Raw genomic sequence first — 43,244 nt, 5'->3', positions numbered from 1 at the left:
GTGGGCTTATAATCCCCACCCCAGAGACAAGTCAACAGACGATTTTGAAAAATGCCAAAAAAAGAACAAGTGATTGATTCTTATGATAGTTTTATGAAGGCTGCCGAAGCCGGCTCATAATAGGCCCCAAAAACCCCGATAACACCGCCAGACCACGCTGGAACGGTGCCATTATACGTGGGGGATCGCATAGTATGACAATAAGCAGCCCTTGATCCCTACCCTATCCACACCAGATAAGGCCGATCTTGTCACTGAAACCGGGGCTCTCGAAGCACCGAAACAGTCCACAGACCAGATGCGCCTCATTTGACTCGTCCGTCATAAATATGCACATCTTCGCCCCCAGCTACACGGCTCGCATGAAGGAACCGGATCTCGATTGGCATGATGACGGACAAGATGATGCTCCGATCGCTCGGAAACGAGCCGCCAATCCTGGCCGATGGCAGGCGGGCGCCGGACCGGCGCGAGGTTTCCCTACGCTGGCTTTCGGGCACGTTCCTCACCGGCATCACCTCCAGTATATTGATGGGCGTTGCCCTGTTTGCCGCACTCGACGGGCGCCAGCAGCTCGCCATTCCCGCCGAAGCCTACGCGACATCGGACAGCGGCAACCATGACAGTACCGAGGATCAGGTCGTGCGTGGCGGCCGCCTCGTGTCGACCGCCATCGCGTCCAAGCCGTCGGACCGGAGCATCCTGGAAGTCTCGACAGTGGTGCGCGACGGCGACAAGGAAGTGGTGCGTCGCCAGCCCTTCGCGCATGTGAAGATCGCGCTTGCCACCAACCGTGTCGCCACAGAGACCTATCCGGCCTTCGATCCCTTGGCGATCTTTTCCGCCGACGAGAACATTCCGCCGCCCGCCAATCGTACCGGCGCCATCTACGGTTCCGACGTCGAATCCGAGGTCAGCCTGAAGACCGTGCCTTTCCCGGCCAAGGATGTGCCCTTCCCGCTCGCCGGTTCGATGTCGCTGGACGAGGTCGAGGAGAATGTCCGCTCCAACGGCTCCGTGCTCACCGACGGCAATACCCAGCTTTCCGCGCTCTATTATATCGACCCGCGCCGTTTTGCGACGGATGACACCGATGTCGACCTAACCGCCGGGCTTGCCGCCCGCATCGTCGAGGAGAACATGTCGGTCTCCGCCCCTGAAGCAGTCACGCCGCAGACGCAGGAATTTGCCGACGACATTATCCCGGTCCGGGAAAACACGCCGATCGCAACGGCGCTTACCAGCGCCGGCTACCTCAAGGCGGATGCGGACGACATCACGGCGAAGATCGTGCCGTTGTTCGGCGCCTCCAATCTTTCCGGCGGCGACGTACTGCGCATCGGCATTCTGCAGAAGGGCGAGCAGGCAAGGATTATCCGCGCCAGTATCTATCGCGGCACCAAGCATGTCCTGACCGTCGCCGAGAATGATCATGGCGATTTCGTTGCCGGCAGCGAACCGCCGATGCTCGACGCCATCGCAACCGCCTTCGACAATGACGCACCGGTGGTTGCCACCGGCCGCGACCTGCCGAGCGTTTATGACGGTATCTATCGCGCCGCCCTTTCCTACGGCATGTCCAGGGAAATGGTGGCGCAGATCGTCAAGCTGCTCGCCAGCAACGTCGATTTCCAGGCGCAGCTGAAGCCGACGGATTCGCTCGAAGCCTTTTTCTCCGTCGCCGACGCAAACGGCCAGGCGACGGCCGATTCCGAACTGCTCTACGTCAACGCCAAATTCGGCGACACGGTCACCCGCTTCTATCGCTTCGAGGATCCGGACGATCATTCGATCGACTACTTCGACGATAGCGGCAAGAGCATCCGGCAGTTCCTGCTGCGCAATCCCGTGCCGACCGGCATCTTCAAGTCCGGCTTCGGCATGCGGCGCCACCCGATCCTCGGCTTCGCGCGCATGCATACCGGCGTAGACTGGGCAGCGCCCCGCGGCACGCCAATCATCTCTGCCGGCAACGGCATCGTCGAAAAGGCCGGCTGGGATTCCGGCGGCTTCGGCAATCAGACGTTGATCCGCCACGCCAATGGCTATGTCTCCTCCTACAACCATCAGAGCGCTATCGCCAAGGGCGTGGTTCCCGGCGCCAAGGTGGTGCAGGGGCAGGTTATCGGCTTTATCGGCTCGACGGGTCTGGCCACCGGACCGCACCTGCATTACGAGCTGATCGTCAACGGCACCAAGGTCGACCCCCTGCGCATCCGCCTCCCCGGCGGCAAGACGCTGGACGGCGTCGCACTCGCCAAATTCCAGGACGAGCGCAAGCGCATCGACACGCTCCTGAGCGACGAAAAGTCGAAGCAGGTTGCAAGCAAGGACTAACCTTCAGGCGTTTGAGCAGCCTGGTAGCAACCAGAGATTTCAGTCCTGACTATGCCCCAGCCGAACCATCAGCTCGGCAATGAGATCATCCACGGCCTTATGAGCGGTATCGACGACGATCGGGCGGGTGCCCCAGTCCTCATAATGCCGGTTGACGGTCTTGTCCCATGTCGGCTTTACCAATCCTTCGATATCCGTCATCCGCGTTTCAGCACGCCGGCGATGTTCGGCCCTATCCGAACAGACGACTTCCACTTCGACCGCTTGCGTGCCTGCCCGCTTTGCGACCGATAGCCAGGCATCACGCGTGATACGGATGGAATTGACCGAATCCGCGACGACCGTCTGTCCCAGCTTGAGGTTGTCCTCGGCGACACCATAGGCAATCATATAGCCGGCCGGGCCTTCATTCGCTTTCAGAACATCGGAATTTCGCAATGCGTGCTCGATCGTATCGACCCGGACATACACAGCCTTCAACCGTTTCGCCAAAGCCTGCGCCGTCGTGGTTTTACCGCTGCCCGGCAAGCCCCCGAAGATAATAAGCATGATGATGTCCCCCTCTCCGAGCGATTCTCCAACGCCATGCAAGCTTCACCGAAGAGCCTTGCGGCGGCAAGGCGCTTTCGACACACGCCTCCGACGAAAATGGCGGCCCGAGAGCCGCCATTTCATAGAGTCACATGAGAACCAAGCCGCTTACGCCGCTTCGCTGACCGCCCCGCGCGGGCGGAACAGCAATCTGTCCGAACCGCTGGTGACCAGTACGCGCGACCCATCCGGCAACTGGCCGGAGAGAATCTGCTCGGCGAGTGGATCCTGGACGTATTTCTGGATCACCCGCTTCAGCGGTCTTGCGCCATAGACCGGATCATACCCCCTGTTGGCAAGCCAGTTGCGGGCATCCTCGTCGAGTTCGAGCGCGATCTTGCGTTCGGACAGCAGCGTCAGAAGCCGCTCGAGCTGGATATCGACGATCGCCCCCATTTCTTCGCGCTTCAGGCGATGGAACAGGATGATCTCATCGACACGGTTCAGGAATTCCGGCCGGAAATGCGCCCGCACCACATCCATCACCTGCTCGCGCACCTGTTCACTGTCATCACCTTCCTTCAGCTGGGTCAGGTATTCGGCGCCGAGGTTGGAGGTCATGATGATCATGGTGTTGCGGAAATCGACCGTGCGGCCCTGTCCGTCCGTCAACCGCCCGTCATCCAGAACCTGGAGCAGGATGTTGAAGACATCGGGATGCGCCTTCTCGATCTCGTCGAACAGCACGACCTGATAGGGCCTGCGGCGGACGGCTTCGGTGAGCGCGCCGCCTTCCTCATAGCCGACATAGCCGGGAGGGGCGCCGATCAGCCGGGCAACGGAGTGTTTCTCCATATATTCCGACATGTCCATGCGTACCATGGCCGTATCATCGTCGAAGAGGAAGCGGGCGAGCGCCTTGGTAAGCTCCGTCTTGCCGACACCGGTCGGGCCGAGAAAGATGAACGAGCCGATCGGCCGGTTCGGATCCTGCAGGCCGGCGCGCGAGCGGCGAACGGCACGCGACACCGCCTGAACGGCATCGCCCTGGCCAACAACCCACTTCGCCAGTTCGTCTTCCATCCGCAGCAGCTTGTCGCGCTCGCCCTCCAGCATCTTGTCCACGGGAATCCCGGTCCAGCGGGAGACGATATGGGCGATGTTGTCGGCGGTGACCACTTCCTGCACCATGGAATCGCGACCGCCATCCTGCTCTTCGGCAGTCTGGAGATCCTTCTCCAGGTTCGGGATCACGCCATAAGCAAGCTCGCCGGCGCGCTGGAACTCACCCTTGCGCTGGGCAATGGCCAATTCGTTGCGGGCTTCGTCGAGCTTCTTCTTCAGATCGGCGGCAAGACCCAGCTTCTGCTTTTCGGCCTGCCAGCGCGCGGTCAGCGCATCGGCTTCCTCTTCCAGCGACGTCAGCTCGGTCTCCAGCCGCTTCAACCGGTCGGCCGAAGCCTGGTCGGTTTCCTTCTTCAGCGCTTCGCGCTCGATCTTCAGCTGGATGATGCGGCGATCAAGTTCGTCTAGCTCTTCCGGCTTCGAATCCACTTGCATGCGCAGGCGCGCCGCGGCCTCGTCCATCAGGTCGATGGCCTTGTCCGGCAGGAAACGGTCGGTGATGTAGCGGTTCGACAGGGTCGCCGCGGCCACCAGGGCGGCATCGGCGATGCGGACCTTGTGGTGCTGCTCGTATTTTTCCTTCAGGCCGCGCAGGATCGAGATCGTGTCCTCGACCGTCGGCTCTTCAACCATGACTGGCTGAAAACGACGGGCAAGCGCCGGATCCTTCTCGACATGCTTGCGGTATTCGTCAAGCGTGGTCGCGCCGACGCAATGCAGCTCGCCGCGGGCAAGAGCGGGCTTCAGAAGGTTCGAGGCATCCATGGCGCCATCGGCCTTGCCGGCTCCAACAAGCGTGTGCATCTCGTCGATGAACAGGATGATCTCGCCGTTTTCCGACTGCACCTCGTTGAGCACGGCCTTCAGCCGCTCTTCGAACTCGCCGCGAAACTTCGCGCCGGCAATCAGGGCACCCATGTCGAGCGCCATCAGCTTCTTGTCCTTCAGCGATTCCGGGACGTCGCCATTAACGATGCGCAACGCCAAGCCTTCGACGATCGCCGTTTTGCCGACGCCGGGTTCGCCGATCAGCACGGGATTGTTCTTCGTGCGGCGGGAGAGGACCTGGATGGTGCGGCGAATTTCGTCGTCGCGTCCGATCACCGGATCAAGCTTGCCCTCGCGGGCCTCGGCGGTGAGATCGCGGGCATATTTCTTCAGGGAATCGAAGCCCTGCTCCGCATTGGCGGAATCGGCGGTGCGGCCCTTGCGGATATCGTTGATGACCTGGTTGAGCCCGGCCGGCGTGACGCCAGCCTTCTTCAGCGTGGCCGAGGTCGACGCAGACGATTCGATCGCCAGCGCCTGCAACAGGCGCTCGACCGTGACGAAACTGTCGCCGGCCTTCTTGGAGGCCTCTTCGGCCGTGGTGAAGACCTTGGCAAGCGGCTGCGAGAGATAGACCTGGCCGTCGCCGCCGGACACTTTCGGCAGCTTGGCAAGGGCGGCGTCATTTGCGAGACGCGCAGCCTTGGCATCGCCGCCGGCGCGCTCGATCAACGAGGCAGCCATGCCCTGGTCGTCGTCCAGAAGCACCTTCAGCACATGCTCAGGCGTGAATTGCTGGTTTCCTTGCGACAATGCATTGGTTTGCGCGGACTGTAAAAAGCCGCGCACGCGCTCGGAGTATTTTTCAATATTCATTTGTAGACCTCCATGAATCGCCCTGCCCAGACTGGCACAGACCGATGTTTGAGATTGAGCCCCCTGAAAAGGCAGACCCCGCCCGCCGCCGATTGAGATTTGCGGCAAGGCAACAGGGGAGAATATGGGAGGGGATTTGAAGAGTTTAAAGGGTGCCGGAAACGAAAAAACCCCGGCTCACGCCGGGGTTTTTGTAAACACATGACTGGCTCCGCCTTTGCAGCAGCGACCCGTGCATATGAACAGTCTTTATTCCGTAGCAGCTTCCACCAGTGCGGGGGCTTCGCTCGGAGCAGCTTCGCCTTCGCCCTGACCTTCAGCATCGGCATTGCGGCGCGGCTGACGACGGGGACGATTGCCGGCATTGCGACGGCGGGGCTGGCGCTCGCCGGCAGCGACGGGCGTTTCTTCCTCGATCGCAACTTCGGCCGGAATGCCTTCGATCACCGGCTGCGGGCCGGTGCCGTCGATAACCTCGGGCTCAGGCGCGGCAACGACGGCTGGAGCAGGAGCGCGGACACGTACCGGAGCAGGAGCCGGCGCCATCTGCGGCTGATCATCCATGTCATTGTCGTTCGCATCCATGTCATCCATGTCGCGGTCGGCATTGTCACGATCGTTGGGGTTATGTTGTTCGTCGCGCTGAAAGCGTTCCTGCATCTGCGCCTGGGCGCTGGCAATGATCCGGTTGTAATGTTCAGCGTGCTGAAGATAATTTTCCGCCATAACGCGGTCGCCGGAGCTCTGCGCGTCGCGAGCAAGCGTCGCGTACTTCTCGGCGATATGCTGCGCGGTTCCGCGGATTTTCACATCGGGACCGGAGCTGTCGTAAGTCCTGGTCAGCGGGTTTGAGCCCTTGCGGTTGAAGTTGTTATTGTTGTTATTGTTTCCGCCGCCGCCGCCGTTGTTGTTACCACGCCCCCGACCGCGCTTATTCTGCTGTCCTGGCCTCATAGATCCTTCACCTGAATTTTCTTAGTTGGGATGAAATTATAAACGGCACCTGCCGCCGTGGCTGGAAACCTCCAAGCCAGAGCCTGCGTGCCGCAAGCAAACTGCGCCTTTAGCGCTCGTCTGCCGCTCGACTACGTCAGATTAACTGATCACGCATTGGGTTATCTTCAACCTTTGACACTCTTATCAGAGAGCGGATCCCCGAGGCTGTCCAAGACAGGCGAATCGTCTCGCCTATTCCCAGCCGCCCAACGCGTGAGCGCAACCTATATCGCTTCCTCAGGAAATCCAAGCCTTTTCTTTGCGATAACAACAAGGTCCCACGGACCTGCTGCAAATTGTCGCGTTAATGGTGATATTGAAACACGAGCACCCGGTCGTTGTGTCCATAGTCCCGGGCTGCTTCGATTAGGAAAAATCCTGCTCCTTCAAAAACCGAAGTCACCGTCTTCCGCTGATCATAACCGATCTCCACACCGACAATACCATCCGGGTGTAGAAACCGCGCCGCATCCTTTGCGATTGCTCTGTAAGCATCCAGCCCATCAAGGCCGCCATCGAGAGCTGCCGGAGGATCGAAATTCTTTACTTCTGGAGCGAGAGTGGAAATGACACTGGACTCAATATAGGGCGGATTTGAGACAATAACGTGAAATCGACCGTGGATGGCCTCAAACCAGCTTCCCTGCACCGTGTCAAACCGCTCGGCGAGACCGTTGCGCGCGGCATTCGCCCGCGCCGTTTCCAAAGCTTCGCCGGAAATATCGGAACCGATGCCCATTGCCTGCGGGCATTCATAAAGAAGCGCGAGACAGATGGCCCCGGTTCCCGTTCCCATATCCAATAGATGGATCGTCCCATGGTCCGTTGCAAGGCGCCGCGCATGCGGCAGCACGGTATCGACCAGGATTTCAGTATCGGGACGCGGTTCGAGCGTCGCAGACGACAGCGTCATGGGCAGGCCATAGAACTCCCGCTCGCCGAGAATGCGATGCACCGGCTCGTGATTAAGCCGGCGCGCAATCGCGCTCCGCGCTGCCTCCGCGCGATCCGGCGCCACGACCTCGGCGCCGCGCGTAACCAGCTCAGTCGATGAGAGCTGAAGAAGACCGCCGACGAGGATGCGGGCCTCGGTGGCGGGATCATCGAGATCGGCCTCGATGAAGCGGGCGCGCACCTCCTGGAACAATCCAGCGACAGTTGCTCCCGGCCCGCCGCTCATGCCTGTTCGCCGAGCTGGGCGAGTTGGCTCGCCTGATAATCCGCGCGAAGCGCATCGACCACTTCGTCGATCTCGCCTTCCATCATCCGGTCGAGCTTGTAGAGCGTCAGGTTGATGCGATGGTCGGTGACGCGCCCTTGCGGGAAATTATAGGTGCGGATGCGTTCGGAACGGTCACCGGAGCCAACCTGGCTCTTGCGGTCGGCAGAACGTTCGCTGTCGGCGCGCTGACGTTCCATGTCGAAGAGACGCGACCGCAGCACCTGCATCGCCTTGGCGCGGTTCTGATGCTGCGACTTTTCCGAGCTTGTCACCACGATCCCCGAGGGAAGATGGGTAATACGCACCGCCGAGTCCGTCGTGTTGACGTGCTGGCCGCCGGCACCGGAGGAACGCATGGTATCGATGCGGATATCCTCGGCGCGGATCTCGATATCGATTTCCTCGGCCTCCGGCAAAACGGCGACGGTTGCCGCCGATGTATGGATGCGCCCCCCCGCCTCGGTTTCCGGCACGCGCTGCACGCGATGTACGCCGGATTCGAATTTCAGCCGCGAGAACACGCCCTTGCCGGTGATCGTCGCGATCACTTCCTTGTAGCCGCCGGCTTCGCCGTCGCTGGCCGAGAGGATTTCCACCTTCCAGCCATTGTTCGCCGCGAAACGCTCATACATGCGAAAAAGATCGCCGCCGAAAAGGGCGGCTTCCGAGCCGCCGGTTCCGGCGCGGATTTCGAGGATCGCGCTCTTTTCGTCGGCCGCATCCTTCGGCAGCAGCAGGATCTGGATGTCCTGTTCCAGGAGCTCGATCCGCTCCTTGACCTCGGGCAATTCCATATCGGCGAGATCGCGCATCTCGCGGTCGACCGACTTATCGGCAAGCATGGCTTCCAGATCCGAAGCCTCGGCGATCGCCTTCTCATAGTCGCGGATCTTGGCGACGACCGGCTGCAGTTCGGAATATTCGGAAGCAAGCTTCACATAGACATCCGCCGCCGGACCGGCGGACATACGCGCTTCGATCTCGCCGAAACGGCGTTCCAATTCGCGCATTTTTTCAATGGGAAGGTTTGCCACCCCACACTCCGATTCTTCTTATTTGTTCTGTCTACAATGGAATATTGTGGCTCTCGGCGAAGCCCGCAAGGATGTCGCGCATCGAGGCCGTCGGACGCTTGTCGTCCAGCGCCTCTTCCATGACCTTCGACAAGGCCTGGAGATCGAGACCCAGCAGCATCGCCTTGACCGGGCCGATGGAGGCCGGCGACATCGACACCGAGCGGAAGCCGAGGCCCAGCAGCGCCATGGCCGAAATCGTCTTGCCGGCAAGTTCGCCGCACAGCGTCACCGGCGTCTTGTTGCGCTCGCCGGCGCGCACAATGTCGCGCAGAATACGCAGGAACGGACGCCCGAGCGGATCGAAACGGTCCGAGACGCGCGCATTGCCGCGATCGACCGCCATCGAGAACTGGAAGAGATCGTTGGAGCCGACCGAGACGAAATCGACCGCCGCCATCAGCTCGTCGAGCTGCCACAGCAGCGCCGGCACTTCCAGCATGGCGCCGAATTGCAGCTTGCGCGGCAGAGCATGGCCGAAGCGCGACAGATGCTGCACTTCCTTCTGCAGGAGTTCGCGCACCGCCTCGATCTCGGAGACCTCGGTGACCATCGGCACCATCATCTTCAATTCGCCGTCGGCGGCGGCCTTCAGCATGGCGCGCAACTGCGTGCGCAACAGGCCGGGCCGATCGAGCGACAGGCGAATGGCGCGCCAGCCGAGCGCCGGGTTTTCTTCCTCATGAGCGCGGAAATAGGGCACAACCTTATCGCCGCCGATATCGAGCGTCCTGAAGGTGACGACGCGCCCGCCCGCCTGCTTCAACACACTGCGATAGAAGGCTTCCTGCTCCTCCGCCTTCGGCATGGTCGAGGCGATCATGAATTGCAGCTCGGTGCGGAACAGGCCGATGCCTTCTGCGCCGGATTCGGCAAGTTGCGGCAGATCGACCAGCAGACCGGCATTCATCAACAGCGAAATGCGCTGCCCGTCCCTGGTGACCGACTCGACCGAACGGAGCGCCCGGAACTGCTCCTGGCGGCGAGCGCGGAAACGCACCTTTTCTTCATAGGACCGCTGGTGATCGGCCATCGGCCGCAGATGCACATGGCCGCCGTCGCCATCGATGATGACGGAATCGCCGTTTTCCGCGAGAGCCACAACGCCCGCCGCCTGGCCGACGACCGGGATGCCCATGGCGCGGGCGACGATGACGACGTGGCTGGTAACCGCGCCCTCTTCCAGCACCAGGCCGCGAATATTGGCGCGGGGATAATCGAGCAGCTCGGCAGCGCCCATGGCGCGCGCAAAGATCACTGCATCGTTCGGGAAGCCGTCGGCGGCCGTGCGGCCGGAATAGCCGGTGAGCTGGCGGAGCAACCGATTGGCCAGATCCTCGAAATCATGCATGCGCTCACGCAGATAGGGATCAGTCAGGCGCATCATCCGCGCCTTGGTATCGCTCTGCACCTTCTCGACCGCGGCTTCCGCGGTCAGGCCGTTGCGGATCGCCTCTTCCAGCTTGCGCACCCAGCCCTGGTCGTGGGCGAACATGCGGTAGGTTTCCAGAACCTCGCGGTGCTCGCCCTCCATGGAGACGTCGCGCCGCGACAGCATGTCGTCGATGGAGATGCGCAGCGAGCCGAGCGCCTCGGCCAGCCGGCCGATTTCCTTGTCGGTATCCTCGTTCAGGAGATTGGTGACGACGATGCGCGGCTCGTGCAGCACGACATAGCCAAGCCCGACGCCTTCATTGTAGCTGTCGCCGTCGATGGTGACCGAGCGGGTAAGGTCGAGCTCGAGGCCCGGCTTGGTGATCTTCTTCAGCTCGCCGGTAGCGATCATCTCGGCCAGCACCATCGCCGTCGTCTCGAGCGCTTCCAGCTCTTCTTCGCGATAGTTGCGGCTCGCCTTGTTCTGCACGACGAGAACGCCGAGCGAGCGGCCGGTGCGCAGGATCGGCACGCCGAGGAAGGAGTGGTAGACCTCTTCGCCGGTTTCTGGCAGGTAGCGGAAGGCGGGATGCGATTGCGCGTCCGAGAGATTGAGCGGCTGAGCGGAAGCGGCGATCGTGCCGACCAGGCCCTGGCCCATCTTCAATTGCGAAAGGTGGACGGCTTCCTTGTTCAGACCTTCGGTGGCGTAGAGTTCGAGCACGCCGTCGGCGCGCAAAACGTAAACCGAGCAGACCTCCGCGACCATGTTGCTGGCGATCTGGCGGACGATCCGGTCAAGACGCTCCTGCGGCTCCAGCGGCTCCGCCATCAATTCGCGCAGCCGCTTGAGCAGAACGCGTGGACCGCCGGATAGGTCTCTCATTGCGTCTCTAGCTCCCGAAATCAAGATATTGCCGCCAGTCTTGCCCACGTCAGGGCCGGCCGAAACTCACCTCCGTCACGGTCCGTTGTCAGCAATCCTTTATCAACTCTTATCCAGACCGTAGCAGGAATGCAAAGTCCTGACTGCGAGTTCCGCATAAGGACCGTCGATCAGGATGGAAATCTTGATTTCCGACGTCGTAATGGCCTTGATGTTGATGCCTTTTTCGGCAAGTGCCTGGAAAGCGGTCGCAGCGACGCCGGCATGCGAGCGCATGCCGATGCCGATGACCGAAACCTTAACGAGACCTGATTCGTTTTGGACGACGTCGTAGCCGATCTTGTCCTTGTTTTCGCCGAGAACGCGCAGCGCCTTTTCAACATCGCCCGAAGGAACCGTGAAGGTCATGTCGGTCTTGGAACCGTCTTCGGAAATGTTCTGGACGATCATGTCGACGTTGATATGGCTTTCAGCCAAAGGCCCGAAGATCGCGGCGGAGACGCCCGGCCGGTCGGCAAGACGGCGCAGCGAGATCTGGGCTTCATCCTTGGCATAGGCAATGCCGGTGACTACTTCCTGTTCCACGATTTCTTCCTCGTCACAAATCAGCGTTCCGGGCGGGTTCAACAGATCGCCCATGCCCGGAGCATCGGGATCTTCAAATGAAGAGCGCACGAAAGTGCGGACCTTAAAGACCATGGCCAGCTCGACCGAGCGCACCTGCAGCACCTTGGCGCCGAGCGAGGCCATTTCGAGCATTTCTTCGAAGGCGATCTTCTTCAGACGACGCGCCTTCGGCTCGATGCGCGGATCCGTCGTGTAGACGCCGTCGACATCGGTATAGATATCGCAACGATCGGCCTTCACCGCGGCGGCGATCGCCACGGCAGAGGTATCGGAGCCGCCGCGACCGAGCGTCGAAAGACGGTTGTCCGGGCCGAGGCCCTGGAAGCCGGCGACGACAGCCACCTGGCCTTCCTGCATGCGGCGAATGATATCCTCGCCTTCGATCTCGAGGATGCGGGCCGCGCCATGGGCGTTGTCGGTGCGGATCGGGATCTGCCAGCCCTGCCAGGAGCGGGCATTGATGCCCATCGCCTGCAGCGCGATCGCCAGGAGACCGGAGGTCACCTGCTCGCCGGAAGCGACGATGGCGTCATATTCCCGCGCATCATAGATGGAATGATTGGCGCCAGCGACCTTCGGCATGTTCTGCACCCAGCCGACCAGCTCATTGGTTTTGCCGGACATGGCGGAAACGACGACCGCAACCTCATGGCCCGCCTCGACTTCACGTTTCACATGGCGTGCGACATTCCTGATACGGTCCAGATCCGCGACGGACGTTCCGCCGAATTTCATCACGATGCGTGCCATGTGCCTCTACCAGTATCAGCGCCGGGCGGCCGAAACGCGATGAGCCCGGCATGCAAAACAGCCCTTCCGGTGCAATGGCCGGAAAAGCCTAATCTCAATGGGGGCGTCTCTTAGCGAGTTTGGCAGGCGGGTGCAATAGCATGGCGTGGCGGAATAGTTCTCTTTAATACTCCACTTTGAGGCTCGACCATTGCCTGCCGAGGATCGCCCCTTCCTTCTGACGATTTTAGGTATTGGCGAAAGCTGCGACAAGAACGCCGCCGGTCGTAGCGGCTTCAAAGTCGCCCAGCCCTTGACATCAGCTTGCGATCGTCCGACTTCACATCTACCGAAATGCCACCCAGACCAAGGAGCGGAACCATGAGCGAAGCGGCGAAAAGCACGATCGACCAGAGCGAAGTGGATCGCTTTTCCGCAATGGCGGCGGAATGGTGGAGCCCGACCGGCAAGTTCAAGCCGCTGCACAAGTTCAACCCGGTGCGCCTCGCCTATATCCGCGACCATGCCTGCGAGAATTTCGGCCGCGATCCGAAGAGCGCCCGGCCGCTGGAAGGCCTGCGCGTGCTCGATATCGGCTGCGGCGGCGGATTGCTGTCGGAGCCAGTCGCCCGCATGGGTGCCTCGGTCGTCGGCGCCGACCCTTCAGAAAAGAACATCGGCATCGCCTCGACCCATGCCAAAGCCTCCGGCGTTCCCGTCGATTATCGCGCCGTCACCGCCGAGCAGCTGGCCGAGGCCGGCGAGACCTTCGATATCGTGCTCAACATGGAAGTGGTCGAGCATGTCGCCGACGTCGAGTTTTTCCTGACGACCTGCGCCAAGATGGTGCGCCCAGGCGGCCTGATGTACGTCGCCACCATCAACCGCACGATGAAGGCAGCGGCACTCGCCATCTTCGCCGCCGAAAACGTTCTGCGCTGGCTGCCGCGCGGCACGCATCAATATGAAAAGCTCGTCCGTCCGGAAGAGATCGAAAAGCCGCTCGCCGCCGACGGCCTCGAGATCATCGCCCGCACCGGCGTCTTCTATTCGCCGCTGCAGGACCGGTGGAACCTATCGAAGGATATGGATGTGAACTACATGTTGCTGGCGAAGCGGGCGGGCTGAAAGCCATCTTGCTGTTGGATCAAGCTTTCAGCGTCAGCACATGCGTCAATAGATCGCGCTGGCCTATGGCATTCAACACCGCGATCTCTTTGACCTTCTCTCGGTCGATCGTCGCAAGGTTTCCATCGGCATCATAGGGTTGCTTGAAGGTGAAAGCCGCAGCACTCGGCCCTTCATCGTGAAGCCGTTCCAGCCGCTCGGTTCCCTCTTTCCATTCGGGGACAACACCAGCGCCAACCCACCATAGGACCAGTGCCGGCCAGCGTTGCTTCACGTTCCAATGCCGCGCATGCTTCAGGGCATCGGCATGGACGCCGCTATAGGAAAAAGCCATCAGGGATTCGATATCGGTCCATAGCGACAGCGAGGACGGTGCCGTCGCGAAGCCGCTGCCCTCGATGAAGCGTGGAAAGACTTGGCGGCCCCAGCATGCCGGGCCTGGCATGCCGTCATAGCCGGAGCGCCCGACAAAGCCATGAGCACGAGCGGCAGCCTCGAAATTGGCATCCTCCCGCAGACGAAACCCTTCGACCACAGGGCTCTCGTAGGGCGCGACATGCAGCCCGAAATTATACATTGCGAGATGTTTGCCGCTATGCGGCATCAGTTGATATCGTCCGGCAGAACTGGGATCGCCGCGATCTCGATGCCTTCCTCGACCAGCGCCTGCGCCTCGTCCGGCGTCGCCTTGCCGATGATCCCGCGGGCGTCGGCCTCGCCATAGTGGATCTTGCGGGCCTCTTCCGGGAATTTCGCGCCGACATCCTCAGCATTCGCCTTGATGCTGTCGACCGCCTCCTTGAGCTTGATCATCGCCTCCTTGCGGACAGCGTCCATGGCAAGCGTCTGCAACTCGTCCTTCTTGCGCGCGGTCGAAACCGACGGCGCCATCAGGAGTTTGGAGATCGCACCCGAATTGCAGACGGGGCAGGTCAGGAAACCGCTTGCGACCTGGCGGTCGAAATCGGCGCTTTGCGAAAACCAGCCCTCGAACTCATGGGCCTTGTCACATCTCAGCGAATAACGGATCAAGCAGCGACGCCTCCAGCCGCCGGCGTCGCGATCTTCTCCAACGAGAATTCACGCGCATTCTTAAGATTGGGGATCTTGTCATGGGCGGATTTGACCGCCCCAACGTCGATCTCGGCGACGAGGACCGCCTCGCCCGTGCCGCCGGCCGATGCCAGCACCTTGCCCCAGGGATCGATGATCATCGAATGGCCGAAGGTCTCGCGGCCATCCTCGTGAACGCCTGCCTGGGCGGCGGCGATGACGAACATGCCGTTCTCGATCGCCCGCGCCCGGAGCAGAATTTCCCAATGCGCCTCGCCGGTCTGCCGGGTAAAAGCGGCCGGCACCGTCATCACCTGCGCACCTGCAACGGCCTGAGCGCGGAAGAGCTGTGGAAAGCGCACGTCGTAGCAGATGGAGAAGCCGAGCTCGGCGAAAGGCAGCGACACGATGCGCGCCTCGGAGCCGGGACGATAGACCGCGCTTTCGCGCCAGCTCTCGCCATTGTCGAGATCGACGTCGAACATGTGGATCTTGTCATAGCGGCTGATGAGCTTGCCGTCCGGGCCGAAGAGAAAGCCGCGATTGGCGATCTTGCCGTCCTCAAGCGGGATCGCCGTCGAGCCAACATGCACATGGATGCCGAGTTCTTTGGCAAGGTCCGACGCCGTCTTGACGATGATGTCATTGGCTTCGTCGCGCAGCACGGCGCGCAGGCCCGGCCGGTCCTTCTGCACCGCGCCGGTCATTTCCGGCGTCTGCACATAGACGGCACCCTGCGCCGCCGCCTCGCAAACCAGCCGCGCCATATCGGCGGCGTTCTTCATCGGATCGACACCGGAACACATCTGAATGGCGGCGGCTTTGAAGGTCATCATAGTCTCCGAGGGCGATCCGGTTCAGGCGGCCAGCAGCGGATCGAGCTTGCCGGCCCGATCAAGCGCATGGATATCGTCACATCCGCCGACATGCTCGCCGTTGATGAAAATCTGCGGGAAAGTCGAGTGGCCCTTGGCCTTCTCGATCATCTCCTGGCGCAACTCGGGTGAATAGGTGGCGTTGTGTTCAACATAGTCGACGCCCTTGGACTCGAGCAGGGATTTCGCCCGGGCACAGTAGCCGCAGAACTCACGCGTATAGATGACAACGGATGCCATGATCCACTCCGGAAAATTGCAGGTTACCTGTCATATAAGCACGTCGACAGCCCTTGCAAAGGTCAAAACCGTCACATCCGAGGCACCGGCTTTCTTCAGCACCCGTGTTGCCGCAGCCACCGTCGCGCCGGTCGTATAGACGTCGTCGATCAGCACGACGCGGCGGCCAAAAATATCGCTGGCACGCCCCTCTGCGATGGCAAAAGCGCCGCGCACATTGTCCTGTCGCGCCTTCGCACCGAGACCGACCTGCTGGCTCGTCCGCTTGATGCGCTGCAGCGTCGCCGCCAGCAGCGGTTTGCCGGAGAGCCGGGCGAGATGCCGGGCCAGTTCCGCCGCTTGATTGTACTTACGCGAGAACAGCCGCGCCCGATGCAGCGGCACCGGAATGATGGCGTCGCAGGCGGCAACTGCGCCGTCGCTGGCCCGCAGCATCCAGCCCGCCATCATCGGCGCCAGATCCGTGCGGTCGCGATATTTCAGTCCAAGCACGAGATCGCGGACGACGCCATCGTGAATGGCCGCGGAGCGCAGCCGATCGAAGACGGGCGGATCGGCGATCGCCTCGGCGCTCAGGATTCCCGTGCCGAGATCATGGGTGAACGGACTGCCCAGCACCTCGCAATAGGGCCGCTCGATGAAACGGACGCCGGACCAGCAGATCGGGCAGAGGCTGCGATGCGCACCCGTCGAGGCGCCGCAGCCTGGACAGGCTGGCGGATAGACGAGATCGGCGAGCACCAGCCATGGTTTTGCCAGGCCGGCCCACAATCTCGACAGCGTGATTTCATCCCCGATGATGCCCATACGCCCCATAATGCCTATATGATTGACACTAGCTTTTTCTCGCAGGCTTTGCGAAGGGAAAACATGCATGGCCGCAAGGCTGCGCCGATGAGATCAGATTGCAGGAAACCGCCATGGACATCGTGTTCGACCAATCGCTGCTCGCCGCCCGCAGGCACCGGGCGTTGAAACAGGGCGACACGAAAGCCGCCTTCCTGCTGGAGATCGCCGCTCGCGAATTGGCCGAGCGGCTCTCCGTCATCGAGCGGCATTTCGACGAGGCGATCGAGCTGCATGGCGCGACCGGCATTGCGGCACGCGAGGCGCTTGCAACCGGCAAGATCGGCCATATCGGGCGCATCGAAGGCGAGGCCGGCTTTGCCGTCCCCGGCGAGGAGCTGATCAAGGCGCCGCTGGAGGAGCTGCCGCTGGCGGCCGAATCCGTCAATCTGGTGCTGTCGCCGCTCAGCCTGCATGTCACCAACGACACACCCGGCGTCTTCATCCAGGTGCGCCGCGCGCTGAAGGCCGACGGTCTGTTCCTGGCCGCGATCCCCGGCCTGGGCACGCTGCAGGAACTGCGCGACGTGCTGCTTGCTACCGAGATCGAGCTAACCGGTGGCGCCAGCCCGCGCGTCATCCCCTTTGCGGAGGTCCGCGATGTCGGCGGCCTGCTGCAGCGCGCCGGTTTCACCCTGCCGGTGATCGACGCCGAGAGCTATACGGTGCGCTACGACAATCTCTTCGCACTGATGCGCGACCTGCGCGCCATGGGCATGACCAACCCGCTCGCCGACCGCAGCCGCAAGCCGCTGACGCGCGCCTTCTTCCTGCGCGCCGCCGAGCTCTATGCCGAGCGCTATTCCGACCCCGACGGAAGAATAAGGGCGACCTTCACAATTATCTATGCATCCGGCTGGACGCCGCATGAAAGTCAGCAGAAGCCGTTGCGGCCGGGCTCGGCCAAGGCACGGCTCGCCGACGCCCTGAAAGTCGAAGAGCACAAGCTCAAACAATAGATGGATCGGAATCGAACTGGAGCTGAGCGTTTCAGTTCGCCGGCGTTGCCGGGCCGTTCAGCGTGTTGGAGACGAGGTTGAACACGTTTGTCAGGCTGCCGCCGAAAGCGCCAAGACCACTGACGATCGCCACCGACAAGAGGGCCGCGATCAGGCCATATTCGATGACCGTGGCACCGGTCTTGTCATTAAAAAAACGCCGAACGGAACGCATACGCTTCAAGCTCCTAGCTTTTGAAAACGAGCGAATCCGGCGCGTTCATGCACCCGATAGGCTTAACCTCTATAGCAGTCAGCAGCCGCCATCGGCACCATAGCCTTGGACGATGCAGACCGAACCGGGTTCCTGTTGCAGGACGCTGCGGCGGATAGTGTAACGCTTGCCGTCTTCCGTTCGCTGAATGGAGCCGGTGGTCATCGTATCGAGATCCGGCGCGCTGGCAAGCACGTTGGACTTGGATTTGTCGGACAGCATTGGCGTCAGGATAAGCGAAAGCGCGACCGCCGCCGTTCCAAACAGCAAAGCGATATTCAACGCGCCCGTCTTGCGCGACGTGGAATAGGACTGTTCTTTTTCCTGAACAGCTTTCCAGAAATCGTCGTCCATGATGTCAAGCCTTCTTTAACGCAAACAACAACTGCTTGATCGCGACCATTGAATGCCAGAAGGTCATAAACGATCCCTTAATATCCACAGGTGAATTAGAAGCATGTCGAATCGTGGGACAGGGCCTGATTCGAGCTAGAAGACTGATATCAAACGGCTAATTTCCGTTAACCATACCTGGCGAGTGCCATCTTTAAACGCACCAAATCGGATGTCGTAAACTCGCTAAACGATCCGCCCGACCATGGGGCATCCAATCTTCCCGGCGGCCACACCTAAAAGCGGCATAAAAAATTAAATACACTAAAAAAATGCAACCGCGATCATCGAGCTTGATACGATGTAAAAAATGAATACACTTACCGTAAGTTGTGGAGACTAATATATGGTAAGTTTACTGAAAGCCATCGGCGGCCTGGTTATCGCGCTCGCAATCATAGCCGCTATCGTGATGCTCCTCGCTGGAGGTATCGAAGGCTTTATCGCAGGGTTGACCGACGCCATCTCAGCCGCTTTCGGTGGCATTTTCATCATCGCTTTCGCATTGATGCTCGAGCATCTGCAAACGATCAGCCAGCATTCGGCACAACAGACCGAGCTGCTTGCGCAGCTCGTGCGCAAACCCTCAGCTGCGGATCCTTCTCATAAGGCTTCGGGACGGAACAGCCTCGATCAGCTCGCCGGGTCGAATTTCCGCTTTAAAGAAATCTGACTCTAGAGCAGATCCTGCAGGAACGGGATCAGCGGCTCGTCGGCCGGCGGCATCGGATAGCCGCGCAGGGCCAGCGGCCGCACCCATTTGATCGCCTGGCCTTCGCGGCCATGCGGAATGCCCTCGTAACGCCGGCATATGTAAAGCGGCATCAGCAGGTGGAAGGTCTCGTAGGTATGGCTGGCAAAGGTCAGCGGCGCGAGGCAGGCGATCTTCGTCTGGATGCCGAGCTCTTCCTCAAGCTCGCGCACCAGCGTCTCCTCCGGCGTCTCGCCGGGCTCCACCTTGCCGCCGGGAAACTCCCAGAGGCCGGCCAGCGATTTTCCTTCCGGCCGTTGCGCCAGAAGAATACGGCCATCGGTGTCGATCAGCGCGCAGGCGGCGACGAGAATGATCTTGCGGCCTGCGTCGCTCATGCTTCCCCCGGGGACCGCCAGTAACAATAACGATAGGCTTCGCGGAAACCGAAACGGGCATAAAGCGCCAGCGCCGGATCGTTAGTTGCTCCGACCTGAAGCCAGGCGGTGCGGGCACTGCGCATGCGCGCCCAGCGCAGCGCCGACGTCAGGATTTCGACACCCAATCCCTTGCGCCGATGTTCGGCCGAAACCGACACCGACAGGATACCGGCAAGATCGTTGTCCTGCACGCAAAGCGTCGTCGCCACCGGCCCGGCATCGTCATTCTCGATGACGAAAAGACCCGATGGCGGCTTGATGCCGCTCACCACTTCCGCCAGGGCAGGCTTGAGCGCAGGATCGGCGCGATCGACCAGCAGGCTGGCGTCGACATAGCGGCCGACATCATGGCTCGGCAGATGGTCCAGCGCATCCGGCAATTCGAGATCAACGAGATCGGCGATCATGACGATGGTCTCGTCGAACCGTATCCAGCCCTTGCTCTGCAACAGCTCGATCAGCATCGGCGAGGCCAGCGGCGTTTCGCGCACGACCATCAGCCGGCCATAGGCTTCGAACTTGCGCTGCGCCTTCGTCAGCCGGATCTCCAGATCGCGATGATCGGAAGGATCGAGCGGCACGACGCAATTCAGCCGCTTCGACGGATGGCCCGCCGTCAGCCGCACCTGCCAGCTACCGTCATACTGCACGGACGAAGCAGGCCAGGCCCGGAAGCCAACAGCTTCGAGCCTGCGCACCAAAGGCAGTTTGTTCATCGTGGACAGCGCATGCATCAGTTCAATATCAGCTCCGGTAGTCGCCATTGATGGCAACATATTCCTTGGTGAGGTCGCAGGTCCAGACCGTTGCCCGGCCATTGCCTATACCAAGGTCGACTTTCACGGGAATATCCTGCTGCTTCATTACGTTGGAAGCGGCTTCCTCGGAATAGGTAGCATCGCGTTCGCCGTTGACGGCGACGCGGACATCGCCGAACCAGATGGCAAGCTTGTCGCGGTCGGCCAGTTCGCCGGCCTTGCCGACAGCCATGACGACGCGGCCCCAATTGGCGTCCTCGCCGGCGGCCGCGGTCTTGACCAGCGGAGAATTGGCGATCGATAGCGCGATACGCTTGGCACTAGCATCACTCTCGGCGCCGGTGACCGTGATCTCCAGCATCTTGGTGGCGCCCTCACCGTCGCGGACGACCTGGATGGCGAGATCCTTGAGGAGCTCGTTCAGCGCTGCGCGGAAGCCAGCAAGCTTCGGATCATCAGCGCGCTCGATATGTGCCTGGCCATCGGCAGCCGCAGCACCGGTGGCAAACAACATCAGCGTGTCCGAGGTCGACGTGTCGCTGTCGATCGTCATCGAATTGAAGCTCGGGCCGACGCCGTCAGAGAGCAGAGCCTGCAGGGCGGAAGCGGAAATATCGGCATCGGTGACGACGAAGGACAGCATTGTCGCCATGTCGGGCGCGATCATGCCGGCGCCCTTGGCGATGCCATTGATGGTGACCTTGACGCCGCCGATCTCGGCGCTGCGGGTGGCAACCTTCGGATAGGTATCCGTGGTCATGATCGCCTTGGCGGCCTCGAACCAGAAATCGTTCGTGGCATCCTTCGCCATGGTGCCGAGCACGCCGGCGAACTTGGTCGCGTCGAGCGGCTCGCCGATGACGCCGGTCGAGGCGAGGTAAACTTCGTTCTCACCGCAGCCGACTGCAGCGGCAGCCGACTTGGCGGTCAGCTCGGTCGCCTGGCGACCCTTGAGGCCGGTAAAGGCATTGGCATTGCCGGAATTGACGACGACGGCGCGGGCGATGCCATGCGAAAGGTTCGACCGGCAGAAATCGACCGGAGCCGAGGGGCACTTCGAGCGGGTGAAGACACCGGCGACGGCGGCCGGCTTATCGAACACCATGAGCAGGACATCGGTCCGGTTCTTGTACTTGATCCCGGCAGACGCCGTGATCATGCGTACGCCGCGCAAAGCCGGCATGGCAACGAAGGATTTGGGAGCAAGCGGAGAGACGGAACCGGACATGAGGCCACCTGATAATGAAGGGCCCGGAAAAACCGGGCCCAGATGGTTGTGACTGCGACTGCTTACTGCTGCGGCTGGGCGTCAGGCGCAATGGCGTCGTCCGCCGGTGCTGCATCCTGCTGCTTCTGCGCATCTTCATAGGCCTTGCTGAGCGCCGGATCGCTGATCGCGACCTTGGTGTTCTGCTTGGCCTTGTTCAGGAGTTCAAGATACTTGTCGCGCATGACGAGCTGACGAACCTGGTCCTTGACCTGGTCGAACGGCGGTGGCGGAGCAACGCGCTTGTCTTCGACCTTGATGACGTGCCAGCCGAAATCGCTCTTGACCGGGGTCTTTGTGTAAGTGCCGACTGGCAGCGCGAAGGCTGCGTCTTCGAATTCCTTGACCATGCGGCCATGGGCGAAATAGCCCAGATCGCCACCGTCGGCCTTGTTCGGGTCGGTGGACTTTTCCTTGGCGAGCGTGGCGAAATCCTTGCCGGCGTCGAGTTCCTTGATGATTGCCTTGGCTTCGTCCTCGGTCTTCACCAGGATATGGCGGGCATGGACTTCTTCCTGCTTCGGCAGGGCAGCGACTTCCTTGTCGTAGCGAGCCTTGACTTCATCGTCGGTGATGCCGTCGGCGACATGGGCCTTGAAATAGGCATTGTGCAGTTCGCGGTCGCGCAGATAGGCCATATGCGACTGGAAGTCCGGCGTCTGGTCGAGCTTTTCGGCAGCGGCGTCCTTGGCGAGCAGCTTCACGTCGATCGAAGCCGAAAGGGCGGCGACCTTTTTCTGGTCGTCAGGAAGCTGGCCGAGCTGCGGGTCGAGGTTGGCGATCGCGAGATCGAGTTCGGACTGATGGATTTCGACATCGCCGACCTTGGCGACAACCGGATCCTTCGCATCATCGGCAAAAACCGGCGCATGCAAGGTAACAAATGTTGCGAAAGCAACCGCGGCAAGTTTATTGTAGTTCAACATAAAATAACCTTTCGGTGGTCTCGACCGGCTCGAAGCTGTGAATCCGGCAGGAAAAAAGCCTTCAGCAGGAGAATGTGGCCTTTCTGTATCGGCCAATTCCCGTTGACATCAATCGACCCCCCTCTTATCTGTCACGCAACCTCGCGTCCAGAACAGTTTCCGGGCGTTTTGTGCTGAACTCCCGTTTTTTTCGGAGATGGATGAAGCAGAAAACGACAGGATGAAATCTCAGAAAGGACCAGTCACATGGTCAGCCTAGGTGGAATTGCCCGCAAGTTGTTTGGCTCGTCCAACGACCGCCGGGTCAAGTCGTTCCAACCGAATGTCGTTGCGATCAACGCGCTCGAAGAGCAGATGCGTGCCTTGTCTGACGAAGCCCTGGCCGCCAAGACGGTTGAGTTCCGCCAGCAGCTCGCGGACGGCAAGACGCTCGACGACATCCTCGTTCCGGCCTTCGCCGTGGCGCGCGAAGCCTCGCGGCGCGTCCTCGGCATGCGACCTTTTGACGTACAGCTCATCGGCGGCATGATCCTGCATTCCAACGCCATCGCCGAGATGAAGACCGGTGAAGGCAAGACGCTGGTCGGAACCCTGCCGGTCTATCTGAACGCGCTTGCCGGCAAGGGTGTGCATGTCGTCACGGTCAACGATTACCTGGCGCAGCGCGACAGCGCCACCATGGGCCGCCTCTATGGCTTCCTTGGCATGCGTACCGGCGTCATCGTCCACGGTCTGTCTGATGACGAGCGCCGCGACGCCTATGCCTGCGACATCACCTACGCCACCAACAACGAACTCGGCTTCGACTACCTGCGCGACAACATGAAGTACGACCGCGGCCAGATGGTGCAGCGCGGTCACAATTTCGCGATCGTCGACGAAGTGGACTCGATCCTGGTCGACGAAGCGCGCACGCCGCTGATCATCTCCGGCCCGCTCGACGACCGCTCCGATCTCTACATCACCATCGACGCCTTCATTCCGCGCCTGTCGAAGGAAGACTACGAGATCGACGAAAAACAGCGCTCGGCCAACTTCTCCGAAGACGGCACCGAGAAGCTGGAAACCATGCTGCGCGAGGCAGGCCTCTTGAAGGGTGAATCGCTCTACGACGTCGAAAACGTCGCGATCGTCCACCACATCAATAATGCGCTCAAGGCCCACAAGCTGTTCCAGCGCGACAAGGACTATATCGTCCGCAACGACGAGGTCGTCATCATCGACGAATTCACCGGCCGCATGATGCCGGGCCGCCGCTATTCGGACGGCCAGCACCAGGCGCTGGAAGCCAAGGAACGGGTACAGATCCAGCCGGAAAACCAGACGCTGGCGCAGATCACCTTCCAGAACTACTTCCGCATGTACGACAAGCTTGCCGGCATGACCGGCACGGCATCGACGGAAGCCGAAGAATTCGGCAACATCTACGGCCTCGACGTCATCGAGGTGCCGACCAACCTGCCGATCCAGCGTATCGACGAGGACGACGAGGTCTATCGTACGCATGAAGAGAAGTTCAAGGCGATCATCGCCGAGATCCTGGAGGCGCATAAGCGCGACCAGCCGGTGCTCGTCGGTACCACCTCGATCGAAAAGTCGGAACTTCTCGCTGAGCTGATGCGCAAGCAGGGCTTCACCAACTTCCAGGTCCTGAACGCCCGCTACCATGAGCAGGAAGCCTATATCGTCGCCCAGGCCGGTGTTCCCGGCGCCGTGACGATCGCCACCAACATGGCCGGCCGCGGCACCGACATCCAGCTCGGCGGCAACCTCGAAATGCGCGTCGAACGCGACCTGCATGAGGTGGAGCCTGGCCCTGAGCGCGACGCAGCGATCGCCAGGATCGCCGAGGAAATCCAAGTGCTCAAGCAGCGGTCGATCGCTGCCGGCGGTCTCTACGTCATCGCCAGCGAACGCCATGAAAGCCGCCGCATCGACAACCAGCTGCGCGGTCGTTCCGGCCGTCAGGGCGACCCCGGCCGCTCGAAATTCTACCTGTCGCTCCAGGACGATCTGATGCGTATCTTCGGCTCCGACCGCATGGACGGAATGCTGCAGAAGCTGGGCCTCAAGGAAGGCGAAGCCATCGTCCATCCCTGGATCAACAAAGCCCTGGAACGCGCCCAGAAAAAGGTCGAAGCTCGCAACTTCGACATCCGCAAGAACGTTCTGAAGTATGACGACGTGCTGAACGATCAGCGCAAGGTCATCTTCGAGCAGCGCGTCGAGCTGATGGATGCGACCGATCTCACCGAGACCGTCGGCGACATGCGTCACGACGTCATCGAGGATCTGGTTTCCAAGCACATTCCCGAACGCGCCTATGCCGAGCAGTGGGATGCCGACGGCCTGAAGACCGCCGTTGCCAATTTCTTCGACCTGGACCTGCCGATTCACGATTGGGTCAAGGAAGAAGGCATTGCCGAGGACGACATCCGCGCTCGCCTGACGGAAGTTGCAGAAAAGGCCGCCGCCGAAAAGGCCGAGCGCTTCGGCCCCGAGATCATGACCTATGTCGAGCGCTCCATCGTGTTGCAGACGCTGGACAATCTCTGGCGCGAGCACATCGTCAACCTCGATCACCTGCGCTCCGTCATCGGCTTCCGTGGCTACGCTCAGCGCGACCCGTTGCAGGAATACAAGGCCGAAGCCTTCGAGCTTTTCCAGGCCCTGTTGAACAACCTGCGCCAGGCCGTCACCGCGCAGCTTTCGCGTGTCGAGCTGGTGCAGCAGCCGGCCGAGCCGCAGCCCCCCGCGATGCACGGAAGCCATATCGACGCCACCACCGGCCAAGACGAATTCGCGCCGCTCGGCATGATCAACGAGACCGTGGTCTCTCCGGAAAACCGCGACCCGCAAAACCCGACGACCTGGGGCCGCATCGGCCGCAACGAGGCCTGCCCCTGCGGCTCCGGCAAGAAGTACAAGCATTGCCACGGAGCATTCGAGAACAACGAAGTGGTTTGAGGCTTCGCAATCTCTCAGCAACAATCAAAATGCCGCCTTCAGGGCGGCATTTTTTGTGCGCAATGCAGACTGGCGTTGTTCGCCCGAAACTCCCGAGCGACATGCAGCGGGATCGCTATTCATCAGATGCGCCAAAGCGTTTCAGCAGGAAATCGATCATGCTGCGCAGTTTCGCGGTAGGCCGACGATCCACGGTATATAGCAGGTACATCGGCGAGGCGACGGGCGTCCATTCGGGCAGAACCTGCACAAGGCGGCCCCGGGCGAGATCATCAGCAAGCATGACTTCCGGCTGAAGAACAATACCCGCGCCATTCAAGGCTGCCACGCGCAGCGCATCACCATTGTCGGCGGACAATCGCCCGCTCACGTCCGACCGCCACTCGCCATCCGGGCCGAACAAGTACCACTGGTCCCGGCGGCGCCAATAGGAGAGGCCGAGACAGTCATGCGCGGAGAGATCCTTGGGATGTACCGGCGTACCCCGCCGCTCCAGATAGGACGCGGAGGCGGCCATTATTCTTCGATATGGCTGGAGAGGACGTGCCACCAGATCAACCTCTGTGACACTGCCTATCCTGATTGCAAGTTCACACCCTTCCCGCGACAGGTCCGGCACCCCGTTGTCCAGCATGACGTCGACGCTCACGGCTGGGTATATGGCGAGATAGTCGGACAGTGCCGGCATCAGGCGATGACTTCCGAACGTGACGGGGGAGGCGATACGCAGGAGACCGCGAGGCTCGGCTTGCAATTCGCTCGCGCTTGCATCAGCCAGCTGCACGTCGGCCAACACTTGCTTGCAGCGCTCGTAATACAGCCGACCGATTTCGCTTAGCTGCTGCCGCCGGGTGGTCCGGTGCAGCAGGCGAGCTCCCAAGCTTGCCTCTATTGCCCGAATTTGCTTGCCCGCCATGGTCGGCGACACTCCGGCAGCGTCGGCCGCGGCGCTAAAGCTGCCGTGCTCGACCACCCGCACGAACATGGCCATGCCGGATAATTTATCCATATTATAAACCCAGAGGTTCTAAATGAATAAACATAGAGCACGTTTATCGCAGGCAAGCCAGCGGTCATAGTTCCCTTGCCTCAGCCATCTCAATGCGAGAAGGCAGTGAAACAGGAGCTCTCCAATGCCAACAATTCACCTCGAAATGCATCCCGGCCGAACGCTCGAGCAAAAGCGTGATTTCGTCCGCAAAGTCACTCAGATTACCGCTGAAACGCTTGCCTGCCCGACGGACAGTGTGGATGTGCTGATCAGCGAGATTTCTCGCGAACACTGGGCCAAGGGCGGCCAGCTCGTATCGGACAAGGTTGCGCCCCAGAAAACCGCACAATGACGCGATGTCCGCAGCACCAACTGCAGCGACATTGCCATCTATCGATCGATAAAATGCCGCCTCCGGGCGGCATTTTGCCTATGCAACGATCGGAGAATGACCCAATCTAGCGGCTTCGACGTGGTGCCGGTTCGCAAGCAAACCCAGCGTACTCAGACAGCGGAATGCGGATCGTCGCTATATGGATAGATTGGATAGCCGGAACCGATGATCCCCCGCACGCGATCAAACCAGCCGGTAAGCGCCGGATAATCGGTGAGAGTGAAGCCGCAATCCTCTGCTCGGTGGCCATAGGCGTAGACCGCAATATCCGCGATCGTAAACTCATTGCCGACAAGAAACGGCGTATCTGCAAGGCCACGCTCCAGCGCGGCGAGAGCACGGGCTCCGGCTGCGCGTTTGGCGGCGACCATGGCCTGATTTAGCTCGAGCCGTCCCGTCAACGTCCAGAAGCGCAGCGTACCGATGACCGGCTCGACATGATATTGCTCGAAGAACAGCCACTGCATGACCTTGGCGCGTTGATAGCGCTCCGCCGGGAAAAATGGCGTGCCTTCGGCGAGATAGGCAAGGATCGCGTTTGATTCAGCGATCGGCCGCCCATCCTCCAGTTCAAGAACGGGAATGCCGCCTGCCGGGTTAAGATCGAGAAAGGCATCCGTCCGACCCTCACCCTCGAAAATCGACACCAAGCGGCTCTGGTATGGAATGTTCAGCAGCCCAAACAGGACCCTGGCCTTCCAGCCGTTCTGTGACGGCAGATAATCGTAAAGCGTGAGCATGTGGATCCTCCACTGGTGATCCATGGACTCTGTGCGCTGCGCCCACCACGGACCACCCGATTCTTGCGCGGGTACCAATAGAGGTGGCTGCCGATCGCTGCTCCCTCCAAATGGCGTTTGGTAAACAACCACACCGCTCACCATGTCATTTTAACCCGCGATAAGAACCGATTCTTAACCCTCCTCTGCCAAAGCTATCGCGAGGTTGGGCTCATATTTAAAGTATTGCGTAACGATCATGACGGTCTTTCAAACAGCTGAGAGAATGCTGCCGTCCGGGCTGCGGATCGTGCTGTCGCCATATTTGCGCAAACTCACCCCTCTTCTTACCGGCACGGACGAAAAATCCGTCTCCCAACGCATGGCGCTTATCGCCTTCGCCATCCGCATCGCCGGTGCCGCCCTCGCCTTCGTCTCGCAGATCGCACTTGCCCGCATGATGGGCCGATTTGAGTACGGCATCTTCGTCTTCGTCTGGGTGTTGATGATCCTTTTCGGCAATCTCGCCTGCCTCGGCTTCCCGACCGCCATCATCCGTTTCCTGCCGCAATATGACGCCAGCGGCAATCACGACGCCATTCGCGGCCTGAACCGCACCGCGCGCCTCTTCGTGCTCTCCGTTGCCGGCGGACTGGCGCTGGTCGGCATGGCGGCGCTCCATGCCTTCAACGGCATGATGGAAAGCTACTATGTGATGCCGATCTTCCTCGGCCTCATCGCCGTGCCGATGATCGCGCTCGGCGACGTGCTGGACGGCACGGCGCGCGCCAATCATTGGCCGGTCATGGCCCTGAGCCCGACCTTCCTCATCCGCCCGACGCTGATCCTGCTCTTTATGCTAGCCGCAATCCTCGCCGGCGCCGCGCATGATGCGGTCACCGCCATGATGGCAGCGCTTGCAGCCGCATTCGTGACCGTCCTCTGCCAGTATCTCGCGGTCACCTTCCGCCTGCGCCGTCACTATCCGAACGGCCCGAAAACCATCGAGTTCAACGCCTGGCTCGCCGTCGCCTTCCCGGTCTTCCTGGTCGAAGGCGTCGGCTACCTGCTGACCAATTCCGATGTCGTCGTGGTCGGTATCTTCCTCGACCCCGGCGAGGTCGCCGTCTATTTCGCCGCCGCCAAGATCATGGCGCTGGTGCATTTCGTTTATTTCGCCGTCAAGGCCGCCATCGGCCCGCGCTTTGCCGCCATCATCGCCGAGAACGACCGGACCAAGCTCGCAACCTACGCGACCGAGGCCACGCGCTGGACCTTCTTTCCTGCGCTGGCCGTCGGCCTTGTCGTGCTGGCCGCCGGGCAATTCCTGCTCTCGCTGTTCGGCGCAGCCTTTACCGAGGGACAGGTGGTCATCGCCATTCTGCTTGCCGGCGTTCTCGTGAGGGCATTGGTCGGACCGGCCGAGATACTGTTGATGATGGCGGACCGGCAGATGCTTTGCGTCTATCTCTATGCTGTCGCGCTCGTCGCCAGTATCGGCCTCAACCTCCTGCTCATTCCGCATTTCGGGATCGAAGGTGCGGCCATCGCCACGGCGAGCGCCATGGCGGTCGAGGCCGTGCTGCTGCACATTGCCGTGCGCCGGGCGCTCGGCATCGTGCTTTTCGCCCTCATCCGCAGACCGATGACACCAGCAACCAGCGGGGCACTCTGACCATGGCGCGCGCTCCCTTCACCCAAAGCACCGACAGCCAAGTGAATGCGCTCACGCATACGCTCGCGGCGCTGCATTTCGAGCCGCCCAAGGCGGAGGCCCGCGTCGAGGTCGGCCGGACCGGCCGCGAACTCTGCCTCTATCCCGGCAAGCTCGGCTATGAGCTGCAGGACGAGCTGGATTTCCTTTCCAACCGCGCGATGGAGCCGAACGTCTTCTTCTCCGGCCGTTTCCTGGCGCCGGCCATGCCCCGCCTCGAGGACCGGCACATCCGCCTCGCGCTGATGCGCGACCAGAGCGGCGCCCGCAGCCGGATGCGCCTGCTGATGCCCTTTACCGTCGACAAGCCGGGTTTCGCCATCGGCCCGTCGATCATCCGCGTCTGGGCGAATTCCTTCGGCCCGCTCGGCACGCCGCTGGTGGATGCCGAGGAGGCTGGCGAAACGCTCGATAATCTCTTTGAGGCGCTGATCCAGCGCGAGCTGCAACTACCGACGATGCTGGTGCTGCCCGATATCCGCCTGAACGGCCGTTTCGCGCAGATGGCAAAGGCCGTCGCCATCGGCCGCAACCTGCCGCTCACCGTCGCCAACCCCTATCGGCGACCGATGCTCCACAGCAGCGACGATGCGCTCGCCTATCTCAAGCGGACGATCTCGAACGCGCATCTGCGCGAGATGCGCCGGCAATGGCGCCTGCTGGAAAGCCATGGCGAAGTGGTCTACTCCGTCGCCCGCCAGCCGCGCGATATCCATCAGCGCATGGAGGAATTCCTGGCGCTGGAGGCGAGCGGCTGGAAGGGCAAGAAGCGCAGCGCGCTGGTGACCGACCGTCACCACGCGGCCTTTGCCCGCGAAGCCGTTTCCAATCTTGCCGCCGTCGACGCCGTGCGTATTCACACCATCGACCTCAACGGCCGGGCAATCGCCTCGATGATCGTGCTGATGATGGGCGGCGAAGCCTATACCTGGAAGACCGCCTATAACGAGGACTATGCTCGCTATTCGCCGGGCAAGCTGTTGCTGGGCGAATTGACGGAATGGCATCTCGACGACGCCAACATCGTCCGCTCCGATTCCTGCGCGGCACCAGACCATCCCGTCATGAGCCGCTTCTGGCAGGAGCGCGAGGACATGGGCACGCTGATCATCGGCCTGACCCAGAACGGCGACCGCGATGTGCGGCAAGTGGCGGCGCAGCTGCACATGTATCGCAGCACCCGCAACATGGCGAAGCTGCTGCGCCAGAAGATATTGTCCCTGACGAAGCGCTAGGACCCAGGAACAGGCGGAGCCTCACAACCCCGGCCGCGCACCCCTTTCACCGCTTGCCGAGAAGCGGGAGCGTCCGCAGCGACTTCGAAAGTTCAATCACACTCCATGGCATATATTCAGTGATCGCCAATCCGACGATATCCGCCTCGGCATCCACCGCTCTGAGAATATTCGCTACCTCCTCGAAGCGCATCCGCCCCCTCGCAACACCGTCGAAGGCATTTGGTGCTGCGTTGGGGTCCCGGAAGAGAAGGAAGTCGTAAAGCGTGGGGTCAAGCACATCCAGATCGAAATGCACCGCCACCTTCTTCGCGCCCAAGGCGCGCAGCCATTCCATCACGCGCTCTGTCGAGCCGGACATATCTTCCGGGCCAAGGCGCGCCAGCCCATGCTCCGAGATGAAATCCGTTTCGAATGGCGTGGTTTCGGTCAGACCGACATAGAGAATTTGCCTCGCTTGCACCGGCTTCGGAACGGCAGCCACAAAGTCGGGGTCGCCTATTCCCATCAGCATAGCAAGAACATGCGCATGGGCGTTTTGGAACTGCCGCGCTCCCATGACATCGGGATGAGCATCCACCCACAGGACCGCCAGATCATCCCCGTATCGCTCGCTGAGATAGGCGATCGGCGCGAGATCCACGAGGCAGTCGCCGCCAAGGGTGACAATGGCATCAGGCCCATGCCGGTCGATTGCCGACCTCGCCGCGGCAAGCAGATCCAGAAGCAGTTGGCGAGAGACGATGCCATGCTCGACCGGCCGTATACCGTCACGGGTTCCGGGAACCGCAACCGTTTCTTCCGGCCCAAGCGCTTCCGGAGCAATCGCAGCGAGAACACGCGCGCCAATGCCATAATCGGGCCTGTCGCCGCCCTGCCATTGGGGCAAATTCAGGCGCAGGACTTTTTGCGGATCGATTGCCATGCTTCATCTCTCCCGGTCGGAATCTTGACGTTCGAATAGGCTGTCCCTTTCGGGAACAAGGCATAACTAGCGATTGAGATTGGAAACGAAATAGCTAGTTTATGGAAGGTCTGTCCATGATCATGGACAATCCGTCCGAAAGAGATTGCACAATGGCGGGGCGGCTCTACACCCGGAGCACCACGCCATCATGAAGGCACATGGAATGCCTCAATGCCTCGTATCAACGGCGGCGGCGCGGTCGCGCAGCAATCGGCGGATCACCTTGCCGGAGGTCGTCAGCGGCAGTTCGTCGACAAATTCGATCTCGCGCGGATATTCATGCATGGAGAGCCGGGTCTTCACCCAGTCGCGAATTTCAACGGCCAGCGCTTCGCTCGGTGCATGGCCCGGCACCAGCACCACATAGGCCTTGACGATCTCGGTACGCACGGCATCCGGCTTGCCGACTGCCGCCGCCAGTTGCACGGCCGGATGACCGCCGAGGCAATCCTCGATCTCGCTGGGGCCAATGCGATAGCCCGACGAAGTGATGACATCGTCGTCGCGGCCGATGAAGGAGATATAGCCCTCCGCATCCTGCCGGCCGAGATCGCCGGTCAGCATCCAGTCGCCGGCGAATTTCGCCGCCGTCGCCTTTTCGTCCTGCCAATAGCCGAGGAACATCACCGGATCGGGCCGCTTTATGGCGATCTGCCCGCTCTCGCCCACCGACACCTCCCTGCCCTCGGCATCGACGATCGCCACGCGATGGCCGGGCACCGGCTTGCCCGTCGCCCCGCCACGGCTGACGCCGAAAGCGGCGCCGGAGGACAGAACGAAATTGCACTCGGTCTGGCCGAAGAATTCGTTGACGGTCACGCCGAGGGAGGATCGCGCCCATTCATAGGTCTCTCGCCCGAGCGCCTCGCCGGCAGAACCGATAGTACGCAGCTTGAGATCATAGAGTGCGCGGGGATTGTCGATCGACTTCAGCAGCCGCAGCGCCGTCGGCGGAATGAAGGCGTTGCGCACGCCCATCTCGGCCATGATGCGGAAGGCCGTATGTGCGTCGAATTTCTGCGCCGGCGACGAAACGACCGGCACGCCGAGCATTAGGCTCGGCAGCAGCGCGTTGAGCAAACCGCCCGCCCAGGCCCAATCCGACGGCGTCCAGAGCTTGTCGCTTGGCCGCGGAAAGCCCTCATGCGCGAATTGCATGCCCGGAATATGCCCCGGCAGGACACGGTGGCCATGCAGCGCACCCTTCGGCGGCCCCGTCGTACCGGAGGTGAAGATCATCAGCGCCGGATCGTCCGGGCCGGTGTCGGCGACCTTGAAGAGCGGCGGATGCCCCGCGACAAGATCGGCAAAACCGGCCACCCCATCCTCGCCGCCGTCGATGCTGATCACCTGGGTCAGTTCCGGCAGGCGGTCGCGGATCGGCCGCAGCCGTTCGAGACCGAACCGATTGGTGACGATGACCGAGGCACCCGAAACCTTCAGCCGATATTCCAGCGCTTCCGCACCGAAGAGCAGCGCCAGCGGCAGGGCGATGGCGCCCATCTTGTAGATCGCGACATGCGCGACAACTGTTTCGAAACTTTGCGGCAGGAGCAGCGCCACCCGATCGCCCCGCTCAACACCGAGCGCCGTCAAAGCATTGGCGAAGGCGGCGGACCGATCCCGCAGCACGCCATAGCTCAGGCTGAGATGGCGGCCATCCGGGCTGAAATGTTCGAGGCAGATCCGATCCGGCTCTCGCTCGGCCCACTCGTCGCAAACCGCACGCCCGATATTGAATTTCGCCGGAATCTCCCAGCGAAAATCACGGTATAAGGCCTCATAGGTGTCGCGTGGGGGCAGTTTCATGCGGAATTCCGGAAAAATGTTGCAGCGCAGCTAACACTTCCCAAGCGGGCTATTCAAGAAAACAATTGGGATAGCCCAACCTCCACCGAACGCGGCCACCAAACCTAGCGCACAAGCGACCAGCCGGTTTTCGTCCCATCGCGGTGAAACAATAGCCAGAACTTGCCATAAATATTCGCCTCCGGCACGAAGCCGACATCGAAGCGGCTATCGTTGGAATTGTCGCGATTGTCGCCCATGACGAAATAATGCCCCTCAGGCACGATGTATTCGCCGGTATTGTCTGCTCGGGAATTCGACGAGAGATCGAGCGTCCGATAGCGGATCCCATTGTCCAGAACCTCGCCGAAGACGGGAAGCTCGCCCGGCTCCATGCTGTAAGTCGATGTGATCGTGCCCTCGGCATCGCGCGGCACGGCCTGCCCGTTGATGAAAAGGATTCCACCCTTCATCTGGACGTGATCCCCGGGCAATCCGATGACGCGCTTCACGTAGTCGACCTCCGGCGCCGGAGGATAGGCAAAAAGGACGACGTCACCCCGCTCGGGCTTCGCGCCGAACATTTTCAGCGGAATCCAGTCGGCCCGGTACGGAAAGGAATAACGGCCATAACCGTAGTTGAATTTTGTCACGAAGGCATAATCACCCGGCGTCAGCGTCGGCATCATCGAACCGGAGGGGATCGTAAAAGGCTGGGCGACGAAGGAGCGGATGAGGAGCGCAACGACGATCGGCAGCAGCCAGAAAAACAGGAAGATATTGTACCAGCGGGAGAACCAGCGATAGTGCCAATCGACCATTCCTCTTGGCGCCAGCAAATAGCCGTGAATGCAGCCAAGCAGATGGAAGCACCCCGCCGCTACCGCAGCAGCCGCCATCAGGGTCAATTGCGGCAGCGCGAAGACTGCGAAAAACACCGCCAGATTGGAGAGCAGGAGATAGGCGACGGCCAGACGCCCCTTGCCGAGATAGGCCATGACCATGGCTGGCCCAAGGACCAGGCCGATGATCCCGGCCGCAAGCGGGCGGCGGTCCCGGAAGAATCGAATGAAACGCATGGAAGCTCTCCGGCTGCTCGAACCGCCATCGTTACACAACCAGTGCCTGCGTTTGAATGCCCCAGTATGGCAATCCCCACAAACTGCGCCATCTTTGTTTAGTGCTGCTTCAAAGCCTATCGCGAATTATTGAGCTAATCGGTGGAGCTTTGCTCCGCTAGTCTGATTATGATGGTACATCCACTCTGCCCCATTGCGACGGCGGAGCGCCTGCCTATCGGATATCCAGAACAGGATGGAGACGATCGATGGAATACGTGAAGTTTGGCAAAACCGGTCTTGAAGTGTCCCGCATCTGCCTGGGCTGCATGACCTATGGCGACCCCAACAAGGGCACGCATGCCTGGTCGCTGAAGGAAGAGGAGAGCCGCCCGCTGCTCCGGCAGGCGATCGAGGCCGGCATCAATTTCCTCGACACCGCGAACACCTATTCCAACGGCTCGTCGGAAGAGATCGTCGGCCGCGCCATCAAGGACTTTTCCCGCCGCGAAGACATCGTACTCGCCACGAAGGTGTTCAATCGCATGCGTCCCGGCCCGAACGGCGCCGGCCTGTCGCGCAAGGCGATCTTCGATGAGATCGACAACAGCCTGCGCCGCCTCGGCACCGACTATGTGGACCTCTACCAGATCCACCGCTGGGACTACACGACGCCGATCGAGGAAACGCTGGAAGCGCTGCACGACGTCGTCAAGGCCGGCAAGGCCCGCTATATCGGCGCCTCCTCGATGTATGCCTGGCAGTTCGCCAAGGCGATCTACACCTCGCGCCTCAATGGCTGGACCGAATTCGCCAGCATGCAGGACCACCTGAACCTGCTCTATCGCGAGGAAGAGCGCGAAATGCTGCCCTTCTGCGAGGACCAGAAGATCGCCGTCATCCCCTGGAGCCCGCTGGCCCGCGGCCGCCTCACCCGCGACTGGGACGAGGCAACGGCGCGCACGGAAAGCGACGAATTCGGCAAAACACTCTACACCCAGGCGCTCGAATCCGACCGCAAGGTGGTCGAGGCCGTCGGCGTGATCGCCAAAGCCCGCGGCGTTGCCCGCGCCCAGGTCGCCACCGCCTGGATCCTGCAAAAAAACGCGGTTACTGCCCCGATCATTGGCGCCTCTAAGCCCGGCCACATCACTGACGCCGTCGCCTCGCTGGCCGTCAAATTGACGCCGGAAGAAATTGAGGCACTGGAATCGCCTTACGTCCCGCACGGCGTTGCCGGGTTCAAGTAAGGATTTTGGAGCTGGCCAGGCGCGTCTGCCGTTGCGGCAACGACGTGCCTGGCCCCTCACCCCACTAATGCGAGGAGAGGGTTGGGGTGAGGGGCAATTCCAATCTCCGAATCCAATTGAGCCCGCGGCAAATCGCGCAAACGTTATTTCACGCCTCGGTCACAGTTGAGTCATAACAGGGTAAGGCTCCCTACCCCCGAGGATCCACCCATGACCACCATGCCCTTCGAAGCGCGGCGTTTCCAATCCACCGCGGCCTATTACCTGCGCTATCGCATTCCCTATCCGGACACCTTGATCGCCCGCGTTGCCGAGCGCAGCGGCCTGAAGGCCGGCGACCATGTGCTTGATCTCGGCTGCGGTCCCGGCCAGCTCGGCATTGCCTTTGCGCGGCTTGAGGGTGCCACTGTCACCGCCATGGACCCGGAGCCGGAAATGCTTGCCGCCGCCGAAGCCGGCGCGAAGGAAGCCGGCGTCGGGATCACCGTCCGCCAAGGGTCTTCCTATGATCTCGGGCCGGATATCGGCAAGCTGCACCTCTGCATCATGGGCCGCTCCTTCCACTGGATGGATCGCCCGGCCACGCTTGCGGCCCTCGACCAACTGATCGAGCCCGATGGCGCGGTCGTGCTGTTCCATGACAAGACGATACTGGGGAGCCCGGATTGGCGCGGTATCGTCGAAAAGCTGGCGGAAACTTTTTCGCCGGAGCGGCACGAGGAGCGCCTGTTGCGCAAGGGCAAGACCTGGGCACCGCATGAAGCCATGCTGCTCGCCTCGCCCTTCCGCAACCTCGAGCGCATCGGCATCGTCAGGGAATATGTACGCGATATCGAAGACATCGTCGGGCGCGTCTTCTCGATGTCCTCCACCTCGCCGCAAGCGCTTGGCGACAAGCTGGCGGATTTCGAGGCCGCACTCCGGGTGGAATTGCTGGAGGTCGCTCCCGACGGCAAGTTTACGGAAATCGTCGAAGCCAACGGGCTCCTCGCCTTCCGCGACTAAACCGTTGTCATTCCTTGCCGCTCTCCGGCGCGGGCGTCAGCTCCTGCCGGGTGGCGGCCAGGAATTCCTGCGATAGCTCGGGATTGTCCATAGCGCGCGCCAGGATGACGGCGCCGACCATGGCGGAAAGGCTGACAAGCGCCTTGCGGCGGCGCTCCTCCTGCGTTTCGCCGGGTGTGATCTCCTCGAGGATCGCCGCCATGCCCATCAGGCCGCCGGTAAAGGTCGACTGCATTTTTGGGCCGTGACGGCTGACCTCCTGTGTCAGCGCCGCGAAGACGCAGCCGGTCGCATGCTCCACGACATTGCGATGCGAAAGATAATGCGCGAGCAGCGCTTCCAGCGGCTCGTCCGGCGCACCGTCGACCACATGCTTCCAGCGCTCCAGCGAGCGCGACACCAGCGCCTTGCTAGCCTCGCAGGCGAGCTCATCCTTGGATTCGAAATGACCGTAGAAGCCGCCATGCGTCAGCCCGGCCGCCTTCATGATGTCGGCGACGCCAATACCGTCAAAACCCTTTTCGCGAAAAAGATCGCCCGCGACGGCAAGGATCTTCTCACGGTTCTCGGCAAATTTTTCGCGGCTCACTCTCATCAAAAAACTCCATCAGAGCTTCAATAATTCTTGATTGACAATTTATATGATGGCCATCATGAATATGCAACAAATATGATCATGATCATCTAAATGCCTTTGCACAATCGTTCAAGCCGAGAGAAGGGCATTGCGATACGAGCGAATATGACATCACCGACTCTTTTCAGGCTGGCAGCCGCCGACCTTTCCCAATCTTGAACGCCGAAACACGAAACCCCACTGGAACGCATCCCATGGTCTCCACAGTCCTCGCCTCGACGCTGGCCCGCCGCAACATCCATTACGGATGGGTCGTCGTCGGCGCCACCTTCCTCACCATGCTCGTCACCGCCGGTGCCATGGGCGCGCCCGGCGTGCTTATCAAGCCGCTGGAAGACGAGTTCGGCTGGAGCACGTCGTCCATTTCCTCCGCACTCGCCGTCCGCCTCGTGCTGTTCGGCCTGATGGGTCCCTTCGCCGCCGCCTTCATGAATTATTTCGGCGTCCGCAAGGTCATCGTCTTTGCGCTCGCCACCATCAGCGTCGGCTTCATCGGCTCGCTGTTCATGACGCAAGTCTGGCAGTTGCTGCTCTGCTGGGGCATCATCGTCGGCTTCGGCACCGGGCTGACCGCCATGGTGCTCGCCGCCACGGTCTCGACGCGCTGGTTCACCAAGCATCGCGGCCTCGTCATCGGCATGCTCTCGGCAAGCTCCGCCACCGGCCAGCTCGTTTTCCTGCCGCTGATGGCCGAGCTGACGACGCGCTATGGCTGGCGCACCACCGTGATCTTCGTCTGCGGCATGATCGTCGTCGCAGCCCTGATCGTGTTGCTCTTGATGCGCGACCGCCCGTCGGACATCAACCTGCCGCTCGTCGGTGAGATCCACGTCACGCCACCGCCGCCCGCCACCAAGAGCCTGAAGGCGGCGCTCGCCTCACCGATCGTCATCCTGAAGGAAGCGTCGGCAAGCTCGACCTTCTGGATCCTCGCCGCCACCTTCTTCATCTGCGGCCTCTCCACCAATGGCCTGATCCAGACGCATTTCGTCACGCTCTGCGGTGATTTCGGCATCGTGCCGGTGGCCGCCGCCAGCGTGCTGGCCGTCATGGGCATCTTCGATTTCTTCGGCACCATCGGCTCCGGCTGGCTCTCCGACCGCTTTGACAATCGCTGGCTGCTCTTCTGGTATTACGGCCTGCGCGGCCTGTCGCTGGTCTATCTGCCCTTCAGCAACTTCACCTTCTACGGCCTGTCGATCTTCGCCGTCTTCTACGGCCTAGACTGGATCGCCACGGTGCCGCCAACCGTCAAGATCGCCGCCGACCGCTTCGGCCGCGAAAAGGCCGGCCTCGTCTTCGGCTGGGTGTTTGCCGCTCACCAACTGGGCGCCGCTACCGCCGCCTTCGGCGCTGGCCTGACCCGCACAGAGCTCAACACCTACCTCCCCGCCTTCTTCGTCGCCGGCGCCTTCTGCGTGCTCGCCGCGATCCTGGCACTGACCATCAGCAAGCCCGGCTCGACGGATAGGGCTCCAGCGATGGCGCACTGAGGCAAACAAAGAAATGCCCATGGCGACAAATCATCACCATGGGCCGAGCCGCAACCCTGCGGAACACTCGCAATAACTCACCCACCCGACATGCGGGCTCGATCATAGAACAAGCACCCTTATTGTACTGCCTCCGATGACATTTCGAAAAATGAGGAGTTTCAACAGATATCATTTCCGTTGTCTCGTACCTTTGCAGATGGTTGGAGACATATTGCGCCTCAGCCGGACAGAACACGGCAATATTGTAGCAACTCAACAATTATTCTTGTTAAACATGGACTTATAGAGCAATCTTACACGCGCTCGGAGGTTCCGGCAGTATCTTTTTCTATCTGTGGGACATCCACTTTCGTCAATAAGGAAGCTGACTTTGTTCTATTCCAAAACTGGCCAGGTTGTGAACAAGCAAGGGGATGAGCGTGTGTCTGTCAAGAAGGGGCAGGCAGGATGGGTGCTTTATGGCCCCTATATGACCCTTCCTCCGGGACGCTATATCGTTGAATTTCCCATCGAGGCCGACCCGGCCGTGCCGGCTGAAGCAGTCTGTTGCAATATCGATGTCGTTGGGGGTTTCGGCGTCCGGCTCCTGGCACAAAAGCGCCTCACCGGCGCTGATTTGCTGCAAGCCGATAAGTCCATCACCCTTCAGTTCGATACGGATGTGGAGGACGTTTTCGAATTTCGAGTCGTTTCTACCGGGGCCGGAGCGTTTACAGCGAATGTCCATCGCCCCTTGAAGCAGATTGACCTTCAAAGCGGCCAGGTATTGGAAATCGCCCTGCCGGAGATGACCAATCCATTCTACAAAACCCATATCGATAAGTTCAAGTACTTCGAGAAGAACGGCTTCAGCTTTCAAGTCACGGCGCAGGATATTATCGCCGATTTTTCTGGAACCCGGTTTCATGTCTACAATGCCGAAGATCTCCAGGTTCTCAGCGAGATTTTCATTCATAACGAATACAATTTCATCACCAGGCGCGACAAGATCGTCATCGACATCGGTATGAATGCCGGCCTGGCATCACTGTTTATGGCGAAGGATCCGACGGTGCGGGAAGTGCACGCATTCGAGCCTTTCTCCCTGCCCCATGCTAGGGCACTGAAGAATTTCGCACTGAACCCGAAGACCGCCGCCAAGATCAAGCCCAATCAATTCGGGCTGGGCGAAAAAGACGAGCAAATGGAGGTTATGGTCCGCTCCGATGCGACGATCGGCATCTCTGTGAGGGGAGCCGATACCGGAAAACCCGAGACGATCCATATCAGAGAAGCCGCCGCTGTCATCAGCCCGCTGGTCAAGCGCGCTAAGGCTGCCGGCATGGACCTCGTTATCAAGATGGATTGCGAGGGATCCGAGTTCGGGATTTTCAAGACGCTGGCACAATACGGGCTTTTCAGCTCTATTGATGCCATGGTGATCGAATGGCACAAATGGTGGTCCAAGGAACTGACCCAGATGGACCTCATTGCTCCGCTGCTTGAGGCCGGCTTCATCGTGCTTGACAAGACCCAGCTATCCAATCCTCATGCGGGGCTGTGTTATGCGGTAAGAGCCGCGCAGTGATCATTCACGATATGTGGAGCAAAACACCATGTTTGCCCTTAAGATTTCCTTTCTGAGCTCATTGAGCCACGCCTTATCTTCCCGCCTTGACTTCATGCCTGTCTCCATCTAGTGGAGCTACGTCATGATGCCCCATTGGCGGAATTGGTAGACGCGCTCGACTCAAAATCGAGTTTCGAAAGAAGTGCTGGTTCGACTCCGGCATGGGGCACCACCATCCAGAATTCTCACCAAATTCACCCAGGTTTTCCACTCTTTGCCTTCAGCAAGGCAGGCATCGTTCGAGACCATATCGATAGGCGATGAAAGAGGAACTGGGCGAGTCATCCCAACCGCTCAGCCTCTCATATACCGCGCCCGGAATTCGCTCGGTGTGCAGCCTTCACGCTCGTGGAACAGCCTCGAAAAATAGAAGGGGTCCTTGATTCCGACTGCGGCGGCAATGATCTCGATCGTTTCAGCCGTTGTCGCCAGGAGCTCCTTGGCGTGATCCACCCGCATCCGAAGCTGAAACGCCTTTGGCGGCAGACCGGTTTCTTCGATAAATTTCCGGCGTAGTGTGGCAGTCGACATCCCATGCTCGGCGGCGAACGCGGCCAGATCCAGAGGCTGCATTGTCCTTTTCCGCAGCGCTTCGACGATCTCCGCGATATCGGTCGTATCGTGGCGCAAAGGCGTGGCACGACTTGCCTGCCTTGCCGCCAGAACAACGATCTGGTGCAGAGCCAGCGCGGCGGATGCCCTTCCAAGGCTCTTATCGTCCAGCAGATCGGCGTGAAGATTGCGGAAGAGGCGCTGCATCGGGTCGAGATTCCGAAGTGCTACGACCGGATCGCGTTCGCTGAAGAGCCGCAACCGCACGAAGTCGCGCGTGAAAGAGCCTTCGAAAAGCGCCCATCGCTCGCTCCAGCCGTCGGCATCCGGACCATAGGAATGCTGGCGGTTTGGAAACAGCCAGAAAAGGGCTGGCCCCTCGACGCTCCGCCGACCGCAGGCATCGGTCTCGATAAAACCCCGGCCCTGCTCCACCAGAACAACGGCATAACTCGGCAGCTTCCGGCATTTGACCGCATGAGTGACATGCTGCCGTCCGCTGCCGATGACGGCCAGCCCACCGGCGGCGGCAAGAGAGGACCGATAGATTGCTTCCGTTGAGTTCATGACGAGCGAAAAGTCCAGTATGGCTTTCCTCCATGTGAGTAATTGCCATCATTTGCTAGGTTCTGGATACAACAAGCTCAAGCATCGGACGAGTGAAATGTCAATTTCGAGACAGATTACGCAACCAGACGAAGAAAGGCTTTCCCTTACCGCGAACGGAAAGACCCTGTCGATGACCGCGGAGCGGTTCGGCTATTTGACGCCCACCGATCCGAATATAGGCGTCGAGGCGATCCGTCGCCTCTATGAGGAGAACGGCTACGTATGGCTGAAGGGCTTCTTGCCGCGAACCGAGGTCATCGAATTCCGGGGCTGGGTCTTTGCTCATCTGGCGAAAACAGGCCTGATCGAGCAAGGCACGGATCCTCGGCATGGGATCGCATCGGCAGCAGGGCGGGAATATAGCGCGGCGGACCGCTGCCTCATGTCCCTGGTTCGCTCCACGGCATATGAGGGCTTCTGTGCGCAGCCTCGAATCGCTCACTTTATGGATGAATTCCTGTCGGGCATTTCCTACCTGCACAAACGCAAGATCATGCGGTTTACCCGGCCGGGAACAACGACCGCAACGCCGGCGCATTATGATCTTGTCTACTTGCGTGGGGGCACGAGCCGGGTGGTAACGGCATGGATTCCGATCGGCGACACTCCCATAGGTATGGGCGGCCTGGTTTATCTCGAAGGATCGCACGCGATTGGCCTGAAGATGGAGCGCGAATTTAGCGAACGCAACAAGGATCTCAGTCCCGAAGAACAAGTGAGCGCTTACAATCGCAATATGACGGAAGGCGGCTGGGTTTCAAAGGACTTGCCGGACATGGCGGAGCGGTTCAACACGCGCTGGCTCGCCGCAAATTATGAGGCAGGCGACATCATGCTCCACTCGCCGTTCATGATCCACGCCTCGACGACCAATCAGGATAGAGAACAACGACTGCGCCTCTCCACCGACATCAGATACCAGAATGTCGATGACGAGATCGACGTGCGATGGAACAACCATTGGACCCTCGGCGACATGTTGTAGCTTTGAGTTCGGTCCGGTTGCTCTTACCGGTGAAACAGAACGACCTGAGCAAGGCAAAAAATGCGGCCGCGTTTGATGGCCGGACAGCCAAGTTTCGCGCAAAAGAAAACCCGCCGGAAGCGGGCTTCTGATGAGAGCATTCAATTGGCAGAGCAAGTCTTTCAAGCGACCGTCAGCGGCCACCTCAACGAGGTCATCAAAGCGGGCGCTGCGGGCGTGTCGGCCGTTCCCGCTCTATACGCAGGGCTTTAAGAAGTGCCGCCTTCTCAAGCCGTTGAGGGACTTTGCCTGTGGTGATCTCGCGAAACACCGTGTCGGTCTTTTCACTGATCTTGCACCTGAACCCCTTGCGGGTTTTCAAGGTTGGAGCGATATGGACTGGCATTATCTGCATCCTCCGTTTGAGTTGCTGGTCGGTTGGGCAAGGCTTTCATCACGAATATCACGATGGCGTCCGCCGTCATCGCTGACGGCTCTTACGTATCGTTGCATGCCAAGAGGGAAGAAGACGATTTCACTTCCGCACAAAAGCGGAAACCGTTTCCTGTGAGAACCTTCATAGCACGGTTTTCCAGGAATATTTTACTTTAATTTCACATTAACTTTTATAGCAACGCAACTCATTGAACATGCACGCAAGAAGCCGGCCATACCTTGAAGGAACGAAGCGCTCCCTCAAAGTGCGGCCGGGATCCTGCGGATGGAAAAGCCGCCATTGCTGGCGGGCTTTCTCTACTGCTGAGCAGGTGCCGTCGCAGGCGGCGTTGACGTTGCCGGTGGCTGGGTCGTCGCTGGCGGCTGGGTCGTTGTGGTCTGAGACGACGGAGCTGTTGCTTCCATCGAGCTTGTGTGAGGCCAGAAGTTCCACGCCAATGCGGCTACGACAGCCGCCGCC

The 43,244-nt window shown here is 60.6% G+C and carries 40 protein-coding genes and 1 tRNA gene; 14 read left to right on the top strand and 27 right to left on the bottom strand.

Annotated elements, in window-relative coordinates; translation table 11 throughout:
• The first annotated feature begins 387 nt into the window (after positions 1 to 387).
• A complete protein-coding gene (locus tag PMI03_RS08965; RefSeq protein WP_007692141.1) occupies positions 388 to 2,337 on the top strand; it encodes a M23 family metallopeptidase in 1,950 nt (649 codons plus the stop codon).
• A gap of 39 nt (positions 2,338 to 2,376) precedes the next feature.
• On the opposite strand, the gene PMI03_RS08960 is transcribed toward PMI03_RS08965, so the two are convergent.
• The 7 genes from PMI03_RS08960 to PMI03_RS08930 all read right to left on the bottom strand — a co-directional run bounded on the left by PMI03_RS08960 (position 2,377) and on the right by PMI03_RS08930 (position 12,565).
• Positions 2,377 to 2,886, bottom strand: coding sequence for an AAA family ATPase (locus PMI03_RS08960; RefSeq protein ID WP_007692140.1), 510 nt, complete (start codon positions 2,884 to 2,886; stop codon positions 2,377 to 2,379).
• A 150-nt stretch (positions 2,887 to 3,036) separates the two neighbouring features.
• Complete coding sequence (gene clpB / locus PMI03_RS08955; RefSeq protein ID WP_007692139.1) at positions 3,037 to 5,637, bottom strand: ATP-dependent chaperone ClpB; 2,601 nt, start codon at positions 5,635 to 5,637, stop codon at positions 3,037 to 3,039.
• Positions 5,638 to 5,886: 249 nt separating this feature from the next.
• The gene (locus PMI03_RS08950; protein ID WP_007692137.1) at positions 5,887 to 6,591 is read right to left on the bottom strand and encodes a DUF4167 domain-containing protein; all 705 of its coding nucleotides are present in this window, start codon (positions 6,589 to 6,591) and stop codon (positions 5,887 to 5,889) included.
• Between the two features lie 346 nt (positions 6,592 to 6,937).
• Entirely contained in the window at positions 6,938 to 7,813 is an 876-nt protein-coding gene (prmC, locus tag PMI03_RS08945) for a peptide chain release factor N(5)-glutamine methyltransferase (RefSeq protein WP_007692135.1), read from the bottom strand.
• Complete coding sequence (gene prfA / locus PMI03_RS08940) at positions 7,810 to 8,889, bottom strand: peptide chain release factor 1 (RefSeq protein ID WP_007692133.1); 1,080 nt, start codon at positions 8,887 to 8,889, stop codon at positions 7,810 to 7,812. Before prfA ends, prmC begins: the two co-directional genes overlap by 4 nt.
• A 31-nt stretch (positions 8,890 to 8,920) precedes the next feature.
• Positions 8,921 to 11,188 (bottom strand): phosphoenolpyruvate--protein phosphotransferase, encoded by a 2,268-nt coding sequence (gene ptsP, locus PMI03_RS08935; RefSeq protein ID WP_007692131.1) that lies wholly within the window; start codon positions 11,186 to 11,188, stop codon positions 8,921 to 8,923.
• Between the two features lie 102 nt (positions 11,189 to 11,290).
• Positions 11,291 to 12,565 carry an aspartate kinase gene (locus PMI03_RS08930; protein ID WP_007692129.1) on the bottom strand — a complete coding sequence of 425 codons (1,275 nt, stop codon included), beginning with the start codon at positions 12,563 to 12,565 and terminating at the stop codon, positions 11,291 to 11,293.
• A 360-nt stretch (positions 12,566 to 12,925) separates the two neighbouring features.
• Between PMI03_RS08930 and ubiG the strand changes: the two genes are divergently transcribed.
• The gene (gene ubiG, locus PMI03_RS08925) at positions 12,926 to 13,672 is read left to right on the top strand and encodes a bifunctional 2-polyprenyl-6-hydroxyphenol methylase/3-demethylubiquinol 3-O-methyltransferase UbiG (RefSeq protein ID WP_007692127.1); all 747 of its coding nucleotides are present in this window, start codon (positions 12,926 to 12,928) and stop codon (positions 13,670 to 13,672) included.
• Between the two features lie 19 nt (positions 13,673 to 13,691).
• Here the strand turns inward: ubiG and PMI03_RS08920 are convergent, their stop codons facing one another.
• Genes PMI03_RS08920 through PMI03_RS08900 form a run of 5 tightly spaced genes read right to left on the bottom strand, consistent with a single transcriptional unit; the run spans position 13,692 to position 16,647 of the window.
• Entirely contained in the window at positions 13,692 to 14,276 is a 585-nt protein-coding gene (locus PMI03_RS08920; protein ID WP_007692125.1) for a DUF3291 domain-containing protein, read from the bottom strand.
• Positions 14,276 to 14,704: a DUF1178 family protein gene (locus PMI03_RS08915; protein WP_007692123.1), complete on the bottom strand. Its 429-nt coding sequence runs from the start codon at positions 14,702 to 14,704 to the stop codon at positions 14,276 to 14,278. The genes PMI03_RS08920 and PMI03_RS08915 overlap by 1 nt, the downstream gene beginning before the upstream one ends.
• Positions 14,701 to 15,558, bottom strand: coding sequence for a carbon-nitrogen hydrolase family protein (locus PMI03_RS08910; RefSeq protein ID WP_007692122.1), 858 nt, complete (start codon positions 15,556 to 15,558; stop codon positions 14,701 to 14,703). The genes PMI03_RS08915 and PMI03_RS08910 overlap by 4 nt, the downstream gene beginning before the upstream one ends.
• A gap of 24 nt (positions 15,559 to 15,582) precedes the next feature.
• Positions 15,583 to 15,840 (bottom strand): glutaredoxin 3, encoded by a 258-nt coding sequence (gene grxC / locus PMI03_RS08905; protein WP_007692121.1) that lies wholly within the window; start codon positions 15,838 to 15,840, stop codon positions 15,583 to 15,585.
• Positions 15,841 to 15,870: 30 nt separating this feature from the next.
• Entirely contained in the window at positions 15,871 to 16,647 is a 777-nt protein-coding gene (locus PMI03_RS08900; protein ID WP_007692120.1) for a ComF family protein, read from the bottom strand.
• A gap of 113 nt (positions 16,648 to 16,760) precedes the next feature.
• Here PMI03_RS08900 and PMI03_RS08895 point away from each other — a divergent pair, with 113 nt between their 5' ends.
• Positions 16,761 to 17,645, top strand: a complete 885-nt coding sequence (locus PMI03_RS08895; RefSeq protein WP_007692119.1) for a class I SAM-dependent methyltransferase — start codon at positions 16,761 to 16,763, stop codon at positions 17,643 to 17,645.
• A gap of 31 nt (positions 17,646 to 17,676) precedes the next feature.
• Here the strand turns inward: PMI03_RS08895 and PMI03_RS08890 are convergent, their stop codons facing one another.
• Positions 17,677 to 17,859, bottom strand: a complete 183-nt coding sequence (locus tag PMI03_RS08890; protein ID WP_007692118.1) for a Flp family type IVb pilin — start codon at positions 17,857 to 17,859, stop codon at positions 17,677 to 17,679.
• 78 nt (positions 17,860 to 17,937) lie between these two features.
• On the bottom strand, positions 17,938 to 18,252 hold the full coding sequence (locus tag PMI03_RS08885; protein ID WP_007692117.1) for a hypothetical protein: 315 nt from the start codon (positions 18,250 to 18,252) through the stop codon (positions 17,938 to 17,940).
• A 385-nt stretch (positions 18,253 to 18,637) separates the two neighbouring features.
• Between PMI03_RS08885 and PMI03_RS08880 the strand changes: the two genes are divergently transcribed.
• The gene (locus tag PMI03_RS08880; protein ID WP_007692116.1) at positions 18,638 to 18,964 is read left to right on the top strand and encodes a hypothetical protein; all 327 of its coding nucleotides are present in this window, start codon (positions 18,638 to 18,640) and stop codon (positions 18,962 to 18,964) included.
• Between the two features lie 2 nt (positions 18,965 to 18,966).
• Here PMI03_RS08880 and mutT read toward each other — a convergent pair whose 3' ends face one another.
• From mutT to PMI03_RS08860, 4 genes are all read right to left on the bottom strand, one after another.
• Positions 18,967 to 19,380: an 8-oxo-dGTP diphosphatase MutT gene (mutT, locus tag PMI03_RS08875; protein WP_007692114.1), complete on the bottom strand. Its 414-nt coding sequence runs from the start codon at positions 19,378 to 19,380 to the stop codon at positions 18,967 to 18,969.
• On the bottom strand, positions 19,377 to 20,186 hold the full coding sequence (locus PMI03_RS08870) for a GNAT family N-acetyltransferase (protein WP_034521504.1): 810 nt from the start codon (positions 20,184 to 20,186) through the stop codon (positions 19,377 to 19,379). The genes mutT and PMI03_RS08870 overlap by 4 nt, the downstream gene beginning before the upstream one ends.
• Positions 20,167 to 21,408, bottom strand: coding sequence for a bifunctional glutamate N-acetyltransferase/amino-acid acetyltransferase ArgJ (argJ, locus tag PMI03_RS08865; RefSeq protein WP_007692110.1), 1,242 nt, complete (start codon positions 21,406 to 21,408; stop codon positions 20,167 to 20,169). The genes PMI03_RS08870 and argJ overlap by 20 nt, the downstream gene beginning before the upstream one ends.
• A 62-nt stretch (positions 21,409 to 21,470) precedes the next feature.
• Positions 21,471 to 22,373 (bottom strand): peptidylprolyl isomerase, encoded by a 903-nt coding sequence (locus tag PMI03_RS08860; RefSeq protein ID WP_007692108.1) that lies wholly within the window; start codon positions 22,371 to 22,373, stop codon positions 21,471 to 21,473.
• Between the two features lie 246 nt (positions 22,374 to 22,619).
• Between PMI03_RS08860 and secA the strand changes: the two genes are divergently transcribed.
• Positions 22,620 to 25,340, top strand: a complete 2,721-nt coding sequence (gene secA / locus PMI03_RS08855; RefSeq protein ID WP_007692107.1) for a preprotein translocase subunit SecA — start codon at positions 22,620 to 22,622, stop codon at positions 25,338 to 25,340.
• Positions 25,341 to 25,455: 115 nt separating this feature from the next.
• Here secA and PMI03_RS08850 read toward each other — a convergent pair whose 3' ends face one another.
• Positions 25,456 to 26,349 (bottom strand): LysR family transcriptional regulator, encoded by an 894-nt coding sequence (locus PMI03_RS08850; protein WP_007692106.1) that lies wholly within the window; start codon positions 26,347 to 26,349, stop codon positions 25,456 to 25,458.
• 124 nt (positions 26,350 to 26,473) lie between these two features.
• Here PMI03_RS08850 and PMI03_RS08845 point away from each other — a divergent pair, with 124 nt between their 5' ends.
• Positions 26,474 to 26,683, top strand: coding sequence for a 4-oxalocrotonate tautomerase (locus PMI03_RS08845; protein ID WP_007692105.1), 210 nt, complete (start codon positions 26,474 to 26,476; stop codon positions 26,681 to 26,683).
• 152 nt (positions 26,684 to 26,835) lie between these two features.
• On the opposite strand, the gene PMI03_RS08840 is transcribed toward PMI03_RS08845, so the two are convergent.
• A complete protein-coding gene (locus PMI03_RS08840; RefSeq protein ID WP_007692104.1) occupies positions 26,836 to 27,465 on the bottom strand; it encodes a glutathione S-transferase family protein in 630 nt (209 codons plus the stop codon).
• Between the two features lie 238 nt (positions 27,466 to 27,703).
• Between PMI03_RS08840 and PMI03_RS08835 the strand changes: the two genes are divergently transcribed.
• On the top strand, positions 27,704 to 29,119 hold the full coding sequence (locus PMI03_RS08835; protein ID WP_007692103.1) for a lipopolysaccharide biosynthesis protein: 1,416 nt from the start codon (positions 27,704 to 27,706) through the stop codon (positions 29,117 to 29,119).
• Positions 29,120 to 29,121: 2 nt separating this feature from the next.
• Positions 29,122 to 30,393 (top strand): GNAT family N-acetyltransferase, encoded by a 1,272-nt coding sequence (locus PMI03_RS08830; protein WP_007692102.1) that lies wholly within the window; start codon positions 29,122 to 29,124, stop codon positions 30,391 to 30,393.
• A 46-nt stretch (positions 30,394 to 30,439) separates the two neighbouring features.
• Here the strand turns inward: PMI03_RS08830 and PMI03_RS08825 are convergent, their stop codons facing one another.
• The 3 genes from PMI03_RS08825 to lepB form a co-directional block, all read right to left on the bottom strand.
• Positions 30,440 to 31,318 (bottom strand): arginase family protein, encoded by an 879-nt coding sequence (locus tag PMI03_RS08825; RefSeq protein WP_007692101.1) that lies wholly within the window; start codon positions 31,316 to 31,318, stop codon positions 30,440 to 30,442.
• Positions 31,319 to 31,528: 210 nt separating this feature from the next.
• Positions 31,529 to 33,169 (bottom strand): AMP-binding protein, encoded by a 1,641-nt coding sequence (locus PMI03_RS08820; protein WP_007692098.1) that lies wholly within the window; start codon positions 33,167 to 33,169, stop codon positions 31,529 to 31,531.
• A gap of 104 nt (positions 33,170 to 33,273) precedes the next feature.
• Positions 33,274 to 34,227, bottom strand: coding sequence for a signal peptidase I (lepB, locus tag PMI03_RS08815; protein WP_007692096.1), 954 nt, complete (start codon positions 34,225 to 34,227; stop codon positions 33,274 to 33,276).
• A 248-nt stretch (positions 34,228 to 34,475) separates the two neighbouring features.
• Here lepB and PMI03_RS08810 point away from each other — a divergent pair, with 248 nt between their 5' ends.
• On the top strand, positions 34,476 to 35,456 hold the full coding sequence (locus tag PMI03_RS08810) for an aldo/keto reductase (RefSeq protein WP_007692095.1): 981 nt from the start codon (positions 34,476 to 34,478) through the stop codon (positions 35,454 to 35,456).
• Positions 35,457 to 35,666: 210 nt separating this feature from the next.
• Complete coding sequence (locus tag PMI03_RS08805; RefSeq protein WP_007692094.1) at positions 35,667 to 36,461, top strand: class I SAM-dependent methyltransferase; 795 nt, start codon at positions 35,667 to 35,669, stop codon at positions 36,459 to 36,461.
• A 7-nt stretch (positions 36,462 to 36,468) separates the two neighbouring features.
• Here PMI03_RS08805 and PMI03_RS08800 read toward each other — a convergent pair whose 3' ends face one another.
• The gene (locus PMI03_RS08800) at positions 36,469 to 37,056 is read right to left on the bottom strand and encodes a TetR/AcrR family transcriptional regulator (RefSeq protein WP_007692093.1); all 588 of its coding nucleotides are present in this window, start codon (positions 37,054 to 37,056) and stop codon (positions 36,469 to 36,471) included.
• A gap of 236 nt (positions 37,057 to 37,292) precedes the next feature.
• On the opposite strand from PMI03_RS08800, the gene PMI03_RS08795 reads away from it, so the two are divergent.
• The 3 genes from PMI03_RS08795 (at position 37,293) to PMI03_RS08785 (ending at position 40,375) form a co-directional block, all read left to right on the top strand.
• A complete protein-coding gene (locus tag PMI03_RS08795) occupies positions 37,293 to 38,591 on the top strand; it encodes an MFS transporter (RefSeq protein ID WP_007692092.1) in 1,299 nt (432 codons plus the stop codon).
• A 373-nt stretch (positions 38,592 to 38,964) separates the two neighbouring features.
• A complete protein-coding gene (locus PMI03_RS08790; RefSeq protein WP_007692091.1) occupies positions 38,965 to 40,161 on the top strand; it encodes an FkbM family methyltransferase in 1,197 nt (398 codons plus the stop codon).
• 129 nt (positions 40,162 to 40,290) lie between these two features.
• A tRNA-Leu gene (locus PMI03_RS08785) sits at positions 40,291 to 40,375 on the top strand.
• A 122-nt stretch (positions 40,376 to 40,497) separates the two neighbouring features.
• On the opposite strand, the gene PMI03_RS08780 is transcribed toward PMI03_RS08785, so the two are convergent.
• Positions 40,498 to 41,322: an AraC family transcriptional regulator gene (locus PMI03_RS08780; RefSeq protein WP_007692090.1), complete on the bottom strand. Its 825-nt coding sequence runs from the start codon at positions 41,320 to 41,322 to the stop codon at positions 40,498 to 40,500.
• A 97-nt stretch (positions 41,323 to 41,419) separates the two neighbouring features.
• Here PMI03_RS08780 and PMI03_RS08775 point away from each other — a divergent pair, with 97 nt between their 5' ends.
• Entirely contained in the window at positions 41,420 to 42,349 is a 930-nt protein-coding gene (locus PMI03_RS08775; RefSeq protein ID WP_007692089.1) for a phytanoyl-CoA dioxygenase family protein, read from the top strand.
• Positions 42,350 to 42,672: 323 nt separating this feature from the next.
• Here PMI03_RS08775 and PMI03_RS31580 read toward each other — a convergent pair whose 3' ends face one another.
• Entirely contained in the window at positions 42,673 to 42,813 is a 141-nt protein-coding gene (locus PMI03_RS31580) for a hypothetical protein (RefSeq protein WP_174052529.1), read from the bottom strand.
• Positions 42,814 to 42,947: 134 nt separating this feature from the next.
• A partial coding sequence (locus PMI03_RS08765; RefSeq protein ID WP_039973704.1) for a hypothetical protein occupies positions 42,948 to 43,244 on the bottom strand: 297 nt, incomplete at its 5' end.

The organism is Rhizobium sp. AP16, from assembly GCF_000281735.1.
GTDB classification, from domain to species: domain Bacteria; phylum Pseudomonadota; class Alphaproteobacteria; order Rhizobiales; family Rhizobiaceae; genus Rhizobium; species Rhizobium rhizogenes.
Note: the sequence above shows the minus strand (reverse complement) of the source record. Positions and strands in the feature narration are given on the sequence as shown.

Coding starts and splice junctions, on each gene's coding strand:
- PMI03_RS08965 (WP_007692141.1), top strand. CDS start 388: ATGATGACGGACAAGATGATGCTCCGATCGCTCGGAAACGAGCCGCCA.
- PMI03_RS08960 (WP_007692140.1), bottom strand. CDS start 2,886: ATGCTTATTATCTTCGGGGGCTTGCCGGGCAGCGGTAAAACCACGACG.
- clpB (WP_007692139.1), bottom strand. CDS start 5,637: ATGAATATTGAAAAATACTCCGAGCGCGTGCGCGGCTTTTTACAGTCC.
- PMI03_RS08950 (WP_007692137.1), bottom strand. CDS start 6,591: ATGAGGCCAGGACAGCAGAATAAGCGCGGTCGGGGGCGTGGTAACAAC.
- prmC (WP_007692135.1), bottom strand. CDS start 7,813: ATGAGCGGCGGGCCGGGAGCAACTGTCGCTGGATTGTTCCAGGAGGTG.
- ptsP (WP_007692131.1), bottom strand. CDS start 11,188: ATGAGAGACCTATCCGGCGGTCCACGCGTTCTGCTCAAGCGGCTGCGC.
- PMI03_RS08930 (WP_007692129.1), bottom strand. CDS start 12,565: ATGGCACGCATCGTGATGAAATTCGGCGGAACGTCCGTCGCGGATCTG.
- ubiG (WP_007692127.1), top strand. CDS start 12,926: ATGAGCGAAGCGGCGAAAAGCACGATCGACCAGAGCGAAGTGGATCGC.
- PMI03_RS08920 (WP_007692125.1), bottom strand. CDS start 14,276: ATGCCGCATAGCGGCAAACATCTCGCAATGTATAATTTCGGGCTGCAT.
- PMI03_RS08910 (WP_007692122.1), bottom strand. CDS start 15,558: ATGACCTTCAAAGCCGCCGCCATTCAGATGTGTTCCGGTGTCGATCCG.
- grxC (WP_007692121.1), bottom strand. CDS start 15,840: ATGGCATCCGTTGTCATCTATACGCGTGAGTTCTGCGGCTACTGTGCC.
- PMI03_RS08900 (WP_007692120.1), bottom strand. CDS start 16,647: ATGGGCATCATCGGGGATGAAATCACGCTGTCGAGATTGTGGGCCGGC.
- PMI03_RS08895 (WP_007692119.1), top strand. CDS start 16,761: ATGGACATCGTGTTCGACCAATCGCTGCTCGCCGCCCGCAGGCACCGG.
- PMI03_RS08890 (WP_007692118.1), bottom strand. CDS start 17,859: ATGCGTTCCGTTCGGCGTTTTTTTAATGACAAGACCGGTGCCACGGTC.
- PMI03_RS08885 (WP_007692117.1), bottom strand. CDS start 18,252: ATGGACGACGATTTCTGGAAAGCTGTTCAGGAAAAAGAACAGTCCTAT.
- PMI03_RS08880 (WP_007692116.1), top strand. CDS start 18,638: ATGGTAAGTTTACTGAAAGCCATCGGCGGCCTGGTTATCGCGCTCGCA.
- mutT (WP_007692114.1), bottom strand. CDS start 19,380: ATGAGCGACGCAGGCCGCAAGATCATTCTCGTCGCCGCCTGCGCGCTG.
- PMI03_RS08870 (WP_034521504.1), bottom strand. CDS start 20,186: ATGGCGACTACCGGAGCTGATATTGAACTGATGCATGCGCTGTCCACG.
- argJ (WP_007692110.1), bottom strand. CDS start 21,408: ATGTCCGGTTCCGTCTCTCCGCTTGCTCCCAAATCCTTCGTTGCCATG.
- PMI03_RS08860 (WP_007692108.1), bottom strand. CDS start 22,373: ATGTTGAACTACAATAAACTTGCCGCGGTTGCTTTCGCAACATTTGTT.
- secA (WP_007692107.1), top strand. CDS start 22,620: ATGGTCAGCCTAGGTGGAATTGCCCGCAAGTTGTTTGGCTCGTCCAAC.
- PMI03_RS08850 (WP_007692106.1), bottom strand. CDS start 26,349: ATGGATAAATTATCCGGCATGGCCATGTTCGTGCGGGTGGTCGAGCAC.
- PMI03_RS08845 (WP_007692105.1), top strand. CDS start 26,474: ATGCCAACAATTCACCTCGAAATGCATCCCGGCCGAACGCTCGAGCAA.
- PMI03_RS08840 (WP_007692104.1), bottom strand. CDS start 27,465: ATGCTCACGCTTTACGATTATCTGCCGTCACAGAACGGCTGGAAGGCC.
- PMI03_RS08835 (WP_007692103.1), top strand. CDS start 27,704: ATGACGGTCTTTCAAACAGCTGAGAGAATGCTGCCGTCCGGGCTGCGG.
- PMI03_RS08830 (WP_007692102.1), top strand. CDS start 29,122: ATGGCGCGCGCTCCCTTCACCCAAAGCACCGACAGCCAAGTGAATGCG.
- PMI03_RS08825 (WP_007692101.1), bottom strand. CDS start 31,318: ATGGCAATCGATCCGCAAAAAGTCCTGCGCCTGAATTTGCCCCAATGG.
- PMI03_RS08820 (WP_007692098.1), bottom strand. CDS start 33,169: ATGAAACTGCCCCCACGCGACACCTATGAGGCCTTATACCGTGATTTT.
- lepB (WP_007692096.1), bottom strand. CDS start 34,227: ATGCGTTTCATTCGATTCTTCCGGGACCGCCGCCCGCTTGCGGCCGGG.
- PMI03_RS08810 (WP_007692095.1), top strand. CDS start 34,476: ATGGAATACGTGAAGTTTGGCAAAACCGGTCTTGAAGTGTCCCGCATC.
- PMI03_RS08805 (WP_007692094.1), top strand. CDS start 35,667: ATGACCACCATGCCCTTCGAAGCGCGGCGTTTCCAATCCACCGCGGCC.
- PMI03_RS08800 (WP_007692093.1), bottom strand. CDS start 37,056: ATGAGAGTGAGCCGCGAAAAATTTGCCGAGAACCGTGAGAAGATCCTT.
- PMI03_RS08795 (WP_007692092.1), top strand. CDS start 37,293: ATGGTCTCCACAGTCCTCGCCTCGACGCTGGCCCGCCGCAACATCCAT.
- PMI03_RS08780 (WP_007692090.1), bottom strand. CDS start 41,322: ATGAACTCAACGGAAGCAATCTATCGGTCCTCTCTTGCCGCCGCCGGT.
- PMI03_RS08775 (WP_007692089.1), top strand. CDS start 41,420: ATGTCAATTTCGAGACAGATTACGCAACCAGACGAAGAAAGGCTTTCC.
- PMI03_RS31580 (WP_174052529.1), bottom strand. CDS start 42,813: ATGACGGCGGACGCCATCGTGATATTCGTGATGAAAGCCTTGCCCAAC.